This window comes from Bradyrhizobium sp. R2.2-H, from assembly GCF_004346455.1.
GTDB lineage: Bacteria > Pseudomonadota > Alphaproteobacteria > Rhizobiales > Xanthobacteraceae > Bradyrhizobium > Bradyrhizobium diversitatis.
Genome location: NZ_SMBR01000008.1, coordinates 57,672 through 115,342, shown reverse-complemented (window position 1 = coordinate 115,342; position 57,671 = coordinate 57,672). Strand labels below are relative to the sequence as shown.

Annotated in this window: 53 protein-coding genes and 1 pseudogene (1 of these 54 only partly in view); 26 read left to right on the top strand and 28 right to left on the bottom strand. The window is 62.2% G+C overall.

The genetic code is table 11. From position 1 onward, the window contains the following. Positions 1-154 precede the first annotated feature (154 nt). The 4 genes from EDE08_RS21270 to EDE08_RS38510 all read left to right on the top strand — a co-directional run bounded on the left by EDE08_RS21270 (position 155) and on the right by EDE08_RS38510 (position 5,576). Positions 155-1,429, top strand: coding sequence for an MFS transporter (locus EDE08_RS21270; RefSeq protein WP_131870769.1), 1,275 nt, complete (start codon positions 155-157; stop codon positions 1,427-1,429). A gap of 299 nt (positions 1,430-1,728) precedes the next feature. After that, complete coding sequence (locus tag EDE08_RS21265; protein ID WP_131870768.1) at positions 1,729-2,508, top strand: DUF2141 domain-containing protein; 780 nt, start codon at positions 1,729-1,731, stop codon at positions 2,506-2,508. 1,135 nt (positions 2,509-3,643) lie between these two features. Then, entirely contained in the window at positions 3,644-5,074 is a 1,431-nt protein-coding gene (locus EDE08_RS21260; protein ID WP_131870767.1) for a pyridoxal phosphate-dependent decarboxylase family protein, read from the top strand. Positions 5,075-5,159: 85 nt separating this feature from the next. Beyond that, positions 5,160-5,576 (top strand): hypothetical protein, encoded by a 417-nt coding sequence (locus tag EDE08_RS38510; protein ID WP_165936066.1) that lies wholly within the window; start codon positions 5,160-5,162, stop codon positions 5,574-5,576. Here the strand turns inward: EDE08_RS38510 and EDE08_RS21255 are convergent. The 3 genes from EDE08_RS21255 to EDE08_RS38505 all read right to left on the bottom strand — a co-directional run bounded on the left by EDE08_RS21255 (position 5,467) and on the right by EDE08_RS38505 (position 7,854). Then, positions 5,467-6,342, bottom strand: a complete 876-nt coding sequence (locus tag EDE08_RS21255; RefSeq protein ID WP_131870766.1) for a DUF3313 domain-containing protein — start codon at positions 6,340-6,342, stop codon at positions 5,467-5,469. The two genes, EDE08_RS38510 and EDE08_RS21255, sit on opposite strands and share 110 nt — an antisense overlap. A 6-nt stretch (positions 6,343-6,348) precedes the next feature. After that, positions 6,349-7,506: an alpha/beta hydrolase family protein gene (locus EDE08_RS21250; protein WP_245524845.1), complete on the bottom strand. Its 1,158-nt coding sequence runs from the start codon at positions 7,504-7,506 to the stop codon at positions 6,349-6,351. Positions 7,507-7,710: 204 nt separating this feature from the next. Next, positions 7,711-7,854, bottom strand: coding sequence for a hypothetical protein (locus EDE08_RS38505; protein ID WP_165936075.1), 144 nt, complete (start codon positions 7,852-7,854; stop codon positions 7,711-7,713). 319 nt (positions 7,855-8,173) lie between these two features. Between EDE08_RS38505 and EDE08_RS21245 the strand changes: the two are divergent. Further along, positions 8,174-8,895 (top strand): annotated as a pseudogene (locus EDE08_RS21245) (response regulator transcription factor). A 30-nt stretch (positions 8,896-8,925) separates the two neighbouring features. Here the strand turns inward: EDE08_RS21245 and EDE08_RS21240 are convergent. From EDE08_RS21240 to EDE08_RS21225, 4 genes are all read right to left on the bottom strand, one after another. Further along, positions 8,926-10,149 (bottom strand): allantoate amidohydrolase, encoded by a 1,224-nt coding sequence (locus tag EDE08_RS21240; protein WP_131870764.1) that lies wholly within the window; start codon positions 10,147-10,149, stop codon positions 8,926-8,928. After that, entirely contained in the window at positions 10,146-11,318 is a 1,173-nt protein-coding gene (locus EDE08_RS21235; protein ID WP_131870763.1) for an iron-containing alcohol dehydrogenase, read from the bottom strand. Before EDE08_RS21235 ends, EDE08_RS21240 begins: the two co-directional genes overlap by 4 nt. 64 nt (positions 11,319-11,382) lie before the next feature. Beyond that, positions 11,383-12,549: a glutamine synthetase family protein gene (locus tag EDE08_RS21230; RefSeq protein ID WP_245524844.1), complete on the bottom strand. Its 1,167-nt coding sequence runs from the start codon at positions 12,547-12,549 to the stop codon at positions 11,383-11,385. A 218-nt stretch (positions 12,550-12,767) separates the two neighbouring features. After that, the gene (locus tag EDE08_RS21225) at positions 12,768-14,114 is read right to left on the bottom strand and encodes an aspartate aminotransferase family protein (protein WP_165936074.1); all 1,347 of its coding nucleotides are present in this window, start codon (positions 14,112-14,114) and stop codon (positions 12,768-12,770) included. 337 nt (positions 14,115-14,451) lie between these two features. On the opposite strand from EDE08_RS21225, the gene EDE08_RS21220 reads away from it, so the two are divergent. The 3 genes from EDE08_RS21220 (at position 14,452) to EDE08_RS21210 (ending at position 17,193) form a co-directional block, all read left to right on the top strand. After that, positions 14,452-15,288, top strand: coding sequence for a DeoR/GlpR family DNA-binding transcription regulator (locus EDE08_RS21220; protein ID WP_245524843.1), 837 nt, complete (start codon positions 14,452-14,454; stop codon positions 15,286-15,288). A 13-nt stretch (positions 15,289-15,301) separates the two neighbouring features. Next, a complete protein-coding gene (locus tag EDE08_RS21215; RefSeq protein ID WP_061883573.1) occupies positions 15,302-16,336 on the top strand; it encodes a helix-turn-helix domain-containing protein in 1,035 nt (344 codons plus the stop codon). Between the two features lie 65 nt (positions 16,337-16,401). Next, positions 16,402-17,193, top strand: a complete 792-nt coding sequence (locus tag EDE08_RS21210) for an inositol monophosphatase family protein (RefSeq protein WP_131871014.1) — start codon at positions 16,402-16,404, stop codon at positions 17,191-17,193. 24 nt (positions 17,194-17,217) lie between these two features. Here EDE08_RS21210 and EDE08_RS21205 read toward each other — a convergent pair whose 3' ends face one another. Next, the gene (locus EDE08_RS21205) at positions 17,218-18,174 is read right to left on the bottom strand and encodes a choline/ethanolamine kinase family protein (protein ID WP_131870760.1); all 957 of its coding nucleotides are present in this window, start codon (positions 18,172-18,174) and stop codon (positions 17,218-17,220) included. After that, a complete protein-coding gene (locus EDE08_RS21200; RefSeq protein WP_245524842.1) occupies positions 18,171-19,190 on the bottom strand; it encodes a phosphotransferase in 1,020 nt (339 codons plus the stop codon). Before EDE08_RS21200 ends, EDE08_RS21205 begins: the two co-directional genes overlap by 4 nt. 156 nt (positions 19,191-19,346) lie before the next feature. On the opposite strand from EDE08_RS21200, the gene EDE08_RS21195 reads away from it, so the two are divergent. Next, positions 19,347-20,753 (top strand): amidase, encoded by a 1,407-nt coding sequence (locus EDE08_RS21195; protein WP_131870759.1) that lies wholly within the window; start codon positions 19,347-19,349, stop codon positions 20,751-20,753. Between the two features lie 3 nt (positions 20,754-20,756). Here the strand turns inward: EDE08_RS21195 and EDE08_RS21190 are convergent, their stop codons facing one another. The 4 genes from EDE08_RS21190 to EDE08_RS21175 all read right to left on the bottom strand — a co-directional run bounded on the left by EDE08_RS21190 (position 20,757) and on the right by EDE08_RS21175 (position 26,155). Beyond that, positions 20,757-22,577, bottom strand: coding sequence for an ABC transporter ATP-binding protein (locus EDE08_RS21190; RefSeq protein ID WP_131870758.1), 1,821 nt, complete (start codon positions 22,575-22,577; stop codon positions 20,757-20,759). A gap of 1 nt (position 22,578) precedes the next feature. After that, positions 22,579-23,496, bottom strand: a complete 918-nt coding sequence (locus EDE08_RS21185; RefSeq protein ID WP_131870757.1) for an ABC transporter permease — start codon at positions 23,494-23,496, stop codon at positions 22,579-22,581. Between the two features lie 2 nt (positions 23,497-23,498). Continuing rightward, positions 23,499-24,479 carry an ABC transporter permease gene (locus EDE08_RS21180; protein ID WP_061883578.1) on the bottom strand — a complete coding sequence of 327 codons (981 nt, stop codon included), beginning with the start codon at positions 24,477-24,479 and terminating at the stop codon, positions 23,499-23,501. Positions 24,480-24,592: 113 nt separating this feature from the next. After that, positions 24,593-26,155: an ABC transporter substrate-binding protein gene (locus EDE08_RS21175; protein ID WP_131870756.1), complete on the bottom strand. Its 1,563-nt coding sequence runs from the start codon at positions 26,153-26,155 to the stop codon at positions 24,593-24,595. Between the two features lie 333 nt (positions 26,156-26,488). Here EDE08_RS21175 and EDE08_RS21170 point away from each other — a divergent pair, with 333 nt between their 5' ends. The 3 genes from EDE08_RS21170 (at position 26,489) to EDE08_RS21160 (ending at position 29,128) form a co-directional block, all read left to right on the top strand. Beyond that, on the top strand, positions 26,489-26,716 hold the full coding sequence (locus tag EDE08_RS21170) for an HAD family hydrolase (protein ID WP_245524841.1): 228 nt from the start codon (positions 26,489-26,491) through the stop codon (positions 26,714-26,716). Next, positions 26,710-27,693 carry a phosphotransferase enzyme family protein gene (locus EDE08_RS21165; protein WP_131870754.1) on the top strand — a complete coding sequence of 328 codons (984 nt, stop codon included), beginning with the start codon at positions 26,710-26,712 and terminating at the stop codon, positions 27,691-27,693. Before EDE08_RS21170 ends, EDE08_RS21165 begins: the two co-directional genes overlap by 7 nt. Positions 27,694-28,312: 619 nt before the next feature. Beyond that, entirely contained in the window at positions 28,313-29,128 is an 816-nt protein-coding gene (locus tag EDE08_RS21160) for an AraC family transcriptional regulator (protein ID WP_131871012.1), read from the top strand. A gap of 18 nt (positions 29,129-29,146) precedes the next feature. Here the strand turns inward: EDE08_RS21160 and EDE08_RS21155 are convergent, their stop codons facing one another. From EDE08_RS21155 to EDE08_RS21100, 12 genes are all read right to left on the bottom strand, one after another. Then, positions 29,147-29,866, bottom strand: coding sequence for an ABC transporter ATP-binding protein (locus EDE08_RS21155; protein WP_207913058.1), 720 nt, complete (start codon positions 29,864-29,866; stop codon positions 29,147-29,149). Further along, the gene (locus EDE08_RS21150) at positions 29,859-30,584 is read right to left on the bottom strand and encodes an ABC transporter ATP-binding protein (protein WP_131870753.1); all 726 of its coding nucleotides are present in this window, start codon (positions 30,582-30,584) and stop codon (positions 29,859-29,861) included. The genes EDE08_RS21155 and EDE08_RS21150 overlap by 8 nt, the downstream gene beginning before the upstream one ends. Further along, positions 30,577-31,611, bottom strand: a complete 1,035-nt coding sequence (locus tag EDE08_RS21145) for a branched-chain amino acid ABC transporter permease (RefSeq protein WP_245524840.1) — start codon at positions 31,609-31,611, stop codon at positions 30,577-30,579. Before EDE08_RS21145 ends, EDE08_RS21150 begins: the two co-directional genes overlap by 8 nt. After that, positions 31,595-32,464, bottom strand: a complete 870-nt coding sequence (locus EDE08_RS21140) for a branched-chain amino acid ABC transporter permease (protein ID WP_131870752.1) — start codon at positions 32,462-32,464, stop codon at positions 31,595-31,597. The genes EDE08_RS21145 and EDE08_RS21140 overlap by 17 nt, the downstream gene beginning before the upstream one ends. Further along, the gene (locus EDE08_RS21135) at positions 32,465-33,697 is read right to left on the bottom strand and encodes an ABC transporter substrate-binding protein (protein WP_131870751.1); all 1,233 of its coding nucleotides are present in this window, start codon (positions 33,695-33,697) and stop codon (positions 32,465-32,467) included. Between the two features lie 39 nt (positions 33,698-33,736). Next, positions 33,737-34,285, bottom strand: a complete 549-nt coding sequence (locus tag EDE08_RS21130; RefSeq protein ID WP_131870750.1) for a flavin reductase family protein — start codon at positions 34,283-34,285, stop codon at positions 33,737-33,739. A gap of 56 nt (positions 34,286-34,341) precedes the next feature. Further along, positions 34,342-34,692, bottom strand: a complete 351-nt coding sequence (locus EDE08_RS21125; protein WP_131870749.1) for a VOC family protein — start codon at positions 34,690-34,692, stop codon at positions 34,342-34,344. Next, positions 34,689-36,587 carry an AMP-dependent synthetase/ligase gene (locus tag EDE08_RS21120; protein ID WP_131870748.1) on the bottom strand — a complete coding sequence of 633 codons (1,899 nt, stop codon included), beginning with the start codon at positions 36,585-36,587 and terminating at the stop codon, positions 34,689-34,691. Before EDE08_RS21120 ends, EDE08_RS21125 begins: the two co-directional genes overlap by 4 nt. Positions 36,588-36,589: 2 nt before the next feature. Beyond that, entirely contained in the window at positions 36,590-37,369 is a 780-nt protein-coding gene (locus tag EDE08_RS21115) for an enoyl-CoA hydratase/isomerase family protein (RefSeq protein ID WP_131870747.1), read from the bottom strand. 10 nt (positions 37,370-37,379) lie between these two features. Then, a complete protein-coding gene (locus EDE08_RS21110; protein WP_036041881.1) occupies positions 37,380-38,534 on the bottom strand; it encodes an LLM class flavin-dependent oxidoreductase in 1,155 nt (384 codons plus the stop codon). A gap of 208 nt (positions 38,535-38,742) precedes the next feature. After that, positions 38,743-39,474 carry a creatininase family protein gene (locus EDE08_RS21105; RefSeq protein WP_283810564.1) on the bottom strand — a complete coding sequence of 244 codons (732 nt, stop codon included), beginning with the start codon at positions 39,472-39,474 and terminating at the stop codon, positions 38,743-38,745. A 49-nt stretch (positions 39,475-39,523) separates the two neighbouring features. Beyond that, a complete protein-coding gene (locus tag EDE08_RS21100; protein ID WP_131870745.1) occupies positions 39,524-40,279 on the bottom strand; it encodes an enoyl-CoA hydratase/isomerase family protein in 756 nt (251 codons plus the stop codon). 391 nt (positions 40,280-40,670) lie between these two features. Here EDE08_RS21100 and EDE08_RS21095 point away from each other — a divergent pair, with 391 nt between their 5' ends. Then, positions 40,671-41,225, top strand: a complete 555-nt coding sequence (locus EDE08_RS21095; RefSeq protein ID WP_131870744.1) for an Lrp/AsnC family transcriptional regulator — start codon at positions 40,671-40,673, stop codon at positions 41,223-41,225. Positions 41,226-42,135: 910 nt separating this feature from the next. On the opposite strand, the gene EDE08_RS21090 is transcribed toward EDE08_RS21095, so the two are convergent. From EDE08_RS21090 to EDE08_RS21080, 3 genes are read right to left on the bottom strand one after another with little or no spacing between them, the layout of a single operon-like run. Continuing rightward, positions 42,136-42,945 (bottom strand): N-acyl homoserine lactonase family protein, encoded by an 810-nt coding sequence (locus EDE08_RS21090; RefSeq protein ID WP_131870743.1) that lies wholly within the window; start codon positions 42,943-42,945, stop codon positions 42,136-42,138. A 15-nt stretch (positions 42,946-42,960) separates the two neighbouring features. Beyond that, positions 42,961-43,350, bottom strand: a complete 390-nt coding sequence (locus EDE08_RS21085) for a carboxymuconolactone decarboxylase family protein (RefSeq protein ID WP_024341820.1) — start codon at positions 43,348-43,350, stop codon at positions 42,961-42,963. 11 nt (positions 43,351-43,361) lie between these two features. After that, on the bottom strand, positions 43,362-44,723 hold the full coding sequence (locus EDE08_RS21080) for an MmgE/PrpD family protein (protein WP_245524838.1): 1,362 nt from the start codon (positions 44,721-44,723) through the stop codon (positions 43,362-43,364). 252 nt (positions 44,724-44,975) lie between these two features. Here EDE08_RS21080 and EDE08_RS21075 point away from each other — a divergent pair, with 252 nt between their 5' ends. The 13 genes from EDE08_RS21075 to EDE08_RS21015 form a co-directional block, all read left to right on the top strand. Next, positions 44,976-45,869: an NAD(P)-dependent oxidoreductase gene (locus EDE08_RS21075; RefSeq protein ID WP_131870741.1), complete on the top strand. Its 894-nt coding sequence runs from the start codon at positions 44,976-44,978 to the stop codon at positions 45,867-45,869. Between the two features lie 30 nt (positions 45,870-45,899). Next, complete coding sequence (locus EDE08_RS21070; RefSeq protein WP_131870740.1) at positions 45,900-47,294, top strand: MmgE/PrpD family protein; 1,395 nt, start codon at positions 45,900-45,902, stop codon at positions 47,292-47,294. Between the two features lie 94 nt (positions 47,295-47,388). Continuing rightward, entirely contained in the window at positions 47,389-48,324 is a 936-nt protein-coding gene (locus tag EDE08_RS21065; protein WP_131870739.1) for a branched-chain amino acid ABC transporter permease, read from the top strand. Continuing rightward, on the top strand, positions 48,321-50,096 hold the full coding sequence (locus EDE08_RS21060) for a branched-chain amino acid ABC transporter ATP-binding protein/permease (protein WP_131870738.1): 1,776 nt from the start codon (positions 48,321-48,323) through the stop codon (positions 50,094-50,096). The genes EDE08_RS21065 and EDE08_RS21060 overlap by 4 nt, the downstream gene beginning before the upstream one ends. Continuing rightward, on the top strand, positions 50,083-50,790 hold the full coding sequence (locus tag EDE08_RS21055) for an ABC transporter ATP-binding protein (protein WP_131870737.1): 708 nt from the start codon (positions 50,083-50,085) through the stop codon (positions 50,788-50,790). The genes EDE08_RS21060 and EDE08_RS21055 overlap by 14 nt, the downstream gene beginning before the upstream one ends. Before the next feature lie 33 nt (positions 50,791-50,823). After that, the gene (locus tag EDE08_RS21050) at positions 50,824-52,059 is read left to right on the top strand and encodes an ABC transporter substrate-binding protein (RefSeq protein ID WP_131870736.1); all 1,236 of its coding nucleotides are present in this window, start codon (positions 50,824-50,826) and stop codon (positions 52,057-52,059) included. A gap of 31 nt (positions 52,060-52,090) precedes the next feature. Continuing rightward, positions 52,091-53,326: an ABC transporter substrate-binding protein gene (locus tag EDE08_RS21045; RefSeq protein ID WP_131870735.1), complete on the top strand. Its 1,236-nt coding sequence runs from the start codon at positions 52,091-52,093 to the stop codon at positions 53,324-53,326. A gap of 41 nt (positions 53,327-53,367) precedes the next feature. After that, complete coding sequence (locus tag EDE08_RS21040; RefSeq protein ID WP_131870734.1) at positions 53,368-53,748, top strand: carboxymuconolactone decarboxylase family protein; 381 nt, start codon at positions 53,368-53,370, stop codon at positions 53,746-53,748. Positions 53,749-53,763: 15 nt separating this feature from the next. Beyond that, positions 53,764-54,534 (top strand): SDR family oxidoreductase, encoded by a 771-nt coding sequence (locus EDE08_RS21035; RefSeq protein WP_131870733.1) that lies wholly within the window; start codon positions 53,764-53,766, stop codon positions 54,532-54,534. Between the two features lie 22 nt (positions 54,535-54,556). Next, complete coding sequence (locus EDE08_RS21030) at positions 54,557-55,297, top strand: SDR family oxidoreductase (RefSeq protein WP_131870732.1); 741 nt, start codon at positions 54,557-54,559, stop codon at positions 55,295-55,297. Between the two features lie 23 nt (positions 55,298-55,320). Continuing rightward, entirely contained in the window at positions 55,321-56,037 is a 717-nt protein-coding gene (locus tag EDE08_RS21025; protein ID WP_074447766.1) for a GntR family transcriptional regulator, read from the top strand. A gap of 24 nt (positions 56,038-56,061) precedes the next feature. Beyond that, positions 56,062-57,036, top strand: a complete 975-nt coding sequence (locus tag EDE08_RS21020; RefSeq protein ID WP_131870731.1) for a tripartite tricarboxylate transporter substrate-binding protein — start codon at positions 56,062-56,064, stop codon at positions 57,034-57,036. Between the two features lie 347 nt (positions 57,037-57,383). Further along, positions 57,384-57,671 (top strand): IS3 family transposase gene (locus EDE08_RS21015; RefSeq protein ID WP_131870730.1). Its coding sequence is split into 2 segments (ribosomal slippage): positions 57,384-57,633 and positions 57,633-57,671, totalling 1,155 coding nucleotides; it runs 866 nt beyond the window's last position; the frame shifts between segments, so codons are not numbered across the junction.

Sequence of the window (57,671 nt, the reverse complement as noted above, 5' to 3'; positions counted from 1 at the left end):
AAACGTATGGTCCCTTGTTGGACCAGCCAAATATATCTACGTAGCGGGCATTGGCAATCGGCCGCCTCTTTATGCCGAACAACATCCAGCAAAACAGAAACATCCCTCTGGCATGACGAACGGCGTCACGCTTTCAACCTAAGGGCCAGGCCTCTTGTCAATTGTCTCTGAAGATGACGGCCGCGAGTACATCCAGGGATGGCGCGTTGCCGCAACGCTGATTGCATTGTTTCTTGTCAGCCTGATTTCTCAGATCGATCGGATACTGCCGTTCGTCATGGCAGAAGCGATAAAGGCTGATCTAGCGCTCAGCGACACCGGGGTCGGTTTATTGACCGGGGCTGCTTTCGCTGTTTGCTACACGCTCCTTTCCTTGCCGCTCGCCAGGGCGTCTGATAGGGGATCACCCCGGTTGGTGATCGCTTTGTGCACCCTGCTTTGGAGTACGATGACGGCGCTTGGCGGCTTCGCCGCCAGCTTCCTGTTCCTGGCATTCACACGCTTCGGAGTTGCGTTCGGTGAGGCCGGCGCCACCCCGGCGGGACACGCAATCATCGCCCGGAAGATCAACCCCGAACACCGCGGCCTCGCGATTGCCCTCTTCGCCCTGGGCCTACCTCTCGGCACCATGGTCGGATTCGCCGGCGGCGGTGCCGTCAGCGATGCACTGGGTTGGCGCGCGGCGCTGATTGGTGCAGGCGTCGCGGGAGCAGCAATCGGCCTTCTGGCGCTCGCAATCATCAGCCCGACTCCGCCAATCAGGAGCAGAGCTACAAGAAGCGAACCCTTCTTCCGAGCGAGCTACCGGCTTCTTTCGTCCGCAAACTTTCGCTGGTTGTTCATTGGTGCAATCATCGGCAGCTTCGCGGCAGCCCCGTTCTACGCTTTTGCAGCCCCCTTTCTCATTCGCACTCACGGATATAGCGCCAGCGAGGCCGGGCTGGCATTCGGGCTTCTCCAAGGTCTGATGGGCATTCTCGGTACGCTCATAGGCGGGCGCTGGTTCGATCGCGCCGTGCGCTCCGGTAGCGGAAAGCTACTTGGGCCTCCCGCGATCCTCTTTCTTATCGCCAGCACGACGACAGCTGCAGCTCTGTTTGCATCAATCGGTTGGCTCTCAATATTGCTGCTGGTGCCGAGCATGTTGTCCTTCGCATTTCTGCTGCCTTGGGGGTTCGGAGCTGCACATCTGGTGGCGGGAAAAGGCAAAGAGGCGATGGCCAGCAGCCTCGTTATGATCGGCTCAGGCCTTTTTGGCCCGGCAATTGGGCCGCTGATCGTCGGCTTGATCAGCGACGCCGCGACAAAGGCCCAGATGCCTAACGGGCTCGCGATTGGAATGCTGACTGTCCCGGTCGCCAGCGCCGTCACTGGCATCATCCTGTTGATTGCAAATGGGCAGATCGCTGCTTCACTTCAGCGATCGTGACCAGAACATATGCGGTAGCAATCTACTTGTCGCCGGCGCCACTCGGCAGGTTGGCCGGCGGTTATTGATCGAAACGCAGGAACGCGCTCCGTTGCCCCCAACGACGTGTGCGACTTGGCGATATCGAATTGAGGTCGGGATTGCGCTCTTAGTGAGCGCGTATCTGCCTCGGCGACGACTCTGATCGAACCCGACAGATGCGCGCCGACTTGCATTCTCCTTTGCTCTGGCTCGTACCTCGACCGCCTCAAGACATCCGTGATCGATAAGGTGCGATCGTACACTACGACCGGCATTCTTTGGCGCTGCTCGAAGGTGCCTTTCGGCGCGGCAATTTCTCACGCTCTTCGCACGCCAACGCGGGCGGAAATCCGCCTTTGTCCTTTGCAGGAATAGGCAAGAAAAATGCAAGTTCAGGCATTTTCCGTGTTCGCATTACCACTCAATACTCAATCGTCGTGATCGCTCGGAAGTCGGCTTCTGGCAGCCTGCAGCCATCACGTGAGGGGAATTGCGGCACGCTCGAGTGCGAATGCTCGCAAACGATCGACGCAATCACCATGAAACGACCTGCCATCAGCAAAAATACCGTGAAAGAAAGAGCCATGAGGAGAACAAATCGGATGCAGCTTCCTTCATCGGGCTGGCGTCGCTCTACCCTTCGTCTCGCTTTGACTGCTGCTGCACTCTTCGGGTTTGTGCCCGTCGCGGCCGCGCTCGATGTGACCGTGACAAGGCTGAAGACTACCGAGGGGGACATCGTTGTCTGCCTTTGGCGTTCGACGGACGAAGGCTTCCCCAGATGCGCTGAAGGGCGGCCCTTCAGGAAGGCTACTGCGCCAGCGTCCAGTGCACGAGTGTCCTTCCCCAATCTGCCCGCAGGACAATACGCAGTCTCGATGTTTCACGACCCGAAACGAATGGGCAAACCTGAAACGAATCTGTTGGGAATCCCGACATCGGGAATAGGCATAGCGAATAATCCAAGGATGAGTCTGACAAACAGACCCACCTTCGAAAAGGGAAAGGTCGAGATCCCCGACGTGAAGTCGATCGAAATCGAAGCACAATATCCGTGAAGCCTAAATCGGCGGCCTGATGAGCGGCAGCTTGAAGCGCTTCGGGTTGCAAGCACGATACCGGGCCGGCTTCATTCGCCGGCCCCCCAATACGGACGAACACGACTTCGTCCAACTGCCTCCTCCACATCATAACCATCGTTGCGCAAATTTGCGCACGGGACGTCTTGCCTTGCGAGCGAAGCGAGGTCTCCACAGGACGAAGATGCCGCTGGCAGGCGCGCGTCCTCATGGCCCGGGCCACGAAATCGCCCAAATAATATTACACCAAGTGCGAAATAAGTTACGCTTGATGCGAGACTTCTGAAATGACCGCCCTCGAGGCATCCCGACCGTCGTCCGCGGGGACGAATAAGGAGTCATCAAATGACATGTGACACGCCGGATGGGACGGATATCACCGTTCCGCAACGAGAGCGGGAGCGAGATGCTGAGCGACCATTTGCCGGCGGCGCGTCCGCAAGCCTGAGCGGTGGCCCCGATCACCTTGGAGCCCGTCCGCGCGTGTGGCCGATCGAGGCGCCCACAAGACGTGGAGCGATTGCTCAACACCGAACGCGCGGACGTCGCGATCGATCCCGTGGCTCCTACCTGCCGGCCAAGGCGTTGAGGCCCATCCAGCCCTCCGATCCCGCGAAACACGAAGAAACCCACGCTGCTCCAATTTCCTCTGGTTTCGCCGCACGCGTTGTGAGGGCACTCCGATCTCCAATTCTCACGAATGTCGGGATCGCTGCTCTCCTGTATGTGATCTCATTCCATCCCTATTTCGATCTAACCGGCATCGTTTCAGGCAGCCTCGTTTGCCCCGGCGCGAAGGCGATATTGGCGGCGACGGTGGATTTCCTGCAGGAAGAGGTGACGCCCACGATACAAGCGTTCCTCTCGGGTCGACTGATGAGGTGGATCGGTCTTACTTTGCTGTTCGCCTTGTTTCCCGCATTCAGCGTGCTTCGGACCGGAACGATGGCGAGGATTCGCGCGCTGGCCACGTCTGCGGTATCCCAGATTCGGCGCCTCAGGCTATCGCGCCGGCACATCCAATCACTGCACTTTGCGGAGCCATCCGAGATACGCTCTCCCTTAGTTTGGAACCGCCCGTCCGACCACGAAGTTAACAACCAAAGAGGCCTAGATGACGCCCGAGGAATTCCGACGACGCGGTCACGAGATCATCGACTGGCTGGCGGACTATCATGCAAAGATGTCCGACTATCCGGTCCAGCCTGCGACACAGCCGGGTGACGTCAAAGCGATGCTTCCCGCCTCCCCACCGGTAGAAGCTGAGGAATTCGACGAGATCATCGCTGATCTTGATTCAGTGGTTCTTCCCAACATCTCGCATTGGCAACACCCGCGGTTCTTCGGCTACTTTCCCTCCAATTCACTTGGCTCCGGCATCCTTGGTGACCTGGTGAGCAGCGGACTTGGGGTTCTGGGCCTGTCCTGGCAGTCATCGCCGGCGGTAACGGAGATCGAGGAGGTCACGGTCGACTGGTTCAGGCAGATGGTTGGCCTGTCTTCCGCCTGGTTCGGCGTGATCAACGACACTGCGTCGACAAGCACCTTGGTTGCTCTGCTATGCGCCCGCGAGAAGACGACGAGCTTCTCGCTCGTTCGCCGAGGTCTGCAAGCGGAATCCAAGCCGTTGACGATCTACACATCGGCAAGCGCTCATTCGTCCGTCGAAAAGGCGGCGCTGCTGGCGGGGTTCGGCCGTGAGAATGTTCGCATGATCGATATCGACGACAGTTTCGCGATGCGGCCAGAGGCGCTCGAAGATGCAATCGTTGCGGATCTTCGCTCTGGGTTCACGCCATGCGCGATCGTCGCGGCAGTGGGCGGGACCGCTACCGTGTCCATTGATCCGGTATCGGAGATCGCTGCCATAGCGCGGAGGCATGGTTTGTGGCTCCACATCGACGCCGCCATGGCCGGGAATGCGATGATCCTGCCCGAGCTACGGTGGATGTGGGAAGGGGTCGAGGATGCAGACAGTGTCGTGATCAATGCGCACAAATGGCTCGGCGTCCCTTTTGATTGCTCGCTCTATTTCGTTCGGGACGAGCCTCACCTTCTCAGGGTGATGTCTGCCGATCCGAGCTTCCTCCAATCTCAAGCCGACGAGAAGGTGCGCAATCTGCGTAACACAGGTATTCCGCTCGGACGGAGATTCAGGGCGTTGAAACTGTGGTTCGCCATACGGGAACAGGGCGTTTCCGGGTTGCAGGCCAGGTTGCGGCGAGACATGAGCCTGGCGCAAGATCTTCGGTCGAAAGTCGAAGCAACACCAGGTTGGGAAGTCGTCGCACCCGTCGTTCTGCAAACCGTATGCATTGTGAATCGCCCGAAGTCGGTGCCTTCCCATCGTCTCGATGACTTCACGCGCGCATGGGCGCACGCGGTGAACGCCTCAGGCCAAGCCTATGTCACGCCCGCTGCCGCGGCCGGGCATTGGATGGTCCGCGTCTCGATCGGCACAATATCCACCGACGCGAGCGACATAGAGGCGGTCTGGCACACGATCCAGGAAGCGGCTGCCGCGATCGTTCCAAAATTTTCGTGAATGGCCAACGTAAGCGGCTTCTCTTGCGATCTGCGGAATTTATAAGTGGTCGGGAGCTCCAGGCAGAGTCTGGATTTTCGAAGAAATGGTCTCCCCCGATGTTCGGGGCAAGATCAACGACTTGGCTCTCGATGCCGGGCTGGTGAATTCTTTCACATGCTGGGGAATGGCTGGTGATCTGCTGTCACTGGAAGAGCCGAGCCATCCTGCCGTCCGCTTTGAACGCGTCACCAGCGCGCAGAATCTTGATGCTTGTGCCAGCCTGAACGCGCGCGCATACGGCTTGTCGGAGACGGATGCAATGGCGACATATCGACTTCATACCCGACGCTCGCCGGCACCTGGCACGCGCGTCAACATCGCACATGTCGAGGATCCGCGCTTCGCCGACTTCATGTCGCAGGCGAACGCTCGCCGACTGGTGGCGCGGCAGCCGGAGACGATGGAGGCACCGCGCCCTTGTCGGTCCAACTTGGAGGAGCTCCAACTCCCTGGCCGATGAATCCAGCAAGTCCCGGAGCTCTTCCGTACACTTCGCACGCCGCTTGCTTCGGCGCACCGCCCAGGGACGTGTGCAGGCTCTCGAGCGACGGCAGCGCTGGAAGGGTTCCGAAAGGCGTACTCCCCGTGACCAATAATCGGCTGAAGTCGGCGGCAAATGCCGTGGAAAGGTCGTATGCATCGCCATCAGGCGATACGCGGGGAGAACTTGTGAAAGAATTCGCCCCCCGGCCCCACACCATAGCCGCCTTCTGCTTCCCTCTTCCGTCCCTCGCCTCACCTTCGACCGACAGGCTGCCAAGTCCCACCGGAATGCGCGGAACTGGTACTGGCACACCAGGCAGGAGCACGGTTTTCGCGACCCGCGCGACACCGGATGCGCCAGCCGCCGCAGGGTCCGTCGCCGCCGCATGCGTGATGACGGCTTGAACGGTCAGGTCGGCCTGATCCGCCGGACCGACAATCTGGAATCTATCGCTCAATCCGAAGCACAGAGCACGGTCGATGGCGTTGCCGATGATCCTGCGCTGCTCCGGCGAGAAGGAGACCTCCGCGGCCGCTTTGGACGAAAATCGAGTTTCTACCAGCCGCACGGTCTTGGCGCCGAGAACGTCCTCCTTGTCGACGCGAACGATTGACTTCGTCAGAACACCGTCGGATGGCGTCAGACCATCATAACTGGTCAGCGAACCCGCCCTGTTCAGTGGCGCACTCGCGCACCCGGTGGTCAGCAGACACAAGACCGCTATGAGCTGGAAACGCTGCATCGGACTTCAGCGACGCGATGCAGATGCCGACCAGTCGATTTCTGCCGCCGCCCGACGTCCCCCGTCCCGAAGAGGAGGATAACTCTTCTGTTGCTCACCGGTCATAGCACGGCCTTTCTCGGCCGCTGTCGCGGGCACGTTATCCTGCAAGTCAGCCCGTGCGGAGGCGCCTGAGATCAGCATTGCGTTCCGAATGGTCGGCTGCGCGAGAATATCCTGCCAGTCGAAGCTCCATTGCGCCAAACTTCTGGAATCCCCGGCGAACGCATAGTCCAGGAATGCGAGCGTCAATTCTCCGGTGGCTTCCTTGACCTTCGGATTCAATCCTGGCCCCCCGGTCAGAGCGCGATCCGTAAATATACTATGGGATCCGCCTCGAAACATGACCAGCAGCTTACGTCGATTGGCGATCGCGTCGAATATTGCGACTCGATCGCGTGCACTCGAATAGAAGCCGGGAATTTTGATGACGTCTTGCGTAGCCGTCACGTGAAGCGTCGGCACGGCGATGTTGGCGAGCACGCTCGACAAGTCGCTCTCACCATAGAAAGGCGGGGCTGAAATCACGATCGCCGCCTTGAAGCGTCGGTCGCGGAAATTGAGCCAACGACCATCCCGAATGACCCGGGCACCGACCGTCAACAACGCGGTGTTCGCGCCGTACGAATGTCCAGCTACGGCGACGCGTCGCATATCGATAAATCGGGCGTAGGGACCGGTTGCAAATAACAACATTTGGTCGAGCGCAAAACGGAGATCTCCGACACGCGCCGCAGCTTCATCGTCCCGGGTCGCCGCTTGCAGCCGCCCCACGAGTTCGAAGGGATTTCCACGCCAAAGAGAAGCATCGCTTCCGATATGCTGGACATGCAAACTCGCAATGCCGTGTGCGGCCCACCGGGCAGCGAGGTAGGTGTAACCGTTTCGTGAACCGCCCATCCCGTGCGAGAAGACGATCAGTGGCACCCTTCCCGGCGATACCTCGGTCGGCCAATACAAGCGAGCAGGAATTTCGCGATTTCGAGACGTATCCCTCCAATCGAAGTCGATCGCACGAAACGCCGTATGCTCCTGTTGCACCTGAGCATTCTGCGCATTTGCGCCCTGAGGCAGCACCATCGCGAGAGTACATGCCAATGCCATAGCAGCGAGCCAGCTCTTCATGACCATTACTCCTGCTACTTCCCTGCGCCATGCATTTTCAGCATTGGACCGATGCCAACTCGGTAGCGGTCGGAGCTCTCCCTGTCAATAAAAACTACACCGGGTGCATTATTTTGACGCAGGGTCAATGGGGCAAACATTCCCCGGCTCGAGGCACAACCGACCAGCGCTGCTGCAATGAGCTCGGAAATGCCATCCGGACGGTCATCCCAGCCCCCCAATCCTGAAGAGCGAAAAGCCGACATAAGCCACGGTGCCGTATACAACGACGAGGATGACCATCATCATGGCGACCTTCGCGATCGAGCCGCAAAGGCCGCGTCTGTCGATGCGACCGTCCTTGGCCACATCACTGCTCTTGTGTCGCCGCCGTACCGTCATCGGTCCATTCGGGAGGAAGACCCAGCTTGGGCCGCCACCGGCGCCGGTACGGAATAGACTTGTATGACGCAAAATGGTTGAAGCCGGCGGCGGAGCGCATTCAGACCCCCTTATTGTGAACCCGGTACCCTTGATAGACGGGCTACATGGCTCGGAATCTGGCCGCGAATGACCTAATGTTGCTGCTCGACCACCATTTGTGTCTAAAGATGTCCAAGCGAATTGGGGACAGCCTTCGTTACAAATAATACCCTTCAGCTTGCTCAACCGGCCTATACCGGCGCTCATGCACATTCCGCAAATCCTTGTCGTCGATGACGATCTAGAGATTCGAAAGCTTCTTGCTCGCTACATCAAGGAGCAAGGCTTTCGCGTGCAGCTCGCGTCCCGGTGCGCCGAGGTACGCGAGCGGATCGCCACGAACCAGATCGATCTGATCGTCCTGGACGTGATGCTCCCCGATGGATCCGGACTCGATCTTTGTCGCGATCTCCGGTCCGCGCGTTCCCGAGTCCCGATCATCCTGCTCACTGCTCTCAAGGAAGATGTGGACCGGATCATCGGCCTGGAGATCGGCGCCGATGACTATCTCGGCAAACCGTTCATCCGCGCGAACTGATAGCCCGCATCCGCACGGTCTTCCGTCGCGGTGAAGATGACCGCTCGGCCCATGGGGGCAAGGGGCGCTTCCTCTTCGAAGGCTTCATCGCAGATCCGTCCGCCCGGTCGGTCGTCGGTCCACAAAGCGGTTCGATCGAGTTGACTGGCGCCGAGTTTGACCTGCTGTTGACCTTTCTCGAACGGCCCGGTCGCGTCCTGTCTCGCGACCAGCTGCTCGATCTGACACGCGGGCGCGACGGAGACGTGCTAGAGAAATCCATCGACGTGCTGATCAGTCGATTGCGGCGCAAGCTCGCGGAGAATGGCGCGAACCACATCTTCAAAACGGTGCGCAACGGCGGCTATCAGCTTGCTGCCAAAGTCACCTATTTGGACCAGCACTCTTGAGCCTGATTTTGCGGTCGGATGGCTGTCACGCTATGCGGCAGTGACCATGCGCCACAACGTCTCGACCAGCACGGCATAGCCCTTGTCGAGAGCTTCAGGTGCCGTGAACTCGCGCGGATTGTGACTGAGCCCGCCCCGGCTCGGCACGAATATGAGCGAAGCTGGGATACGTTTCTGGATCGCCAACGCGTCATGCCCCGTGATGGTCTTGAATGTCAGGGCCTCGCAGCCGACATCGCTCGCAACGGCCAGGATCAACTCGACACCATCCGGATCGAGCAAGGGGGCCGAGCGCCTGTCGTCGGCGGCGATCGAGACGCCAACGCCGATCTCGCGGGCCTCGCGTTCGATCCGCTTCAGAAAACGGTCACTGATGGCGACAACCGCGGCTTCGTCTTCGTGTCGGATTTCGAACCAGACCCTCACTCGGCCTGCAACGACATTCGGCGAATTCGGGTAAGCGTTGATGCGGGCCGCGGAGGCGTGTGCGCCGGCGTCTTCGCGCGCGACTTCGACGTAGAGGGCTTCGATCGCGCGGGCCGCCGCGCGCAGGGCATCCCGGCGCATTGGCATCGGCGTCGGTCCCGTATGCGAGTAATCGCCTTCAAATACGACCGATATCTTGCGAGTCATCCAGGCGCCGGAAACCGCGGCAATATCCCCTGAAACCTGCTCGAGTCGATCACCCTGCTCGACGTGAAGTTCCACGTAGCGTACGGGGCGATACTCGAGTGGCGTGACACCACAATAGCCGATCGCGGCCAGCGCAGCGCCGAGCGTGACGCCGTCGCCGTCCGCACAGGCGTAGGCGTCCTGCAAGCTCAAGCTGCCGGCGAAGACGGAGCTGCCGGTCAGACTGGGCTGAAAGCGGGCTCCCTCCTCATTGGTCCAGTTAGCGACGGCCAGGTTGCGTCGTGCGGCGCCAGGGTTCGCAAGACAGCGCTCCCTAACCGCTTCCACCGCAAGGAGTCCCGCCAGCACACCATAGGCACCATCGTATCGGCCGCCCGTCGGCTGGGAATCAAGATGCGATCCGGTGATCACAACGTCGTCGAACCCAGGGTCAAGAATTGCGACGCCGAACATGTTGCCGATCGCGTCGATCCTCGGGACGAGGCTGCGGTTGCCGATCTCGCGCAGAAAGAGGTCTCGGGCCCGCTTGTCGAGTGCCGTCGCCGCAAGCCTGCAAACGCCGCCGTCGTCGGTCGCGCCAATCGCCGCGAAACCCGCAATGAGATCGTGCAAGGCGGTCATGGTCCGAGATCACCGCGAATGGCTGCAAGCGTCAATTGTTCGAACTCCGCTTCGGTCAAACGCCGGGGATTGGAGCCCGCAGTCGGATCCTTCACCGCATCGGCGGCAATTGTCCGGGCGTCACTCTCCTTCACCCCGAGCTCGGCCAGGGTATGCGGTACGCCAAGCTTCATTCGCAAGGCCAGGATCCAGCCCAACACCGCATCGAAATCATGGCTCGGCAAATTCAACGCGCGAGCTATGTGCGGGATCTTGTCGGCGATCGCATCCCTGTTGCAAACAAGGGCATAGGGAAAGACTACACCATTGGTCAGCCCATGATGGGTGTCGTAGCGCGCGCCGACCGGATGAGAGACGGAATGGATCGCGCCCAGTCCCTTCTGGAACGCGGTAGCTCCCATCGACGCCGCCGCGAACATGTAGGATCTGGCTTCGAGATCACGCCCATTCTCGACCGCGCGCGGCAGGTAGGTGTCGACAATCTTCATCCCCTCCAGGGCAATACCGTCGGCGAGTGGATGGAATGCCTTGACGCAATAAGCCTCGAAGCAGTGGGACAGCGCATCCATGCCGGTCGCCATCGTCAGAAATGGCGAGAGTCCAACCGCAAGCTGGGGATCCTCGATCGCGATCTTCGGCATCATCATGGGATGAAAGATGATCTTTTTCTCATGGGTGTCTTCGCGCGTGATCACGACGGCACGGCCCACTTCGGAACCCGTGCCGGCCGTGGTCGGCACGGCGATGATCGGCACGATGCCATCCGTGTTGGCGCGGGTCCACCAGTCGCCGATGTCCTCGAAGTCCCATACCGGCCGCGACTGCGCCACCATGAACGCCACGCATTTTCCAACGTCCAGCGCTGAACCTCCCCCGACCGCGATCACGCCGTCATGACCGCCCGCCCAAAATGCCTGCACTCCCGCGCGCAAATTCGATTCGGTCGGATTGGGCTTCACGTCGGAAAATATGCCGAGCGGGATGCCCGCCTCGCGAATGCGGCTGACGATGCCCGCGATGAGGTCGGTCTTCACGAGGCCATGGTCGGTCACCAGCAAAGGCCTGGCAAGACCATATGTCCGGCACGCCGCGGGAAGCTCGGCGATGCGGCCCGGACCTGAGATGACGCGCGTCGGAAAATTCCAGGCCCCGGTGATATGAACGTCCATATGCGGCTCTCAGTGCTCGATGCAAAGATGGAATGATTTTGGCCGGGTCAGAACTCCAACGGGATCAGATGATCTCGAAGTAGCGCGCAAGCTCCCAATCGGTGATGGTCTTGCGGAATTCGCGTTCCTCCCACTGCCGTGTCATGGCGTAGTGATCGACAAAGACGTCTCCAAACAGATTGCGGGCCGCCTGCGAAGCCATCAATCGCTCGGCGGCTTCCGATAGCGTGCGGGGAAACGCATGCTCGGGCGGGTGCGTTCGCTCATAGGCATTACCGGCGATTGGCTCGCTCGGTTCGATTCTGTGCTCGATCCCCCATAGCCCCGATCCCAGCGCCGCAGCGATCGCAAGGTATGGATTGATATCGGCGGCGGCAACCCGATATTCCACGCGCTGACTCGCCGGTTTTCCGGGAATGACCCGCAGCGCACAGGTGCGATTCTCGATTCCCCAGGTCGCATCCGTCGGCGCCCAGAAGCCAGGTACCAGACGCGAATAGCTGTTCACGGTGGAAGCAACCATCGCAAGCAGCTCCGGCAGCAATGCCTGCTGTCCGCCGACAAACCAGCGCATGGTGTCGGACATGTTGCCGGGACGCCCACTCTGGTGAAATGACGGATTGCCGTCCTTGTCGCGCAGCGAAAGATGCAGGTGCCCGGATTGTCCGGGATACGCGTTCGACCATTTGGCCATGAAGGTGAGCATCTTGCCCCGACGCTCGGCCCAGACTTTTGAAAAAGTCTTGAACAGCACCGCACGATCCGCAGCCTCAAGCGCATCGGTGTACAGGATCGCCGCTTCCAGGACCCCGGGGCCGGTCTCGGTGTGCAGCCCCTCGATCGGCATGTCCATTTCGTCACACAGCTTGAGCAGCGAGCGATGGAATTCCGACTCCACGGAGGCGCGCAGCATGGAATAGCCGAACCAGCCCGGCGTGAGATTCTTCAGCTCGCGAAAGCCCTTTTCCCGCACGCTGTGGGGCGTTTCATCGAACACGAAAAATTCAAACTCGGCAGCCACTGACGGGGCAAATCCCATGCCTTCGGCACGATCGATGACCCGGCGAAGCAGCCGGCGCGGGCAGAGCTTCTCCGCCTCGCCCACGAACTCGCCGAGAAAGAACAGCATGTTCTCTTCCATCGGGATATCGCGGCAGGTCGCGGGATCGATGCGGGCCGTAGCATCCGGAAAAGCCGTGTGCCAACCGGTAAACTTGCCGTCGTCGTACATCTGGTCGTTGGAATCCCAGCCGAAGATGATGTCGCAGAAGCTGAGGCCACCCTCCAATGCGCCAAAGAACTTGTCTCGCGCGAGATATTTTCCACGAATGACGCCATCGAGATCGACGACCCCAAGCTTGACGTGGGACAGGCCCCGTTCCTCGACCAGGGCCCTGGCATCGGCGGCGGTTTTTACGTTTCTTGCGCCCATGAACTTCGAACACCCTCTCAAGCCGGCGCGATCGCGCGCAACTCTTCGTCGCAAGCGGTGATGAACATATCCGCGTGATCCGTGCCGAAGCACAGCGGCGGACGAATCTTGAGCGTGCTGCCGAACGGTCCGGCGGCGCCGATCAGGAAGCCGCGCTGGCGCAGGCGGTTGATCAGCATGATTGCGAGCTCCGGCGCCGGCTCCTTGCCGTCGCGATCACGTACGAGCTCGATGCCGATGAACAGACCGGCGCCTCGAACGTCCCCGATCTGGACGTGGCGATTTCCGATCTCGCGCAATCCGTCCATCAGATGACGTCCAACCTCGCTCGCATTCTCCAAGAGGCCCTCATCTTCGATCACGTCGAGCACCGCAAGTCCTGCCGCTGCGGCCACTGGATTGCCGCCGAACGTGTTGAAGTACTTCACTTCGGCCGCAAAGCGATCAAGCAGCGATGCACGCAGAGCGACGCCTCCCATGGGAAAGCCGTTACCCATGGGCTTTCCCATCGTCACGATGTCGGGGACAACACCATGGCGCGCGAAGCCCCACATGGCTGCCCCCGTGCGTCCGAAGCCGGGCTGCACCTCGTCGGCGATGAACAGCCCCCGGCGTTCATGGACGAGGCTTATGGTGGGCGCCAGGAAGCCGGCCGGATCGGCATAGATGCCGTCGCTCGAAAAGATCGTGTCCACCAGCAGCCCAGCAAACCCGATACCGCTTCGCTCAAGATCGGCAATTGCCGCAGCAACACTGGCAGCGAAACGCCGACCGGGATCACCGACCGGATTGCGGAACATCTCGGGCGCTGGCACCACCCGCACATGGAGCGGCAATGGTTGGCCGGGACATGAGGACGGCGACACGTCGGTTACGGCTGCGGTGTTGCCGTGATAGGCCGTCTCCGTAACGATGAAGCCGGCCCGACCAGTGACGACCTTTGCGATCCGGAGCGCGAGATCGTTCGCCTCGCTGCCAGTGCACGTCAGTACCACACGATCGATTTCGGATGGAAATGTCCCCAGCAAGCGCTCCGCATAGGCATCGACCACGTCGTTGAGATAGCGCGTGTGGGTATTGAGCAAACCCACCTGGCGGCGAATTGCCTCGACGACGCGAGGGTGCGAATGCCCGACCGACGGGACGTTGTTATAGAGATCGAGATATCGGCGGCCGTCGACGTCGAACATGTAGACGCCTTCAGCGCGCTCCATTCGAATCGGCTCCTCGTAGAACAGGACCGAAGCCTTGCCGAAGGACCGCAGGCGTCGTTGCACCGCCTCTCCGAGTTCGGCGCCCATCGCCGACGCATGGCCCTGGTCGAAGGCGTTCAACGCCAGAATTTCTCTTTCCCGCTGCACCATACGCCTCCTCTGACCGCGCCTTGCGCAAGTCAAAGCGACGGCCGCGCCGATCGCGCCGCAATCACTCCCCAATCAGCTTGGAGTTTTGTGCAAATTCCCACAATGGCAAGCTGCCAGGAGGCAAAAGACACCGGAGCCTCAGACACACAGCCCCGGGCTTCCAGTGTTACCTTAGTAATATCAATGGACTACACATGGACACGCGACAACTTGCGGAGATACTGGGCACTCTGCTGCCCAACATTTGAGGGACCTGCCACATAATTAGTGTATCTTTCCAAATCGACGTGAGAAAGACTTCCACGTCCCGACGGCCGAGGCAGATGAGGACACCTCAATGACGAGCGAGCCGCTACTGACCAGCGACGCCTCCGCGGCCGAGAAACGGCCACGAAAGAGCGATGGCGATCGCCTCTCGAAGCTGGCGCGCCACAAGCACATCGTCGCGCAACTCACCGCCGCCCCTACTCTGCGCGCCTCCGAGATTGCGGCCGCGCTTGGTGTATCCGGTGAAACCATACGCCGAGATCTCGTGGAGCTTCAGGAACAGAAGCTCATCAACCGGACCTATGGCGGAGCTTCGCGCCCGTTTGCGCTCGAGCCGGCTCTCACCGATCGCAAGACGCTCATGATTGCTGAACGCGAAGCGATCGCCGCCGCGATCACGGACCTCGTTCTACCGAACGAAGTCCTGATGCTGGCGGCCGGCGCCACGACGTTTCATATCGCCAGACGGTTGGCTTCGCGTGCGCGCGACATCACGGTCATCACGCACGACTATGCGATTGCAGGCGCGCTCGCGGTCAACTCATCGATCCGTGTGCTGTGCTGCCCGGGCCGCTATCACCCGACCGAAGGCTACGTGTTCGGTACGCAGACGATCGCCAACATCAACAGCTACGAGGCCAACCGCGCTATCGTGAGCGCGACAGGCATCAGCGCCCGAGGCGCGAACGATGCGGACGACGAGGCCGGTGCGATCTATGGCGCGATGGTCAAGCGCGCTGCGGAAGCCATCCTCGTCGCCGATCACAGCAAGTTCGACCAGCGCGCTCTGACCGTATTTGCGCATTGGACCGATATCGACCGTCTGGTTACCGACCGGCAACCGGAAGGAGCTCTGGCAACGGCACTCCGTGAAGCCGGAACGGAGGTGATCATTGCCCAACCCTGAGAAAGACCAGACCATGGCAAGCCTCACATCTCTTGCTCCTCGCGAGGAGTATACCGGCCTTGATGGTGGTGACGGAGACAAGGGTCCTGCACCGCATCAGCGAACCAGGATCGGACGCCTGGATCTCGAACTCGTCGAGCCGCATAGAGCCTTCACTTGCAGCTGGACACGCACCGCCAGCATTCACGATGCCTCCTACGCGCTTGTCTTTCCACTGACGGGATGTGTGGCATTCAGCCAGGACGGCCGCGTCGGCATTGCCCGAGCCGGCGAATATGTCCTGCTCAGCGAACTCGCCTTCTACGAATTGTCGTCCGACAAGGCCGCACGCTTTCTGGTGCTTCGGATCCCGGCTGCGGAGCTGCGCGGACGTCTCGTCTCGATCGAGGATCACATCAGCCGACGCTTCAAGCCGAACGAACAGATGACCCGCCTTCTAGCCGGGATGATCGGAAGCGTGGCCGAGCTGTTCATCGAGTTTCCGGCGCCGAATCCACAAGCGCTTGCGACCGAAGTCATCAGCTTCGTGGCGCTCACGATCGGCGCGGAGGACCGGGGCGCCGCTACAGACGTCCGCAATGCGCGCTATCATCTGCGCCGCAGGATCGTTGATTTCATTGAAAGCCATCTCGGCGACCAATCCCTGTCACCGAAGAAAATTGCGGCCAGCAGCCGAATCTCGCTGAGCTATCTCTACAGTCTGTTCACGGACAACGAGACCACAGTCAGCCAGTTCGTGCAGACCAAGCGGCTGCAGCGAGCCTACGAAATCCTGGTTGCCGATCCCAAGGGTCACCGTACCGTCTCAGAGGTCGCCTACGAAGTGGGCTTCAAGAACGTCTCGCATTTCTCGCGCTGCTTCAGCCGTCACTTCAAGGTGGCCCCGCGTGACGTTCGCCAGGCGCAGGAAGCCGCGCCGCGGCCGGGCTCAGCTACACGCGCTGTCGAACCGAACGGATCGTCTTCGCCGCGAATGGCCTCCTCGCGCAAGGCTTTCGGATCTCCGTATTGGGACGTCCACAAGCAAGAGCTTCGCGAGACGGTTTAGAGCCGAATTCCGAAGGCCAGCCGTTGCGCCGCTCATGCGCGACGTGCTTTCTGCTGGAGCAGGCATTGGACGACATTCAAGACAAGATTTCTGCGGACGAACTCGCTTCGTTCTTCCATGAACTCGCCGACGTAGCCGGTCGGATCGCGTTGACCCATTTTCGGTCCAGCGCCAATTTCGAGCGCAAGCAGGATTTGACGCCGGTAACGATCGCCGATCGCGCGATCGAAGTGGAACTACGGCGCCTGATCAGCGCCCGCTTCCCCGATCACGGCATTCTCGGGGAGGAGATGGGATCGACCTTGGGCGATCGCTACACCTGGTATCTCGATCCGATCGACGGAACGAAGAGCTTCATCTCCGGAATGCCGCTGTTCGGCACGCTTGTCGCGCTCGCCGACGAGCGCAAGGGCGCGGTAGTCGCCGGCATGATCGACATGCCAGCGCTGGCCGAACGGTGGTACGGCACGCCGCGTGGGGTCACGTTCAACGGCAAGCCCGCAAAAGTGAGTCGCACGGCAAGATTGGAAGACGCACAAATTTATACATCCTCACCGGACTTCTTTACCTCGCAGGATTGGGCTCGCTACGACTTGCTGAGCAAGAAGGCCATGTTCCGACGATTTGGCGGCGATTGCTATCAGTACGGCCTGCTGGCATCCGGCCATTGCGATCTCGTCGTAGAGACGTCACTCAAGTCGTTCGACTTCATGGCATTGATTCCCGTGGTCGAGGGCGCGGGCGGAATCATACGCGACTGGGATGGGCAGCCACTCACGCCGGACTCCGACGGACGCGTGATCGCCGCCGCGAACGACAGCCTGCTCAAGCAGGCCCTGACGGTCCTGAAGCAATAGCAAGATGATGCGGCCGGGGCAGGCTCACACCAATCGTAACCAGCTGTCCCAGCGCGGGTCATACATCACGTCCCGAGCGCGCATGTATTTCCAGACGCCGTATTTCTGGTAGTCGAAATCCCAGGTGTTGAGCTTGCGGTTGACGACCGCCCATGAGGCCCATTTCATGTCGGCGAGCGCACGGTTGAGAATGACGCGCGCAATCATCTGCGGACGAGCCTCGCCGAGATATTGCTCGATCAGGGCTTCCGTCAGCTTCTCGTCGAAGAACATTTCGGCAAACAGCACGCCGAGCTCGTAGCTGCGCTCATTGTTGGAGGCAAATTCGTAGTCGATCAGCTTCATCGGCCTGGGCGCGCCGGTTTCAGCCGAAATGAGGAAATTCCCAGGCATGGGGTCGTTGAAGCATGGCACGAGGTCGAGGCCCGACGCCAGGAAGGCCGACTTGGCCTGATTGTAGCGATGCATCATCCAGGGCATGTCCTGCGGGAAATGCGCCCCCAGTTCCTTGCCTTGCTCGATATGTTCCTCAATCATGTCGAAGATTGTCTTGGTCTGGCCGAGCTTCGGGCCGCCATGCAAGCGGCGATAGAGAGCGAGAACGTCGGACTGGATGGCGGGATCGCCGAAATCGGCGTTCGTGCAGGCGCGATAGCCCTCCAGAAACTCGCTGATCTCCAGCCCATCCGCCGCGTCGAAGAAGATCACCTCCGGCCCGACACCCATAGCATGGGCATTGCGCGCGGCTTCGTTGGCGGTGACGCGATTGATGAACATTTCCGAGCCTTCGCCCGGCACCTTGACGAAATAGCGGCGCCCGTCGCCGGAAATCTCGACCAGCCAGTTCTGGTTCGACAGGCCTCCGACCAGCGGCGCATAGGCGCCCTGCTTGCCGTTCCATTGCGGGACGCGGGCGATAGCCGCTTCGACGTTGCGCTCGTGAAGCGTGGTCCCCTCGCCAAGTTTTCTGCGAACGGTCATGTGATCCTCCGAAGCATCTCGCCAAAGCGGGGCTCCCGAACCGCCATGCGGCAACGCACGAAGCGCCAGCTGGCGAATTTGTAGAACTCCAGCGTATTGCGCGCCGATTTGGCGGCGAGCAGCGCACCGATCAATCCCCAGCGCAGATCATCAGCCACGCCATAGATCCGCGCACGATTGAATGCCCCCTCCTCGAATGTGCCGGTACTGCGGGTGAAAATGTCGCGCGCCTCAGGCTCCTGTGCACAGGCCTCGACGAGGAAGCTGCCGATATCCTCCAACGGGTCGGTCGTTGTCGCGCGATCCCAGTCGATCAGGCGGACCTCGCCCGCGTCACTGATCAGGATATTCGAAACATTGCCGTCGCCGTGGATCGGCACCGCCTTGATATCCAGCGTCCGGCAGGCTTCGGCCGCAAACAGCAACTCCTTGACCAGCCATTCAGCATCCGACGGCAACTGGGCTTTCGCGGCCGCAGCCGCAGCGTAGAAATGCTCGATCTCGTCAAAGACGCTCTTGCGGCGTGGCAGCGGTGGTCCGGATTGAAACAGCCGCATCGCCGCAATGACGGCATCGACAATATCGGGCTCGAGCATCCGTTCCAATGTACCGACCCGCCAGCCCTGGTTGAGATCCTCCATCACCAGCAGTCCCGCCTTCGGGTCGGCCATCAGAACTTTGGGCCCGATGCCGAGATCGGATGCACGCTGCGCCGCCTCGAAGGCACATGCCACGTCGATATAGAGCTCGGCATCACGATCCATGCTCTTGATGAAGATGCTTTCGCTACCGCCCTTCCTGGTGGCGCGCCAGGGAAAGCCGTCGACACCTCGCCAGCTTGGCGAAGCCAGGATCGGGATGGCAGGTTCGATCACGACATCTCCAGCCCCCCATCCGGGGAGCTCGGCAATGGAATTCCGGATGGTGGCCAGTTCCGTTCCAGATTGACTCATGGCGACTTCTGATCTCTTGCGATTGCCGTTCAGCCGACCTTCGTGTCTGCCAAATTTGATCAAGACAGATTTTGATCAGGACAAATTTTGATCAGGACAGATGCAAAAGGGATGCCTCGGGCTCCACCAAATCATGCCGTTGACGCAACGGCCCTACCCCAACGCAGGTCATTTTCGCTATCCGGACAGTGACCCGGGACGCTACCCATTGAGGCCGACATGTCCGCTGCAGAACTGATCGGGATGAGCCTTGCCGAGCTGACAGACGCTTACGCCTCGCGGACGCTATCGCCGGTGGAGGTGCTACGAGCCACCCTCAGCCATTCCGAGAACGTCAATACAGCGATCAACGCCCTGTTCTGCTTCCGTCCGGAGCAGGCCATGGCCAGCGCGCTACGCTCGGAAGCGCGATGGAAGGCCGGGGCTGCACTGGGTCCGCTCGATGGCGTTCCGATGACCGTCAAGGATAGCGTCGCCATGGTCGGCTGGCCCTACTTTCACGGTATCGGGGCCAACCGCGCCCTGCCGCCCTCAAACTACGATTCACCACCGGCGATCGCGTTGCGCGAAGCCGGCGCGGTGATCTTTGCAAAGACCACGATGCCGGATTGTGGCCTGATGGCGTCAGGCATCAGCTCGCTGCACGGCATCACCCGCAACCCCTGGGGGCTTGCCTGGAACACCGGCGGCTCGTCGGCCGGCGCCGGCGCCTCCATCGCGGCCGGCGCCGGATATGTCTCCGTCGGCACGGATATCGCGGGCTCCGTCCGCCTTCCGGCCGCGCATTGCGGCCTCGCCGGACTGAAGCCCACCCACGGGCGCGTCCCGCACCTGCCCGCCGATACCATGCGCATGGCCGGTCCCATGGGCCGCAGCGTCGACGATATCGCCCGCCTGCTGACCGTGCTGACGCGGCAGGACGAGCGCGACACCTGGAGCCTTCCCGCCGATGGCGTGCGCTATCACGAGCGTCTCAAGCGCGACGTGCAGGGATTGAGGATCGGCGTCCTTACCGACATGGGCTTTGGCATGAAGCCAGAGGCGGTCGTGCGCGAGACCGTCGAGGCGGCCGGAAAGCTGCTCGCCGGCGCAGGCGCCAACGTCGAACCGTTCACCTCGCCGCTCGATCATGACGCCTACGAAGCCATCGACCTGTTCCTCCAGGTCCGCGGCTATCTCGAATACACGTCACTGCCCTCACATACTGACACTCCCCGCGACATCAATCCCTTCGTTCGCGCGTGGTCCCTAGGTGGAGCAAAACACTCGGGCACCGACCTTTACCGGGCCCTGGGGCAGATCGCCAAAATGAAGGCGGCGCTGCTGGGGGCCTTCGAAGGCTGGGACTATGTCATCTCACCGACGCTGCCGGTGGTGAACTTTCCGGCCGAGGAACCCGGCGTCTCTCGCGAAATGCCGCTCGAGCACACGCTGTTCACGGCCATGTTCAACCAGACCTGCCAGCCCGCCGCCACGGTCTGCATGGCGTTCGATTCCCGACATCTGCCGATCGGGGTCCAGGTCATCGGCCATCGCTTCGATGATCTTGGCGTGCTGCAGGTGACCAAGGCGCTGGAGGATATGCGTCCCGTCGCGATGGATTGGCCTTTCAAGCCGCGGTCCTGACGGTCAGGCCGCCGCCTGCGCCTCATCGCCATCGAGAAGGTGACAGGCGGCAAGGCGTCCGGGCGAATGCTCGACGAGCCTCGGCGTCTCCACCCGGCAGCGGCCGAATGCCTTCGGGCAGCGCGACGCAAAGCTGCAACCCGCCGGGATGTCGATCGGGCTGGGCGGCTCGCCCTCCAGCAGGAAATCGGAGGGATCAAACGGCTTCTCTTCCAGAGTTGGGGCTGCCGACAGCAACGCCTTGGTATAGGGATGCTGCGGATCGAAGAACAGATCGCGGTTGTCGGCAATCTCGACCATCTCGCCGAGATACATCACGGCGATCCGGGTGCAGACCTTCCGCACCATCGCCAAATCGTGCGAGACGAAGACATAGGTGAGGTCGTTCTTGTCCTGCAATTTCGAGAACAGCTCGATCAGCCTGCCCTGCTCGCGCTGGTCCAGCGCCGATAGGGTCTCGTCGAGGATCAGGAGCTTGGGATCGAGAATCAGGGCTCGCGCGATCGAGATGCGTTGGCGCTCGCCGGTCGAGAGCGCATTGGGCAACTGATCATACAGCTCGGCGGCGAGACCGACTTCCGCCATCGCTGCGATCACCCGCTTTCGCAAATCGGCGCGCTTGAAACTGCCACGGATCAGGAGACTTTCCTCGATCATGCGGCCGACCGTTGTGCGCGGCGGCAAGGCATTGTAGGGATCTTGCAGGAGAAGCTGGAACTCGTTGCGCTTGCGGATCAGGTCCCGCGATGACAGAGCGCCGAGGGAGGTCCCGTTCAAGACGATGCTGCCGCTGTCTGGCGTCTCCAGCCAGGCCAGCAGGCGGGTCAGGGTCGACTTGCCGCAGCCGGATTCCCCGACAATCCCGAAATTCTCGCGCGGCATGATATCGAGTGTCACGCCACGCACGGCCTGCACGTTGCTGTAGGTGTTGAAAGTGCCGCGCTTGCGGGCACGATAGGTACGATGGACATTCTCCACCTTCATCAACGGGGCTTCGCCTTGAGCCTGACGGCGAGCAAGCGGGCCCTCCGCCGTCTCCCACATCCGCGGCACGCTCGCGATGGCCTTGCGCGTGTAGTCGGATTGCGGCGAAGCCAGCAGTTCGGCGAACGCTTGTTGCTCAACGAACCGGCCCTGGTACAGCACGGCCGTCCGATCGCCGAACTGCCCGAGCGTCGGCAAGGAGGAGGACAAATAGATCGTCGCCATCTTGTGCCGCGTGCAGAGGTCATGGAGCAAAGCCACGATCTGCGCGGCAATGGTGACGTCCAGCGGCTGGGTCACGTTGTCGGCGATGAGCACGGCGGGTTCGGCGCAAATGGCGTCCACGATCATCGCGCGCTGCATCATGCCACCGGAGAATTTCGACGGGTAGTCCCAGTAGCGTTCCTTCGGCGACGGGATGCGGACCTCGCCGAGCAGCTGCATGACCCGGTCACGGCACTCGCGCCCGTTCCATTCAGGCCTTACGCTGTGCAGCTTCTCCGCGATCTGGGCGCCGACCGGCACGGTCGGATCGAGTGAACTCTGCGGCTTGGAGCCGATATAGGCGATGTCGCGCCCGATCCGGACTTCGCGCGCTCCGGCGCCGAGGATGTCGTGTCCGGCGAAGGCGACCCGTCCGGCGCGATATTCCAGGCTCTCCGGCAACCAGTTCGCCAGCGCGCGGCTCAGCACCGTCTTCCCGGCGCCGCTCTCTCCGTAGACGCCGAAAATCTCCGACGTGCTGAGGCGGAAACTGATGCGATCGAGAATCGGAGCCGCCCCCGGTGTCGTGGCACCAACCGTCAGATCTTCGATTTCGAGAATGAGCGAGAGATCCATCTCAGAGACCTCCATAGATGCGGTTGCGCGCCTTTTCCAGCGCCGAGCCCATGAGATTGATCGAGGTGAGCGCGACGGCGAGGAAGATGCCCGGGATGGTCCCGATCCACCAGGCATTGAGAAGATATTTGCGGGAATCGGCGATGATACTGCCAAAGCTTGGGGTCGGCGGCTGAATGCCGAGCCCAAGGAAGCCCAGGATCGCTTCGAAGATCATCATGCGTGCAACGTCGAGCACCGCGACGAACGCGATCGGCGGCAGGATGTTGGGCGCCGCGAACAACAGCAGAATCCGCCAATCCCCGGCCCCAAGCACGCGCAGGCCGCGCACATATTCCTTGCCGCGCTCGGCGACGGCGGCACTGCGGGCCACTCGCGCATAAAGCGGCCAGCCGGACAGCGCCAGCACGATGATGATCGTCGGGACGGTCGGCCGCGACACGCCGAGAATCGTGATAGCCAAGATGATCATCGGAATCGAGAGCTGGGCGTCGGTGATCCGCATGATGATGGTGTCCCACCACTTGCCCTTGAAGCCTGCGAACAGGCCGAGGCCGCAGCCGATGATGAAGATCAGGAGCACGGTGACGATGCCGACGAGCAGTGAATAGCGCAGCCCGATCAGGCTGCGCATCAGCATGTCACGGCCGAGCTGATCCGTGCCCAGCAGGTGATCCCAGGTCCATTTGTCGCCGAGATAGACCGGCGCCAGGAATTTGTCCTTCACCACCATCTTGGTGGCGCTGACCGAGGACACCTCGGGATAGATCGCGGACGCAAGCAATAGCGCGACGAAGACAAAGAAACCGATCTTGAAGCTCGACATGCCCCAGGCTGCAGCCAGGATACGCCGATTGACCGACCTGACGCGGGCCGATCGGGGCTCGGGCTCCGCAGCAATGACCGTGGTGGCCGTCATGGTCAGATCTCCACACGAGGATCGATGAGATAAGCGACCAGGTCCACGATGATATTGATGAAGACAAACACCGCGCTGGTCGTAATGGCGATGCCCTGGATGACTGGGAAATCACGCCCGACGACGGAAACGACGGTCAAATTGCCGAGGCCCGGATAATCGAAGATGTATTCGATCACCAGCACGCCGCCGATCAGGGTCGAAAGCTGGATCCCGAGCAGGTTGACCAGCGGCACCGCGGCATTGCGCAGAGCATGGGAATAGACGATGCGGCGGCGCGACAGGCCGCGAACCCGGGCTTCATCGATGAACGGCGCCTGCATCACCTCACCGAGCGACGTCGTCAGCGTCCGGATGATGAAGGGCGCGATCTCCACCGCCAGCACCACGGCCGGCAGAATGACATAAGAGAACCCCTGGTAGCCGAGCGCCGGAAGCAGCTTCAGCTTGACCGACAGAAACAGGATCAGAACGATCGCGAGCCAGAAATTCGGGATCGACACGAACAGCGATTGCATGCCGAACGCCAGGGCGTTCTGCCATCGATGCTGATGCAGGCCACCGGCTATTCCGACCGGAAACGAGATCAACAGCGCGAACAACAGGGCCATGCCGCCCAATTGGAGCGTGAACGGCAAGCGTTCGAGAATGAGGTCGGTCACGGGCGCCATGTCCGACTTGGTCGGATCGACATACTGCCCGCCGGCAGCAATCATGCCGCTGCGCGGCCGCAGATAGGATTGTCCGAGGTCGCCCTGGAGCAGACCGCGCATATAGCGGCCGTATTGAACGATGATGGGATCGCGCAGCCCCATCTTGGTCGCCACCTTCTCGACCACATCGGGCGGCGCCATGCCGCCGACGATCAGACGGACGGGATCGCCTGGAACCACGCGCAACAATGTAAAGATGATCAACGAGGTGATGAAGACGATCAGGAGGCCCTGCGCGATTCGCTTGACCAGGAATTCCAGGATCAACATCGGGAAGAGCTACCCTTGCATTCGTCGAGAGTTCCGGCAGGCGGGGTTGTCTGACCTGCACCCGACCTGAGAAAACCGGCAGGTCGGACGAGTCCGACCTGCCGGAGCAATCATCATGCCAGCTTGGCTTTCGTCATGTCCTGCATGCCGTTCGGGTAGATGTAGAGGCCGTCGAGCTTCTTGCTGTAGGCGTGGATGAAGACAGACGTGAACAACGCAAGTGCCGGCGCCTTCTTGGCGATGGTCGGCAGCGTCTCGGTCTGGAGGATCTTCTTGCGCTCTTCGATGGAGGTGGCGTTGCGCTCCTTGTCGAGCACCGCGTCAATGTCCTTGTCGACGATGCCGGTAATGCGCTTCGACGACGAGTGGAAGTGGGTGCGCAGCACCAAATCCGGCTCGGGCGAGCCCGTGCACCAGCCGCAGTCGATCATGTTGCCTTCGCCGCCGCCCGGCTTGTCATAGAGCAGGTTGCCCCAGGCCGCGACTTCGAGGGTCTGGAGATTGACCTTGAAACCCTGCTCCTGAAGCATGCCGGTGATCAGTTCGGCATATTCCTTGGTCTTCGGGTAGAAGCCGACCGAGGTGTAATAGGTGAGTTCGGGAAGGCCCTGGCCCTTCGGGAAGCCGGCTTCCGCCAACAGCTTCTGGGCCTTGGCTGGATCGAATTCGGGATAATCGGCGACCTCCGCGTAGCCGAACTTCACCGGTGAGATATGCGCCTTGGAGTAGGTTCCGGAGACGCCAAGCACCTCCAGCACCTGCTTGCGGTCGATCGAGTGGCATGCCGCCAGCCGGATGCGCGGATCGTCGAACGGCTTCTTGGAGCAGCGGAAGAACAGATACTTGTTCTCGACCGACACCGCCTTGTGGATGTTGAAGCGCGCATCCTTGGAAATCGTCTCGACCTGCTCCTGCTCCAGCCGCTCGATGATGTCCGCAGAGCCATTCAGCAACGACAGCGTTCGGGTCGTGGTGTCGCCGACGAAATGATATTCGACGCCGGGAATCTTCGGCGCACCGAGGAAGAAATCGGCGTTGGCGGCGAGAACGGTCGTGTCGCCCTTCTGCTCGACGTATCTGTACGGTCCGGTGCCGTTCATGCGAGCCGACAACTGAGCCTTGTTGGCGACGTCCTTGGCAGACATGATCGGAAGGAACGAAGAGAGATAATAGTAGAGCGCCGCCGGATAGCCGTGCGCCTTGGTATTGATGCGGCAGGTGAAATCGTCGACGACGTCAACGGTGACGAGACCGGGATACCACTGCGCCGGCCGGTCGGGCTGGCAGCCATACTCGTATGTCGCCTTGACGTCGGCCGCCGTAAACGGCGTGCCGTCATGAAACTTGACGCCCTTTCGCAGCTTGACCTCCATCGTGGAAGCATCGATCGGCGTCATGGACTCGGCCAGTTCGAAGATCAATTCGTCCGGTTTGTCCGGCCGCATCGGCGCTCGCGTCAGATAGCCGAAGACGAATCCTTCGACGATCAACTGACCCAGATTGGTGTGCGTGGTCGGATCCCAGTTGCCGGTCAGCGCTTCCGCGCCGAGAAATCGCAGCGCCTTGCCTTCGGCCGCGAAGGCGGAATTGACCAGAAAGTCCGGGTTGACCCGTCCGAAGCCGAACGCTGCAACACCGGCGAGCCCCCCTAACATCACGTCTCTACGGTTGATCATGTCCTATCCCTCGATGATTTTGGCAACGCTGAAACTGCTGCCGAGGGCGCGGGGCACTCAGCCGTTTCGATCGTATCGCGCAACTCGTCGCAACCTGCAAAGCGTAGACCAAAGGCCACGCCCGCCCGATTCCTGCTGCTCCACGATTCCGTTGCTGACGCTCCCCAATGCGGCGATTGCGCGCGGCGGATTCCGATGATCCAGAATGCACCGCCCAACTCAGAAGCAATCGCGCCTCTCCGCTGAGCAGGACAAGAATAATGGACGCTCGGAACAGCGGCGCGGAGACGGCGAACCTATAATCCCGTGTTTCGAATGAGCGGAAATCGCAGCTTGGGAGATGCAGCCTTGGAAATACAGGAGTCCCCGGCCTGCCACACCCTTCGCGGCATCATCTCGGACTTCGACGGCGTGGCCGATCGCGAAGATACCGCGATCCCGAGTTCGGTCAGAGCGTTTCGCGCCCGGCATGAGCAGGGCATGCCTTATGCATTCGTCACCACCAACTCGACGCAATCCGCCGCACAGTTTTTCGAGATGCCCGGTTCACTCTCATGGTGACTCCGAGCTTGATCGCGCGCATGCAGACCGATCTCGGCGCGGCCTTGCCGCTCTGGAATCTCTCATCACAATCGAAAATCTCCTTCCTGAGCCATTCCGAGAACACAACGTTTCTGGCACGAGACACGGCATCTGGACGGAGCCTGGTGCTGCGCGTGCAGCGGATCGGCTATCACACGTCCGCCGAGATCAGGTCCGAACTCGCCTGGATCGACTCGCTGATAGCGGAAGATGCCGTCGTCACGCCTCGCCCGGTCGCCGACGGTGAGGGCCGACCGCTATCTCAGATCGTCCTGAACGGCTCACCGCGACAGATTGCGGCATTCGAGTTTCTCAGCGGCAAGGAGCCCGATCCATCAGAGGATCTCGTCGCCTGGTTCGGCCAACTCGGTGCGATCAGCGCCAGACTTCACGCGCATAGCCGCCGGTGGAAGAGACCGCCGGACTTCCAGCGGAAGGTCTGGGATTTTGACGCAATGTTGGGCACTCGACCGTTGTGGGGTGATTGGCGCGCCGGCCTTGGCCTTCGCGACGATGGCCTGAAATTGCTGGAGAGGGTCGCCGACACCCTGAAGCAGCGTCTTGATAGCTACGGAAACACAGACGAACGGTTCGGCCTCGTCCACGCCGATCTGCGGCTGGCCAACCTTCTCGTCGACGGCCCGCGTCTCGGCGTGATCGACTTCGACGATTGCGGCTTCTCCTGGTTCTTCTACGACTTTGCTGCCGCCGTCAGCTTCATGGAGCATGAGCCCGTGGTGGCTGAGCTCCAGGCGTCTTGGCTCGCCGGGTATCGCGAGATTGCGCCGGTTTCGCGCGAGGACGAACTCATGCTGCCCGTTTTCGTCATGCTCCGGCGCATGCTGCTGACGGCATGGATCGCGTCGCATTCCGACACCGAGACCGCACGACAATTGGGATCGGCCTACACCGATGGAACCGTCGCGATGGGAGAGCGATTCCTGCAAGCGCTTTGATGGCCCGTCACGAGACCGGAATCGCTTGCCGACTTCGCACCGGTCTTTCCTTCACTCCAGTCCTGGTGTTCCGCGACTCCAGGGGCGCTTCGACCAGCGTTGCTTGGCCACGAAATGTTCCTGGAATGTCAACGTCATCATAATTTCCGATATCGACGAACGGTACTTCTAATTTTACAAGCGTCTCCTTCAACGCAAAACTCAGTTTGTGATTGGCGCCGAGTGAGAAGGCGTTGAGATGACTTCCGGTGACTTGGAGTTGGGCGCGCGCGACGTCAGCGTCCAATTCGAAGGCTTGAAAGCGCTGTCCAAGGTCACGCTTACGGTTCCCCGGAGACGCATCACCGGACTGATGCTGAAGGCAGCCCTCCACACTCTGCTATCGCAGTCTCTGCCGTGGATCGCGTTGGCGGCGGCAGATCATGCCGTGAATTCACGAAGAGGAGCGATTTGTCCTTGGCGGACCCGAATGAGAGCCGCTATATTTGGTGGCCGTCTCACGACAAGGCAGGTAGATCGCCCGAGTTCAACGAGCAGACCCAATCATCGGAGCAAGATCGTGTACCGCCCACCTGAAATGCAGGCACGGTTTCCACGGGACGATGCAGGCCTGCGGATGATGCAGCTGCCAGATCTGCGGATCAACTACACGCCGATCGATCCCGACTTTCTCGACCGCCCGGTTATCTCCGTCTGCATTGAGACCCGGCAGAACGATGACGAATTACCGATGCACGCGCATCAAAAGGGGCAGTTGGTCGTAGCCTCTCGCGGCTCGGTCATGTGCCGGGCGCCGGACGGTCTCTGGATTGTTCCACCACAGGGGGCGGTCTGGATCCCGGGAGGCGTCCAGCACAGCAACTGCGTCTCGTCCTTCGGCAAGATCTACTGCGTCTTCATCGACCCCCGCGCAATGAAGCTGCCGGCCGAATGCTGCACGTTCACGATCTCGCCCCTTGTACGTGAGCTGATCGACAGGCTTGCCTCGTTCCCTCCGCTATATCCTGTGGGCGGACCGACGAGCCGGCTCGCCCAGGTCTTGCTCGACGAACTGGTGCAGATGGACTCCGAGCAGATGTATCTGCCGATTTCACGCGATACCCGCCTGCAGCAACTCGCCGCGGCTCTCCTGCGCGATCCCGGTGACCGCAGCACGCTCGACGAATGGGCGGAGCGATACGCGATGAGCGAAAGGACCCTGGCGCGTCTCATTCAGAAGCAGACGGGATTGACGTTTGGCCGCTGGCGCCAGCGTCTGCATATTCTGGTCGCACTCCAAAGGCTTTCGGCTGGAATATCGGTTCAGACCGTTTCACAAGATCTCGGCTATGAGACGCCAAGCGCCTTCATCACGATGTTCAAGAAGGCCCTGGGCAAGAGCCCCCGCCGGTATCTGGCCGATCGAAAGATCAGTGGTATCTCGACGACGAACTGACGACAGCGCAAGTCGCTCTCACAGCCCCAGATAGGCGCGCCGGACATCCTGGTTGGTGAGCAGAGCGGCACCCGTACCTTCGAGTACAACGTGTCCGTTCTCCAGCACGTAGCCACGATCGCCGATCGACAGCGAGTCCGCGACGTTCTGCTCGACCAGCATGATAGTGGTCTTCTTGGCGTGCAGCATTTTGACTATATCGAACATTGCCCGAGTCAGCGATGGCGAAAGCCCGATAGACGGTTCGTCGAGCATGATGAGTTCGGGTTCGGCCATGATAGCGCGTCCGATCGCCAGCATCTGCTGCTCGCCGCCCGACAGTGTGCCCGCGGCCTGCAGCCGCCTTTCCAGGAGCCGCGGGAAGAGCCCATAAACCTGCTGCATGTTGCCCGATCTGCGGGCTCTTGCCCGCTTGAGCGAGCCACCGATCAGCAGATTCTCCTCGACCGATAAATTACGAAACAGCTCGCGACCTTCGGGTACCTGCGCGATACCGAGTTCGCAGATCTCCCATGGTGGAAAACCCGCAATATTCATGCCGCGCCAACGTATCTCGCCATCCAGGGGCCGGACGACGCCGGCGATCGACCGAATAAGAGAAGTCTTGCCGGCGCCGTTTGCGCCGATGACGCTCAACAGCTCCTCCGGATAGATGCTGAGCGATACGCCGTTGAGGGCCGTGGATCCACCATAACCCACCGTAAGAGACTGTACCGTGAGAAGCGGCTCGTCAGGCACGGAATCCCTCCCCGAGATATCCGGCGACGACTTCCGGATGGCTGACGATGTATCGAGGTGTGCCTTCGGCGATCTTCGCGCCATGATGGAGAACGATAACATGCTCGGCGGCTTCCATCACGATGCGCATGACATGCTCGACGAGCAGGATCGACAATCCCCTCTCGGCCAGACGCCTGAGCACCGCGACCACGGCCGCAGCCTCAGGAGGCCGCAGCCCGGCCATCACTTCGTCGAGCAGAAGCAGGCGTGGCCGGGTCGATAGCGCCTTGGCAGTCTCGAGCATCTTGCGGTCGGGGAGCGTCAGTCTGCTGATGGCGGCCTCGGCCTTCGGTCCGAGCCCCACCATGTCAAGCGCTTCGCGCGCTGCGTCCCTCGCCTCACTCACCTTTCGGGTCCAGCTGAACGCACCGATCATGACATTCTCGACAACGGTCATGTCGCGCATGGGCCGGACGACCTGGAAGGTGCGGCCGATACCGAGCCGGCATATGTCCTCTGCCGGAAGGCCGGAGATGATCTCGCCGCCGAACCTGATCGTCCCTTGCGTCGGCGGGAGGGCGCCGGCAATGAGATTGAAGCATGTCGTCTTGCCGGCGCCATTCGGTCCGACCAGCGCGGTGATGCCTTCGCCTTTCAGGCGGAAGCTCACATTGTCGACGGCAAGCAATCCGCCAAACCGGCGCGAGACGGCGTCGAGTTCGAGAAGATCAGTCACTTCTTGACATGCCCCTCTGAAGATTGCCGAACCAGGAAAACCCGGTGATGGATTTGACCGAATTGACAATCGCTGGCCAGATCCCATCCGGCAGCAGCCAGACTGCGGCAATCAGGGCGAGGCCGTAGCCGACGTTGTTGAGACCCGGAATCCCGAACCTGTTGCCGATCGCGCTCGCGAGATGATCCAGCGGCAGCGTGATGAGAGTCCCGATCAGCGGCCCGAACGCCGTTCCGAGCCCGCCGACGATGGGACCGACCAGGATGTCGACCGAGATGCCCATGCCCATGATCGAATCCGGAAACACCGAGCCTTGAACCAGCGCGAGCAGTCCCCCGCCGATGGCGGCCCAGGCGCCGGAGAACGAGACGACGAGGATCTTGTGCAGGAACGTCCGCACACCGAGCGCGCGTGAGGCGTCCTCGTCGTCGCGCATCGCGCGCCACACATAGCCGAGGAAGGATCGGCGAATGAGCGCCGTGGCGCTGACGCCGAGCAAAACTGCGGCAAGCGAAACGTAATAGTAGAAGCGCGCATCACCACGCAGCATCCAGAACGAGTTCGGCCCGGATTGCGCCGGGAAGAACAAGCCTTGCATGGCTCCGACGAATTCCCAGCCGCTGAACACGACGCGGGCAAACTCGGCCGCGGCGATCGTCAGCAGCGCGAAATAGATGCCACGGACCTCAAAGCGAAAGCTCAACCAGGCCAGCGTCGCGCCTACAATGGCTGCCAGCGCCATGCCGACAACCAATCCGAACCACGGGCTCAGACCGTAGCGGATGTTGAGGACCGCGACCGAGTAGGCGCCGATGCCGACGAACAGCGCGTGACCAATCGAGAGTTGACCGCCGAGCCCCAACATGATGCTCCACGACTGACCGATGAAGGTGAACAGAAACACGATCGTCAGCAGCGAGATCAGATAGGGGTTCAACACGCCGCCGAGCATCGCCAGGACGGCGAAGGCGGCCAGACAGCCGAGAACTGCGCCACGATCCGGTAAGGCATCACGTTTCTTTTGCACCGAAGAATCCTCTTGGACGCACGATCAGGACAATCATCAGCAGGCCATAGGACAACGCGGACTTCAGCGAGGGGGCAAACAACAGCGCCGCAACTGCTTCCGTGAGACCGATGGTCAGCCCGCCAACGAGAGCGCCCACGAAGCTTCCGAGACCGCCGACGATAACCGTGACGAACGCCAGCAGCGTGAAATCGACGGCGAGGAACGGCTGGGCATCGAACAAGGGCGATATCAGCGCACCAGCAACGCCCGCGCAGGCCGCGCCGATGCCAAACGTCATGGCGTAGATCTTCGGGATCGGCAGCCCGACCATCAGGCCGCCCAGCCGGTTGTCGGCGGCGGCACGGATGAACCGACCGAACGTCGAGTATTTGAGGAACGCCGCGAGCGCCAGGATCATCACTGCCGCAACCGTCGCCGCCTGCAGCCTGGCAAGGTCCAGCCGGATCGGCCCAAGGGCGATGGTCTCGAAGGAGAGATGCGAGACCGAGGGGCGCGGGTCGGGCCCGAACGTGATCAGCTGCGCTCCGCTGAGGACCAGCGAAATGCCGATGAACAAAATGAACTGGATATGGTGCGGCCGCGTGACGAACCGCTTCACCACCGACGTCTCGAGCCCGTAGCCGAACACGAACAGCAGAGCGCCGGCGCTGACGGCCGCGACGATCGTCGGAATCCCCCACCAGGCTCCGGCGCAATAACCGACATAGAGGCCGAACACGACCATCGCGCCGTGCGCAAAATTGACGATGCGGATGACGCCGAAGATGATCGTCAGCCCCAGCGCGATGATGCCGTAAACGAGACCCATGAGGATCCCGCTTGCAAGCACATTGCCCCACAGTGTCAGCATCTAGCGCTTCTCGAACGGCACGAGAGGATACTGCGCCTTGTACTCGGCTATGCCGTCGGGCCCGACAACGTGCGGCTTCGACTCCTTTGCCTGCAGCACGGTCACGGCTGCCCCGGTGTTCTGCCCAGTGGCATCGAACCTGATCGGACCGCTGTACATGAGGATGGGCTTCAGGTCCGTCGCCTTCAGTGCGGCGTGAATTTCGGACGAGACCGCCGATTTGGCGCGCACGACCGCGTCGGCCACGATCTGGACCGCCTCGAACGCGCATCCCGAATTGGCATCCATCCATTCGTTGGCATAGGTGGACTGGAACCGATCCACGATCGTCCGCGCATCCTGGCCCTTCGGATTGTACCAGAGGTTCGAGGACATCGCACCATCAGCATACTTTCCGAGCGCGTCGTAGAATGCCTTGTCCGGCACGCCATTGCCGTTCGGCGAGAAGATCAGCTTCGGATTCCACGCCTGTTTGATGCACTCACGGATGATCATGATAGCGTCGTTGACGCGGGTGACTGAGACCAGGGCATCGGCGCCGGATGCCTTCGCTTTCGCCACCTCGACCGAGAGGTCGCGCGCCTTCTCGTCGTAGGGAATATATTCGAGAAGCTTGACTGGCAGGTCGAGTTCCTTCCAGGCCGCATCGAGGCTGGTCGCCGTCGACGTTCCCATCGTGTTGCTCAGATGCAGGACGACGGCCCCCCTTGGAGGATCGTTGACGCTCGTGACCAGCGCTTTCATTTCGGCGAGCGACTGGCGGACGATCGTGGCGGCGGGCGGATAGAAGCGGAACACCTGCGTGAAGCCCTGCGAGGTGACCTGGTTGGCGCTCGCGATGTGCACGACCATGGGCACCTTTGCCGCTTCCGCGGCCTGCAGGGCCGAGATGGTCGCGCCGGAGTCCCACGCACCGATCAGGACGTTGCATCCTTGCTGGATCAACGAGTCGGCCGCGATCCTGCCGTTCTCCGGCTTGCTCTGCGTATCCGCGTGAACGACGGTCATATCGACGCCATAGCGCTCCCTGGCAAATTTGGCGCCGAGATCGATGCCACGCACGCAAGACTGGCCGGGGAACGCAAGTATGCCGCTACTCGGCATGATCGCACCAACCTTGACGGGCGGCGGCACTGCCGCGCGAACCCAGGGCGCCATCGTCGCAGCCGCGAGCCCGACAGCACCTTTCATCGCCGCACGTCGGTTGATCAGTGGTCCCTTGAGGCTGGTCATCGAGGTCTCCGTCTATGAGAGAAGCAAAGCGTGCATAATTCAGGTCGCCTTTTCCGTGTCGGCGGGATCGAGACTGGCGGGCACAGCAAATTGCCCGTGCCTGTAGACAAGGGGCTCGATATCGTCGCGATGCTGTTCGGCCAGCACCGCCCCGACAAAGACCGTGTGGGTGCCGGTCGGATGCACCCCGATGACGCGGCAGTCGAAGCTGCAAAGCGCACTGATCAGAATGGGCGCGCCGGTTCTGAGCGAGCGCCATTCCTCGTCAACGAAGCGGATGTCGCCCTTGCTGCCGTCAAGTCCGGCGAACTTCTGGGCGAGCGGCACATGACACGAGGACAACAGATTCCAGCCGAACGAGCGCGTCCTGACAATCGTGTCGTGCGCCCCTGCCGATTTGTTGATGCAGACGAGGACCGTCGAAGGCTCGATGGACAACGAACAGGCGGCGGTGACGGTCAGACCGTGGCGCGACGGATAGGATCCGGACGTCACGATCGACACCGCGCCAGCCACGCTTCTCATCGCCCGCTTGAACGATGCGCCGTCGACGAGATTATTCGGGTCGAAATGGGCTTCGGCAGTCATGGCGTCTCTTCCGGCTTTGACACACGGTTCCAGGCGAGCGGCAACAGTGACCTCTCTCATGCTTTGGCCCGCTCGAAGAACTGGATCAGGTTGTCCTGGGGATCGCGGATCTGGGCCGCACGGCCGTGGCTGCCCATGTCGCGGATGCCCGAGATGTTCGTCCCGCCCGCGTCGACGGCTTTTGCCAGAGCGCCTTCAAGCTCCTCGACTTCGAAGACGACAACGGCATTCGAGGACGGCTCCACGGCCGATTCGTCCAGACCCGCGATGCAGAATGCGGCGCCATCCGTTGCGAACTGTATCCATCGCTCGCCATCGGCGAAACGAACCGGCATGCCGATCTCGCGATAGAATTGCGCCAGGGCCTCGGGGTTCGACGCCGTCAGGTACGCGTGCTTGATTTTCATGGACTGATCCCGTGCGACTTCGACGCCGACGACAATTGATCCTTGATGAGTTGCTCTTCGGAATCGTCATAGAGGGTGTCGATCAGCGACTTGTACCGCTCCATCAGCGGCTTGCGGCGCTTCTTGCGCGTCGGCGTCATGACGCCGGTGTCGGGCGAGAGTTCTTCCGGCAGGATGCGGAACGACTTGATCTGCTCGACGCGCGCGAGCCGCATGTTGGCCTTTGCGACTTCGCCCTCGATCAGGCGGATCACAATCTCGGATTTGGCGAGGTCCTTGTATTCCCTTACCTGATCATCGCGCGCCCGCGCCCAATCCAGCCCGGCTGTGGCATCGACTTCGATCAGGGCCGTGAGATACTTCTTGCCCTCGCCGATCACAGCAGCTTCAGAGATATAAGGGCTCTGGCGCAGTTCGTTCTCGATCTGAGTCGGGCTGACCGATTTGCCGCCCGAGGTGTTGATGATCTCCTTCTTGCGATCGACGAGCTTGAAGGCCCCATCGGGCTGAACCTGGACCACGTCCCCCGTATAGAGCCATCCATCCCTCAGCGCGGATTGCGTTTCCACGGGCTTGTTCCAGTAGCCGCTGAAGAGGCCCGGGCCGCGCACGATCATTTCGCCGTCTTCGAGAACCCGGGTTTCCCATGCCGGGTCCTGAACCGGAATGCCGACAGTGCCGGCCTTCGACCAATCCGCCATCTGGCCGAGATTTCCGCCTACCATTTCGGTCTGGCCGTAGCACTCCTTGAGGTTCAGTCCCCAGAGCTGCCACAGGGTCATGACTTCCGACGGCATCGGCGCCGAGGCGGTGTAAGGATAGGTGAGCTGATCGAAGCCCACCTCGGCGAGCAGAGGACGAAACACCTTCTCGCAGCACACCTCGAACAGACCATCGAGAAAGGGATTCGCCTCGCGGCCCGCCTGGCGATGCGCGAGCACCGTCTTCGCAATCCGCATCGCGTGCTTGTAGTCTTGGCGGAGCCGAGCCGAGCCGGACTGGACCTTGCTGAGGATCTGCGCCGCATTGCGCTGATAGAACCGCGGCGGCGCCATGTAGAAGGTCGGCTTCACTTCGCGAATCGTCGCGGCGAATTCGGCCGTGGTCTCGCCGAAATAGGGTACGACGCGCGTGATGAGCGGCTTTGTCGTGGCTTGCGCGCGGGCGACGGTGTGGGACATCGGCAGATGCACGACAACCCGTTGCGGCTCCGTTGCGAGCGGTGGACAGAACGTGATGTTCGTATGCGCCCCCGCAAGCAGAGCCGTATGGCTCAGAATGGCTCCCTTGGGATAACCCGTCGTTCCCGAGGTGTAGCCGATCGTTGCGACGTCGGAGGCTTTCGCAGTAGCGGCTTCTTCGGCCAGCGCCGCGCCGGCATCGACCGTGACCCCGCGGATAAAGTCCGCCAGCGTTGTGACGTTATTTGCCGGCGAAGCCCCGCTCCAGCCGGCATCCATAATGATGATCTTCTCGAGTGCGGTCGCCTGGCTGCCGGAGAGAAAGGCGCGAAGCTGCAGCTCGCCGCCGACAAAGGCAATTCGCGCCCCCGAATCCCGCAGGTAGTAGTCGACTTCCTCCGGCGAAGAGGTGAAGTATATGCCGACCGTCACGGCGCCGGAGCAGATCGTGGCCATGTCGGCCAAGAGCCACTCCTGCGACACGTCCCCCATGATCGCGACGCGGTCTCCGCGATTGAGCCCAACCGCCTTCATTGCAGCGGAGATGCGGCAGACGAGCGAAGCGTAGTCCCGCCAGGTGGTACGAAGCCATTTTCCGTTTCGCTTCTGACAGAAGGCGACCTCCCCGGCTCGCTCGGCGCCTCTGGCCCTCAGCAGGCTCGGGATCGTCACGTCGGCATATTGAGCGCCAGACGTCCGCGTTGGCTCTGTCATCGTCACATCTCCGCGAATCGCTTGCGCTTCTCGGCGAAGGCAGCGACGGCCTCGCGGCGCTCAGGGCTCGCAAAGGTCAGCGTTTCCAGCGCAATCGACGTGTCGAGCAGCAAGTGCGTATACTCCTTGACGATCTTGTTGACCGAGTATTTGGTCCAGGCAATCGCTTCGCGCGGACCGCTCGCCAGCATTTCGGCATATTCGATCGCGTGGTCGCGGACGTCGCGTTCGGTCACCACCTCGTTGATCATCCCCATCGCCGCCGCCTTTTCGGCGGAGATGAAATCGCCCGTCATCAGATAGTGCTTGGCGCGCGCCGGCCCGATCAGGAGCGGCCAGATGACGGCGCCGCCGTCACCGGCGACGACGCCCGCCGTGACGTGGGTATCGGCGAAGCGCGCGCTGGAATGGGCGAAGATCACGTCGCACATCAGGGCGAGCGTCGCTCCCAGCCCGACGGCAGCGCCGTTGACGGCGGCGATGACGGGCGCCTCGACCTCCAGGATGTTACGGATCAGGTGACGTCCGGCCCGCGTCGGCGACGGGATCGCGACTTTGTCGAGCGACTTCTGGTCGCCGCCCGAGCAGAAACCGCGGCCCGCGCCGGTCAGCACGATGGCGCGGACGTCCTTGTCGGAATCGAGTTCGACGAAGACGCGCTCGAGCTCGTGGTGCATCTCCCAGTTCACGGCATTGATGAGCTCGGGGCGATTCATCGTCACGACGGCGACGCCGCTGGGACGCTTGTCGACGAGCAGATAGGTGTAGTTGTAGGACGTCATGGCGGTCTCCTCAGGCCGACTTGGCCGCCGGCGAATCGTTTTGCGGACGCATCGCCCTGATCCTGTCGAGTATCTCGTCGGTCGGGCGAACGACGTTGTTGCGGTCGTTGAAGTGCGGAATGACGTAGCGGCCGACCATTTCGATGCCTTCCATGATCTTCTCGTGAGTCACGGAGTCGAGATGCAACAACACCTCCTGGATGCCCATCGCCTGGAATTTCTCGATCTGGCGGATGACGGTATCGGGGCTGCCGCACACCGTGGTGCCCGAATGATTGAGCAGATAGTCCCAATCGCGGCCTGCACGCTCCATCGCGGGTACGCTCTCGCTCATATAGGAGTAGTCGTCGGCGAGCTTGGCGAGACGCGGATAGGCGTCGGTCGAGATGCGCGCGTAGTGCATCAGCGCTTCGGCGTAGTCGTCCTTGGCGGCCTGATCGGTCTTCCCGATGCCGAAGAACAGCGGCACGCCGACGCGCGGGCGATCGAGAGGACCGGTCTCGTCGCGCTTCCAGGCCTTTTGATAGGCATCGATCAGCTTCTGCTGATTCTCGAAACCCTGGTAAATCGTGGCGCTCATGAGCGCGAGGCCTTCCGCGCCCGCCCAAGCGTGGCTGCGCTCGCTCGTCGCCGCAATGCCGATAACGGGATATGGCTTTTGCACTGGCTTCGGCACCAGCATGCGCGGCGGCACCTGATAGTACTGACCGTCGAACGTGAAGATGTCCTCGCGCATCGCCTTACGCAGCAGGGCCATGCCTTCTTCCATCTGCGGCAAGGTTTCCTTGGGGTCGACGTTGAAAGCGCGCATGGCGATCGTCGTGTTCGCGCGGCCGCAATACATTTCCATCCGCCCGTGAGACAGAATATCGCTGACGGCGAGCCGCTCAGCCGAACGCAGGGCATGGTTGATGCGCTGAGGCATCAGGGTCACCGCAGTGCGGAGTCGAATCCGCTGGGTGACAGCCGCAAGATAGCCGAAGACGACTTCGGGAGCCGAACTCGATATGCCACCGAGTGCAACATGCTGCTCCGACAGCGCGACGAAGTCGAAGCCCATCTTCTCGGCAAGCCTGGCCTCGTCGACAAGTTCGTGCAGTCTGCGAGCATAGCTGTGTCCGACCTGCGTTTCCTGCTCCGACCACAATCCAAACTTGAGTGACATGCATCGTTTCCCTTCGCCTCGCCTCTGATGCAAAGAGACTGTCATAGATCGAACGATATTTTCTCCCGAAGGTGACGCCGAGAGATATGAATTTCCCTATTTCCTGCTGCACGCCGTGATGCGCGGTCATTGCGGATTCGGAACGGAAAAACCCCGCAACGTCGTTGCGGGGTCTTGATGCGATACCGGCAAGGACGACGCGGAAGTCTCAGTCCATGGTACGAAAGAAATTCGCCAGAAGGCCGCCGACATCATGCAGACATTGTTCTCCGATCGCGACCGTCGATCCATGCGGATCGCCGACGATACCGTTTCTGGACACGGACACGATGCCGTTCTTCCACATCAGATCCAGTTGATCGGGTGTCAACGCGCCGAGATGGCCGCGCACGAAGCGATCGATGCGGACACTCTCAGGCCGAAGCTTGAGCATCAGAGACGTCTCGGCGATATCCGCGTGACCACCGACGTTCTCCGGATCGCCTCCGGCAGCCTGGACGGCATGCCTCCAGCATCCGATCCAGGCTTGGGAGTCCGTATAGGCGGCGACGCGGGCCTGGCCACCGGTTGCCCGGATCAAGCGCGGCAGCATGTCCGCCAGAACAGGAAAATTGCCGATATGGCCCGAGAACAGCAGAATGCGCCTGAAGCCATGCAGGGCGAGGCTGGTGCAATAATCCTGGCAGACCGCCTCGAACGTCTCGTTACGCAGGGAGATTGTCCCCGACAGCGCTAGGTGATGCGACGAGCAGCCAACCTTGATGGTCGGCGCAATGAGCGTCTTGCCAAGGTCTCGAGCGATCAACACTGCCAGATGCTCGGCATGATCGGCATCCATGCACAGGGGCAGATGGGGTCCATGCTGCTCGATCGCGCCGCACGGCACGAGCACGGTGTCGAAGCCGTCCTTCAACGCGGCCGCGACCTCCTCGAACGTCATGAGCTCGAGCTTCAGAGCGTCCGCGGATGCATCGTCCATCATCTTGCTTTCATTTCCTGGCGAGAAACCGCGCACGGGCATCCGCGGAGTCGTCGTTGTCGAGATATTGGCCGAGGTCGTCGACCGTCATCTGTTCAAGCTGATCATCGCTTAGCTGGCCCGTCAAATTCAACGATCGCTTGATGGCCGCAAAGAGTTTTGGGTCCTTGCTTCGGAAGTCCCGGCAGACATCGATCGCGCGATCCAGTACGGCGTCGGTGTTAACCACTTCGTCGAAGGCACCGATCTGCATCGCTTTGCCCGCATCCACGAGGACTCCTGAATAGAGCAAGGCCTGCGCCGCCCGCTTTCCCAGCCGCAGCGCGGCCTGGCGCATGCCTTTGGCCACCGGCAGAAGACCGTGATTGATCTCGGGAAAGCCGATCTGGGCCTTGTGGTCGGCAATCACGTGATCGGAATGCAGGAGAAATTCGAGAGCGCCGCCGACCGCGTAGCCGCGCACTGCACAGACCACGGGACCCGGATAGCGCTCGAACGCGCACAACACTGCATGGAAAAAGCGAATGCGCGGCGCGGCGACTTGCAGCCCGGTGACTTCGCGAATATCGCCGCCAGCACTGAAGAAGCGATCTCCCTCGCCGGTAAGAACGATGCCGGGCGGTTCCGGCTCGGATCCCAGGCGCCTGATCTCTTCGAGCAAGCGCGCAATCAGCGCATAATTGAGGGCGTTTGCGGGAGGCCGGTTCATCGTGAGGACGACGAGGTCCGGTTCACGCCTGATCTTGAGAATGTCTGCATCCGTCATGCCCGATAAGCTAACGGGATCCGCGTTGAATGAGCTACCGTATTGTGAGAGGCTTGACCCGCTCGACGGCAGAAACGACTGCGTGGAGCGCTCCGTGCCGACCTTTCTGCTGCACCGCGTTCCCGGTCCTTCGACCCAGCCTGGCGAGAATGTAGCACGCCGATTGAGCAATTTGATCCATTCCTGATCAGCCGATTGGATCGATATTGGTCAGATCGAAGGGCGACTCATGACATAAATTTCAAGGTTGTCAGTTTTTCGATATAAGATGACAATTTAGCGAAATACAGACCCCCAGAGCCGCCTTAGCCTTCCTGGAATACCCGAAGCTGCGGCTCTTACCCAGAAAAACTCGCCCGGCGGGTATTTGGGGAAAGCTAAGGAGGTCTCGATGAGCTTTGACACGCTGGACAAAATCGATCTGCGGATCCTGCAAGAACTTCAGAATGACGCCAGTCTCACCAATGTCGAGCTGGCCTCGCGCGTCAACCTCTCCCCGTCCCCTTGTCTTGCCCGAGTCAAGAATTTGGAGCGGCTCGGCGTGATCAATCGGCGCGTCGCCGTGGTCGATCCGCAGATCGTCGGCCTGCGCGTCATGGCGTTCATCCAGGTGACGTTGGAAAAACACGTGCAGAGTGTCCGCGACGGCTTTGCTACTGAAATCGGCCGCATCGCCGAAATCATGGACTGCTATCTCATGGTCGGAGATCAGGATTATCTGTTGCGTGCCATTGTGTCCGACGTCTCCGACCTCGAGAATCTGATTGCACGCATATCCCGGATCGCCGGTGTCGCGAGCATCCGCTCTGGTCTCGCGGTGCGCAACGTCTCCAGCCGGCGAGCACTGCCGCTCGATGTATCCAGGCCGATCCAGGTAAAGTCGGCGTCGGCCGACTCGGAACGACATCGCCCATCCCTACATCGCCATCTACAAGCCCTCGCCTGACAAGCGACCACAGGATCTGCGTACGATTTACGGCCCGGACTGTGGCAAGCGATCGCCACGCATAGTGTGGGCTTATGGCGGAGGCGGAACGACAGACCCTTAATATCCAAATCGACACTGGAGCAAATCAACAGCCTGCGGCGACGGACAGAACAGGTTGCCCGTTTTGCTCGCTCTCATAGCCTAATCCACGATGAGGACGTGATCGGCCTGTACCATCGGATTTCCGCGTTGTATCGAATGGGTGATATTGCAGCGCCATATGGCTGAGCAGGTTGATCGCACTGCCAGTCGTTCCCAGCGCGCGGTACCAAGTGCCGCTGAACGCGTTACTGGCACAGTGTCCGAGTGCGACCTAGGGGTAGGCTTTCGCTCGCCGGACTCTCGCTTTCGATGACGATTAGGAGATCTACAAACGGCTGGCCTGTGCGGCGACGGAGCGCTTCGCCTCCATCATCGTAGGCGCGCTGAAATCGGCGAATCGTGAGACCGCATTCATTGAAAGCCACTCCAAATCTTGAGACTCTGTGTCCGTTCGGAAGGATGGCCCTCCGAAGGACGTGGCTCGATCTCCGATTTTATGCGTGCCACACTGCGGCCACGGCGCCTTGGAGGCAGCCGCAGATGGAGCTACGCGAATGCGAGATGAAGAACTGACGCTTCCGGCGACCACACCGCGCGCTTCAGAAAGCTTGCTCACGCTGGCTGCCGCAAGATTGTTCTTGATCTCCCTGTGCACATGCAGGCTCCTAAGTTATTGAAAAATTTGAGCTCTCGCTCCGATCCATCATGGGCAAGCTTGGGCTAGCACAAGCAATCGATATCCAATTGGAGCTAAGTAGCGAAAGATCTGTCCATCACCCTGGGAGAGACGCTCGACAAGGATGCGCTGCGTGGTCCTCTCGCCGCCCTAGGAATGAGCAGGCCCGGACGGCGCCACATCCAAGCGGACCGCGATCCCGTCCAGATCCGGGGTCGGCGCTGGATAATGCATCATGACGAGCGGATCGTGACCTGGAACGATGTGGTCCGCCTCGGGCGCTGCGGCCCGCAGCCTGTCGAACCCGACCAGCATGTCGCCGACATGAAACGCTGTCGTAAAGGGACGCTCGCCCCTCAGGTTTTCGTAGAAATGACTGACGTCGGAAGCGAGCACGACCGGCCCGCGGCGCGTGTTGACCCGGACGAACTGAAGTCCCGCGGAATGTCCGCCCGCCGCATGGACCGTCAGACCGGGAGCGATCTCAGCATCGCCATCGTAGAACAGGACGCGACGCGCATAGTTCAGCCGCACGATGCCGCAGACGTCCTCGACCTCGAAGGAATGCGACAACCTCGGATATTGCATGTAGCGGCCGGTGGCGTAGGCTAGCTCGCGCTCCTGCAGATGAAACCGCGCGTTCGGAAACCGGTCGAAATTACCCGCATGGTCGTAGTGCAGATGCGTGAGGATGACGTCCTTGACGTCGGCCACGTCAATATCGAACGCGGCAAGCGTCTCCACCGGGCAGCGCAGGAATATCCGCCTGCGCTGCCTGGCGATTTCGGCGTTGAACCCGGTGTCGATGACGAAGGTGCGCCCGCTTCCCCGCGCCAGCCACATGAAATAATCCATCGGCATCGGCCCGTCATGCGGGTCGCCGCCGATGAAGTGCTCGCTGCGCTGCGCCTCCCGCGTAGCGTAGCGGATGGCGAACAGCTCGTAGACCGGATCAGCCATGTATCTGCGATCTGCTCAGGAGCCGGCCGCGTCGACCTCGTTGAACGCCTCGCGCGCGTTACGGAAGGCGTCAATGCCGGCGGGCACGCCGCAATAGACGGCGACCTGGAGCAAAATCTCCTTGATCTCCTCCTTTGTGAGCCCGTTCTTCAAGGCGCCCTTGACGTGCAACTTCAGTTCGTGCGGCCGGTTCAGCGCGCCGAGCATCGCCAGATTGACGATCGAGCGCGTGCGCCGGTCGACGCCGGGCCGAGTCCACAACGCGCCCCAGCAGAACTCGGTCGACCATTCCGCCATGGTGCGCGTGAAGTCGTCGGCACCGGCGATGGACTTATTGACGTAATCCTCGCCGAGCACTTCCTTGCGAACCTTGAGCCCCTTGTCGAACAGTTCGGTCTTGCTCATGATCGTCCCTTTCAGGTCTTGAGAGTTGAGTTGGAAGTCGATGAACGCAATAGCGGCCGCAGCGATTGCAGCAAAGCAGCGACGTCATCGACCGCGTCGAGCCGCCAGACCGCGTCGATGACACGGTCGGCATCCCAGTCGCTTCGGCCGGTCCGCACGCCCTCGCGCAGCTTGGCCTCGAGATCGCGATCCGTGAGCGGCGCGGCAAGACTGCCGCGCGGCGAAATGACTGTCTCGGTGAGGACATCCCCGGACGCCAGGCGCAACGTCACACGCGCGGCGCCATCGCGCATTTCGCTGTCGAGCTCCGCACTCACCTTCTGCCGCAGTTGCACGATGTCGGGCCGGATTACGGTTTCCTGCACAAACTCGGCGACCCCGGCGGCACCGAGCAAAAGACCGCATGCCACGCAATGATGGATGCTGACGCGCGCATCGCGCTCGTTGTTGACCGGGCGGTTGCCACGGGCGAGCAGCAGCGCCGAGCCTTGCACCGTCACCTGCTCGATCTGCTCGATGCGTCCAGCGATCCGTTTGCGCAGCAGGAGGCAGGCATCGATCACCGCGTGAAACACGATGCCGGCGGGATACGGTTTGTAGGTGTTCTTTGCGATCTCGAACGTCCTGCCGAGACCGTCGAGCAGCCGCGCGATGTCGGGCTCATCGCCCATGGTGCGGGCCCAGCCGAGCGGTCCCTCGATGGCACGGGGCGCCGCCTCGTAGCCCTGCTGCGCCAGCAGCGCGGCGAACAACCCGTTTCGCGCCGAATTGCCGACGCTGACATTCTTGGCTCCAGTCGGCAGGTTCTCGACATTGCCGGCCGACTGGCTCGCCGCAACTCCGATTGCGTTTGCAACGCCCTCCGCGGGCAGGCCCAGGAGCTTCGCGCAAGCCGCAGCCGCGCCAAAAATCCCGCAGGTCGACGTGATGTGCCAGCCACGCGCGTAATGGCGCGGCGAGACTGAATTGCCGATGCGGCATTCTACGTCCACGCCGAGAATGAATGCCGTCAGCACCTCGTGCCCCGACAACCTTCGCATCTCCGCGAGCGCGAATATGGCGGCTGCGACCGGCGCGGCCGGATGAATGATCGTCTCGGGATGGGTGTCGTCGAAGTCGAGCAGATTCGCCGAGATGGCGTTGAGGAACGCCGCGCAGAGCGCATCCATCGGCTCGGAATGACCGATCACCGTCGATGTCGCGGCACCACTGAACGGTGCCAGCGTGCGAATCGCTGCGATGACGACGGGATCGCGTGCGGAGCCGAGTGCCGTCGCGAAGAAATTGAGGATCGATCGTCGCGCCTCGAAGCTCTGCGCTTCCACCTCCACCCATGATGAGGCAGCGACGAAATCAGCGAGCGTCCTGCTCACGCTAGGAATGGAATGTTGCGGCACGCGGGGCGTCTTCCTCGTTTTGTTCGGACCTTATGCCGATCCGCGGCAAACTGTCGACCCCAAATGTTATGCTTGACAGCTTGTCTGACAATCATAACAATCCCGCCCGTTGGCGCGGGAGCCCGCAGCCACGACGACGGCGGCCGCGACGGCCGGCCGGCGAACGCGTTTGACCAACGAGATCAAGAAGGCGCGCCCGGCCCGGGATCGCGCGACAGGGAGTGGACGATGGCGGGAGAAATCCTCGGCGTAATCGGCACGGGCCGCATGGGCGGTCCGATGGCTGGACGATTGATGGACGCGGGCTATTCGCTCGTCGTCTATGACACGCAGGCCGAGGCCACCCAGCCGCTGGTCACGCGCGGCGCAAGCCTCGCCAGTTCCCCCGCCGACGTCGCGTCTCGCTCCGACATCGTGCTCGCCAGCCTGCCGACACCCGACATCGTCAAGGCGGTCGCGCTCGGCCAGGACGGCATCAGCAGCGGCAACCGTGCCAGGATCGTCATCGATCTCTCGACCTCGGGCCCCGGCGCGGCGAAGTTCGTCGCGGAAGGCCTGAAGGCCAAGGGCATGACGCTGGTCGATGCGCCCGTGAGCGGCGGCATCAAGGGCGCCGTCAACGGCACGCTGGCGGTGATGGTGTCCTGCCCGCAGGCGACCTACGAGACCGTGCAGCCGATCCTGAAGAATTTCGGCAAGCTGTTCTACACCGGCGACAAGCCCGGCGTGGCGCAGACCGCCAAGCTCGCCAACAATCTGATGGCGGCGGCAGCGCTGGTGATCACCTCGGAAGCCGTCGCGATGGGCGTCAAGGGCGGCGTCAACGCCAAGGTGCTGATCGACATCATCAATGCCTCGAGCGGCCGCAACAGCGCCTCGGAAGACAAATTCCCCCGCGCCGTGCTGCCCGGCACGTTCGACTTCGGCTTCGCCACCGGCCTCTCCTACAAGGACGTCCGTCTCTGCGTTGACGAGGCCGAGGCGATGGGCGTGCCGATGGTCTGCGGCGCGGTGGTGCGGCAGATGCTCGCGATCACCAACGCCAAATACGGTGCCTCGTCCGACTTCACCTCGATCGCCAAGGTGCTCGAAGAGTGGGCCGGGGTCGAGATGCGCGGCTGATCGCGCAAGCCTTCGGGAGAGCAACCCACGATGACGATCTGCCCGACCGCATCCGGCAAGATCCCGCTCGCGCGCCAGATGGCGCGGAGCGTGCTTCCGCTGGATATTGGCGATTTCGGGCCTGAGGTCGTCGCCAAGGCAAAGCTCTGCCTGCTCGATTTCCTGTCCTGCGCCTTCGAGGCGGGCCATCATCCCTGGAGCCGCCAGGCGGTTGCGATCGCGCAGGCCGGCGGCAGCGCGACCATCATCGGGACCTCGCAGACCTCCTCGCCGGCCGATGCGGCTTTCGCCAACGCAGTGATGGGGCACGGCCTCGTGCGGGAAGACATGCATGCGGCCAGCATCGCGCACCACGGCGTGGTGATCTGGCCGACCCTGCTCGCGCTGTCACAACAGACGCCGTTGCGCGGGGACAGGCTGCTCGCGGCCGCCATCATCGGCTACGAGACCGGTGCACGGATCGGCCGCGCGCTCCTGACGTCCGACCTCGCGCGGCTCTATCGCCCGACCGGCCTCGTGGCGCCTCCGGGCGCGGCACTCGCGGGAAGCTTTGCGCTTGGCCTTTCTGAGGACCAGGCCACCAGCGCGATCGCGATCGCAGCGAATACCTCCAGCGGACTCAACGAGTGGCCCCACGCCGGCGGCTCCGACATGTATTTCCATCCGGGTTTCGCCGCCAGCAATGCGATCAAGGCGATTGAGCTCGCCGCGGCCGGCGCGTTCGGCTCGGAGACGATCCTCGAAGGCGAAGCCGGCCTGTTCGCAGCCTATCGCCGCCAGGCAGCGCCTGAGAGTATCGCGCTGTTCCCGGACCGCGAATGCGAGATCATGGCCGTCTACAACAAGCCGGTCCCGGCCTGCAATTTCGCGCAGACAGCGGCACAGGCGGCACTTCGCGCTTCACACGAGCTCGCCAGCACGGACGAGATCGACCGCATCGTGATTCGCGCGCCCGATGCCGCCCTGCGCTATCCCGGCTGCGATTCCATGGGGCCCTATCGCAATGCGCTCCAGGCCAAGATGAGCATTCCGTTCAGTGTCGCAGCGACGCTGGCGCGCGGCGAGATCGAGGAAGAGAACTATTCCGAGCTCGGCGATGCCGACATCGTTCGCCTGATTGCAGTCACCGAACTCGAGGCCGATGCCGCCTTCACCGCCGCCTTCCCGGGCCAGCAGGGCGCGGAGGTAACCGTACATCTGCGCGGCGGCCGGACCATCCGGCACGCTTTGCCCGACGTCATCGCGGCAACGCCTGCAGATATTCGCGCACGCTTTCGCAGCTCGGCAACGCATGTCCTCGGCGAGGACCGCGGCTGCCTGCTCAAGCAACTGATCGACGATTGCGAGCGACTCGACAATGCTGGCGACATCGCCGCGCAGTGCCGGCTGGACGTATCGGAACGGGTTTTACGATCGGCATCATAAGAAGTGCCGAACAGTTCGGGGGAAACATGGTCAATTTGAAGACCAGTCTAGCATCGTCGGTCGCGAGCGCGGCCACCGCACGGAGGCGAGGCTGATGGAAGGGTTCTTTCAAGCGCTCGCCGCCGGCCTTCTGATCGGCGCCGTCTACGGCCTGATGTGCGTCGGGCTCGGCCTGATCTTCGGCGTCATGCGCGTCATCAACTTCGCCCATGGCGATTTCATGATGCTCGGTATGTACACCGCCTTCTATCTCTTCACCGCCGCCGGCGTGCAGACGCTGTTCGGCAACACGGTCGGGCCATTCGTCGCCATCCTGCTGGCCGGGCCTGTGCTCGCGGTGTTCGGCTATTTCGTGCATCGCACGCTGATCTCGCACGTGTCGGGCACACGCACCGCGTCGCTCGAAGGCGAAGGACATTACGCCCAGCTCATCCTGACGCTCGGTATCGCTCTGATCCTGCAGAACGGCGGCCTCATCGTGTTCGGCTCGGTGCTGGCCTCGATCCGGACGCCGCTGTCCAGCTCTGCCTGGGAGCTCGGCCCCTTCTTCGACATGAGCATCTTCCTCAACAAGGCCCGCAGCATCGATATGATCGTGTCGCTGGCGATCATGATCCTGCTCTCGCTGCTGATCATGCGGACCCGGATCGGTAAGTCGCTCCGCGCCGCCGCGGACAATCCGACCGCAGCGACCTATATGGGCATCGACGTCGACCGCGCGCACCGCACCGCTTTCGCGCTCGGTTGCGGCATCACCGCCATTGCCGGCGGCCTGCTCGCTACCAACTACCCGTTCCATCCCTTCGTCGGCCTCGAATACGTCATCGTCATGTATGCCGGCGTCGTGCTCGGCGGCATGGGCAGCATCATCGGCGCCTTCTGGGGCGGCATGACGATCGGCCTCGTGCAGCAGATGTCGACGCTGATCCTGCCGACGCAGTTGCAGAACGCCGCGATCTTCGCCGTTTTCCTGCTCATCGTCTTCTTCCGTCCGCAAGGCTTCTTCGGGCGCATGGTCGAGAGAACATGACCATGCTCCGGATGCGATCCTTTCTGCCTCCCCTGCTCTTCACGGTCGCTTATGCGGTCGTGTCGCTCGGCGTCACCAACTCCTACTACCAGCTGATCCTGACGCTGGTGCCGGTGTGGGCGGTGTTCGGCCTGTCGTGGAATCTGCTCAGCGGCTACACCGGGCTGATCTCGTTCGGCCATGCCGCCTTCTTCGGCATCGGCGCCTATGCGACTGCGCTCGGGCAGATCTATTTCGACATCTCGCCCTGGCTCCTGATTCCGATCGCGGCCGTGCTCGGCGGCATCGCCGGCCTCCTGATCGGCTTTCCGACTTTCCGCCTGCAGGGCCACTATTTCGCGCTGGCGATGCTCGCCTACCCGCTCGCCATTCTATACGTGTTCGAATGGCTCGGCTACCAGGAGGTGACGCTGCCGATCAAGCGCGATGCGCCGATCGCCTATATGCAGTTCTCCGATCCCCATCTCTACACGCTGCTCGGGCTGGCGCTCATGCTCGCCACCATCGTGCTGACGCAGGTGATCGAGCGATCCCGCTTCGGCATGGCACTGCTCGCGATCAAGCAGAACGAAGCCGCGGCTGAAGCGGCCGGCATCAACACGCTGGCCTGGAAGCTGCGCGCGATCACGCTCAGCGGGGCGATTGCCGCGGTTATCGGTGGCTTCTACGCACAGGTGCTGCTGGTGGTGACCCCGGCATCGGTGTTCGGCATGCTGGTATCGGCACAGGCGCTGACGGTCGCGATGTTCGGCGGCGTCGGCACGGTCTGGGGGCCGGTGATCGGTTCGGTGATACTGATCCCGCTAGCCGAGGTCCTGCACGCTGAGGCCGGCGCACGCATCCCCGGCATTCAGGGCGTCATCTTCGGCATCGCCATCGTCTGCGTCATCCTGCTGGCGCCGGAAGGCCTGTTCTGGAAGCTGCGCGATCTCCTGCGCAAGCGGAATGCCGCCAAGGCATCGGCGAGCGACACTGTGGAAAAGGCCGCCGCCAATGTCACCCCCCTGCGGCCCGCCTCGCAGCGTGCCGCAGCCGGCGAGGTCGTGCTGGAGGTCCGCAACCTCTCGCGCTCCTTCGGCGGCCTCAAGGCCGTGCAGGATGTCAACTTCAAGCTGCACAAGAACGAGATCCTCGGCATCATCGGGCCCAACGGCGCCGGCAAGACCACGCTGTTCAACCTCCTCAACGGCTTCCTCAAGCCCAGTCAGGGCGAGGTGCTGATCGGCGGCCGCAACATGTCGGGCCAGCGGCCGCACGTGATCTGCGAGGCCGGCATCGGCCGCACCTTCCAGGTGATGCGGCCGTTCCTGCGAATGTCGATCCTCGACAACGTCGTGGTCGGCGCTTACATACGCGCCCGCACCGACGACCAGGCGCGCCAGTTCGCGGCCGACGCCGTGGCCCGCGTCGGGCTCTCCGCGGTCGCCGACCGCGTCGCCGGCGAGCTCTCGACCAAGGAGCTGCGGCTGATGGAACTGGCCCGCGCGATCGCCGGCCAGCCGCGCATCCTGCTGCTCGACGAAACGCTCGCCGGCCTCGGCCATGGTGAGGCCGACGAGGTCGTCGCCGTGATCCAGCAGCTCGCGCGCGACGGCATCACCATCGCCATCATCGAGCACACCATGCAGGCAATGGTGCGCCTCGTCGATCGCTTCCTCGTGCTCGACCACGGCGCCGTCATCACCGAAGGTCTGCCGGAGGTGGTGACGCGCGACAGCCGCGTCGTCGAGGCCTATCTCGGCAAGAAATGGGCGGGCCATGCTGCGAATTGAAGGATTGAGCGCGGGCTATTCCGCAAAACCCGTCTTGAACGACGTCTCGATCGAAGTCGGCGCCGGCCAGTTCGTCGCGATCGTAGGCCCCAACGGGGCCGGCAAGACCACGCTGTTCAAGACGATCTCCGGCATCGTCAAGCCGAGCGGCGGCGCGATCACGTTCGACGGCGTCGATCTGCTCGCGGTGCCACCGCCGCAGCGCGCCCATCTCGGCATCGCCCACGTCCCCGAGGGACGTCAGGTCTTCCCGTCCCTCACGGTGATGGAAAACCTGGAAATGGGTGCGATGACCGAAGGCGGCCGCCGCGACTGGCAGACCAACATCGAGCGCATCTTCGAATGGCTGCCGGTGCTGAAGGAGCGCCGCGATCAGTTCGCCGGCACGATGTCCGGCGGCCAGCAGCAGATGCTCGCGATCGGCCGCGGCCTCGCCTCCTCGCCGAAGCTCTTGATGCTCGACGAACCCTCGATGGGGCTCGCGCCTTCGACGGCTGACTTCATCTTCGAACGCCTGATCGATATCCGGCGTCAGTCCGGGCTGACCATGCTGCTGGTCGAGCAGCGCGTCGCGGAAGCGCTGGAATCCGCCGACCACGGCTACGTCCTCGAAGCCGGCCGTGTCGTACTCGAAGGCAACAACGACACGCTACGTGCTGACGATCGGGTGCGCAAAGCCTATCTCGGCATGTGAACACCATAAAAACAAAGAGCAGGGAGAAACGAAATGAACAAGATTTCAAAAGGACTGACGCGTCGCGCTGTGCTCTCCGGCGCCGCCGCCGTCGGCCTCGCGGGCGTGGCGCGTGCACAGGCCCCGGCGGAGGTGAAGGTCGGACTGATCGTGCCGCTGTCGGGCATCTACACCCGCCCCGGCCAGGTGATGAAGATGGGCGCCGAGATGGGCATCGAGCACATCAACGCGCAAGGTGGCATCAAGGCGCTCGGCGGCGCCAAGCTGAAGCTGGTGGTGATCGACTGCGGCGACACCACCGAGAAGGCCAAGAACGCGGCCCAGCGCATGGTGGCGCAGGAGCCCGATCTGGTCGCCGCCACCGGCTCCTATCTGTCGTCCTTCACGCTCGCAGTCACCGAGGTGACCGAGCGCGCCGAGCTGCCGGTGCTCACGCTGTCCTATTCGGACCTTTTGACCGACCGCGGCTTCAAATACATCTTCCAGACTGCCGCGACCGCGAGCCGCCAATCCGAACTCGGCCTGCCGACGCTGATGAAGCTCGCCGAGAATGCTTCGGGCAAGAAGCCGAAGACCGTGGCGATGTTGATGGACAACACTGCAACGTCGGTCGCAACCGCCAAGGCGCTGAAGGAGAGGCTGTTCGCGCAAGAGGGCCTTCAACTCGTCGTCGAGGAGGTCTGGACGCCGCCGCTGTCGGATGCGACGCCGCTGATCCAGAAGGTTCGCTCGGCCAAGCCCGATTTGCTGCTGTTCATGCCGAATGCGGTGTCGGACGCCAAGCTCGGCCTCGAGAAGATCAGCGAGTTCGGCCTCGGCCAGGGCAAGATCCCGACCGTATCCTTCAGCATCACCATCGCCGAGCCCGACATGCTGCAGAGCGTGAGCTCGGAGACGGTGCAGGGCATCATGACCATCGTCGCCAATTGGGGCTCGAAGGGCCACGAGGCGCTGATCGCCGAGCTCAAGGCCAAATACAAGGAGCCCTGGATGACGCAGAACGTCATCTCGACCTATGGCGACATGTGGCTGATGAAGGAAGCGCTGGAGAAGGCCGGCAAGGCCGACCGCAATGCGGTCACACAGGCCTTCCGCACCATGGATGCCGGCCCGTCGAAATACTATCCGGGCGGCCAGCTGAAATTCGACGAGAAGGGCCGCCGCGTCGGCGCCGGTGTCGTCATCGTGCAATGGCAATCGGGCGTGCCTGTCACCGTCTATCCGCCCGAGCTCGCGCAGGCGCAGCCGTTCTGGCCGAAGAAGTCCTAAGCGTCGCGCAAATCCTGGGGAGGAGACTGTCATGACTGCCAAGAGCAAGATCACGATATCGCGGCGAACCCTGCTTGCCGGCGCTTCCGGCACGCTGATCGCATCCCGCGCCTGGGCGAAGCAGCCGGCGGAGATCAAGGTCGGCCTGCTGGTGCCGATCTCCGGGCTCTATGCCCGCCCGGGAACAGTGATGCGCGAAGGCGCCGAGATGGCGATCGACCACATCAACGCGCAAGGCGGCATCAAGGCGCTCGGCGGCGCCAAGCTGAAGCTCGTCGTGCTGGATTCCGGCGACACCACCGAGAAGGCCAAGAACGCGGCCCAGCGCATGGTGGCGCAGGAGACCGATCTGGTTGCGGCCAGCGGCGCCTACCTGTCCTCGTTCACCCTCGCGGTGACCGAGGTCACCGAGCGTGCCAACCTGCCCATGCTCACCCTCTCCTACTCCGACCTGATCACCGAGCGCGGATTCAAATACGTATTCCAGACCGCGGCCACCGCGGGGTCGCAGGCCAAACAGGCATTGCCCCAGCTCATCAAGCTGGCGGAGACGGCCTCCGGCAAGCGGCCGAAAACGGTCGCGATCCTCACCGACAACACGGGTGCCTCGATCGCTTCCGCCAAGGCGATGCGCGATGGCCTGTTGGCGGAGAACCAGTTGCAGTTGATCGTCGACGAGACGTTCACGCCGCCGCTGGCAGACGCGACCTCGCTGGTGCAGAAGATCCGATCGGCCAAGCCCGACCTGCTGTTCTTCCTGCCGACCGTGATCTCGGACGCAAAACTGCTGCTCGAGAAGATGAACGAGTTCGGCCTCGGCCAAGGCAAGATCCCGACGATCTCGTTCGGCATTGCGATCGCCGAGCCGGACATGCTGCAGACCGTCAGCCCCGAACTGCTCCAGGGCGTGTTGACCTGCGTCGCCAGTTGGGGCGCCAAGGGACATGAGGCGCTGATCGCCGAGTTGAAGACCCGCTACAAGGAGCCGTGGATGACGCAGAACGCGATCTCCACCTATGGCGACATGTGGGTGATCAAGGACGCGCTGGAGAAAGCCGGCAAGGCCGACCGCGTCGCCGTCGGCGAAGCGCTGCGCACCATGGATGGCGGGCCATCCAAATATTACCCGCTCGGCGAGATCAAGTTCGACGGGAAAGGCCGCCGCGTCGGCGCCGGCATGACCATCGTGCAGTGGCAAACCGGCATTCCAGTAACGGTATTCCCACCCGAACTCGCGCTGGCAAAGCCGTTCTGGCCCAAGAGATGACGTAAGAGCTGACGACGCCCGAACAAAAAACGGAGAACAACATGGACAAGGCGACCTACGACCGCGGCCTCGAGATCCGCAAGAGCGTGCTCGGCAACGAATTCGTCGACAAGGCGATCGCATCCGCCGACGAGTTCAACCGCCCGATGCAGGACCTCACCACGGAATATTGCTGGGGTTACGTCTGGGGCCGCGAAGGCCTCGCCCGCAAGACGCGCAGCTTCCTCAATCTGGCGATGCTATGCGCGCTCAACCGTCCGCACGAGCTGAAGACGCATGTCCGCGGCGCGCTCGCCAACGGCGCGACCAAGGAGGAAATTCGCGAGGTGTTCATGCAGGTCGCGATCTATTGCGGCGTGCCGGCCGGCGTCGATGCGTTCCGCAATGCGAAGGAAGTCTTCGCAGAGCTCGACAAGAAGTAGCGGAGCAGGACTGCAATGAAGGGCAAATGGGCACTCGTGACCGGCGCGACCTCGGGCCTCGGCTATGCCGTGGCGGAAGGACTGGCCGGCGCAGGTGCCAACATAGTCCTTCACGATCTCGCCGCGCCGAAGCAGGCCGCGGATGACCTTCGCGCCCGTTTCCGCGTGGAGGTCATCGCGGCCGGCGTCGATCTGTCCCGGCGCAAGGCGATCGAAGCCGGGATGGCGGATCTCCTCAAGCGCTGCGGCGGCATCGACATCCTCGTTAACAACGCCGTGGTCAGGCATTTCGCTGCGATCGAGCAGTTCCCGCCGGAGCGCTGGGACGAGGCGCTGGCCGTCAATCTGTCGGCGCCGTTCCACCTGATCCGGCTGGCGCTGCCGGCAATGAGGCAGCGTGGCTGGGGCCGGATCATCAACATGGGCTCGATCTATTCGAGCCGCGCGGTCGAGGACCGCATCGACTACGTCACCACCAAGACGGCGATCGCAGGCATGACCCGCGCCGTCGCCATCGAGACGGCGCGCAGCGGCATCACCTGCAACATGCTCTGCCCCGGCACGCTGCCAACGCCAGCGATCGTGAACAAGATCGCGGGGATGGCGGAGACCAGCGGCCGTCCCGTCGCCGAGGTGACGCGCGACTATCTCGGCGAGCGCCAGCCGACGCACCGCTTCATCGATATGGGCGCGGTTGCGGCCATGGTCGTCTTTCTCTGCGGCCCCGCCGCAAACGACATCACCGGCGCCAGCCTGCCAATCGACGGCGGCTGGTCGGTCGCATGAGCACCGGAATGGGAGTTTCGCGATGACTGAACAATCGAGCCAAACCGTCGTGCTGACCGGTGCCGCCGGCGGCATGGGTCGCGCCATCACCAAGGCGCTGATCGACAGCGGCCGCCGCGTCGTGCTGGTCGACCGCGACGCCAGGGCGCTTCGGGAACTGGCGGCGACGGCGGGCGACAAGGTGTTTCCGATCGAGCTCGACATCAGCGATGCAAAGGCCGTCGATCGCCTGCCCGATGCCATTCCCAATCATTTCAGGCCGGTCGGCGTCCTCATCAACAATGCCGGCCACGACATCGGCGGCCGGACTCGCTTCGACATCGGTTCTGCCGACGACTGGTCCAACATCATCCAGACCAATCTGATCGGCCTGATGCGCGTCACGCGCGCGATCCTCCCCGGCATGGTCCAACGCGATGCCGGGCACATCGTCAATATCAGCTCCATCAACGCGGTACGGATCGTGCCCGACATGGCGGCCTACAGCGCCAGCAAGGCGGGCGTGCACATGTTCACCGAGACCCTGCGCGGCGAGCTGGCGGAGACCGCGATCCGGGTCACCGAGCTCCAGCCCGGCCTGACCCGCACCAACATCATCCTGACCCGCTACCGCGGCGATACGCAGAAGGAAAAGGACTATTTCGACCAGTTCAGGATGGCGCTCGATCCGGCCGATATCGCCCGGTCGATCGTCTTCGCGCTTGACCAGCCCGCCCACGTTCAAATTGCCGAAATGATGATTCTGCCTGTAAACCGGTACTGAGTTTTCCCGAACAGGACCCGGACATGGAAAGACGCCGCGACTTGCAATCGACACTCCGCATCGAGGACGTCCCGACCGTCCGGGCGATGGTGGCGCAGAAGCTGCGTGAGGCGATCATGTCGGGAACGCTGAAGCCGGGCCAACGGCTGGTCGAGCGCGAGCTCTGCGAGATGATGGGCGTCAGCCGCCCCTCGATCCGCGAAGCGCTGCGTGCGCTCGAGGCCGACGGGCTCGTCAATATGGTGCCACACCGCGGCCCCGTGGTGTCCACCATCAGCCTCGAAGAAGCCCGGCAGCTCTACGCCGCGCGCGCCGTCCTCGAAGGCTTCGCCGGCCGCGAATGCGCCAGGCTTCACGACCCCGAGGTGGCCCGCCGGATCGGCGACGCCCTGACGCGGCTCAAGGCGGCCGCGGCCAAGCAAGACCTCATCGGATGCCTCGAAGCCAAGACCGAATTCTACGCGGCGCTGATCGGCGGCTGCCGCAATGCGTTCATCCAGCGCATGCTCAAGCCGCTGCACGACCGCATCCAGCTGTTGCGGATCACATCGATGTCGCAGCCGAAGCGCATCAACAAGAGCCTGCGCGAAGTCACCGCGATCTGGCGTGCGATCCAGGCCGGCGATGCGGACCTCGCCGAGCGCTGCTGCGTGGACCACATCAATGCGGCTGCGGTGGCCGCGCTCGACATGATCGAAAAATCGTCGGCGGCCAAGGAGGCGGCGCCTTCCGACGACTAGAACAATGCCGCCAGGGAGTGTTCGATGCCGTATCTCGTACGATCGCTAATCCTGCTTTTCCTGCTCTCTCCCAGCGGCACGGCCATCGCGGATGAATATCCCTCACGCCCGGTCACGATCATCGTGCCGTTCTCGGCTGGCGGTCCCGGAGACGTGATCGCGAGGATTCTCGGCAGCGCAATGAGCGCGGCGCTGAAACAGTCCATTGTGATCGAGAATGCCGTTGGTGCCGGCGGCACGCTCGGCACCAACCGCGTCGCCAAAGCCGCTCCTGATGGCTACACGCTGCTGCTGATGCATGTCGGCCAGGCGACAGCGCCCGCGCTGTACGCAAAGCTGCCGTTCGACCCCGTCGGCGACTTCGCCCCGATCGGGCTCGTCACCGACGTCCCGATGATCCTGGTGGCCCGGCCGAGCTTTCCGGCCAAGGACTTGAGCGAGATGATCGCACGCATCCGCGGCGAAGGCGGCAAGATGACCTTCGGCAATGTCGGACTGGGCTCGGCCTCACAACTTTGCGGCCTGATGTTCATGAGCGCCACCGATACGAAGCTCACGCCGATCTACTACAAGGGTGGCGGGCCGGCGCTGAATGATGTGATCGCCGGGCATATCGACGTTTATTGCGATCCCGCGACCGGACCGACGCCATACATCCAGTCGAAGACGATCAGGGGTTACGCCATCACCAGCAAGACGCGTGTCGCGACCTTGCCCGACGTGCCGACCTCGGCCGAGGCTGGCGTTCCAGAATTTAACGTCACGACCTGGTACGGCCTGTACGCGCCGCGCGGCACGCCAAAGCCAGTCCTCGACCGACTTGTTGGTGCGTTGCAGAGCGCGCTGAGGGACCCCGTACTGGTCAACCGCTTTGCCGAGCTCAGCAGGGCTCCGGTCGAGCCCGAGCGCGCGACGCCGGATGCCCTCGAAGGCTTCTTGAAAGCCGAGATCGGCAAATGGGGAATGATCATCAAAGCGGCCGGTATCGACCCGCAGTAGACCGCCAGCGGCGGAGAGCGCCCTGTCAGGCCGTGCTTCGACGCAGGCAGGAGGACCGCATTTCGCGCCTTCTGTGCTCCGTGAAGCGTATCCCATCATATACAATCGCAGTTTGGCGAGAAAATCGTATGATTGGTAGCGGGGGAGCGACTCGAACCCCGACGCCGGACTTTTGTTTTTCTCACTGCAGCTCACTTTACATCTTGGGATTTGACCGACGCTGAGCCCTGCTCGTGAGACTTTGCCGAGCCTGCGCACCGCCTCCGCTCTCCCCTCGTCAGCGCTTTGAGCTGCTGCCGGTTTGATGGACACCGGGATTAGGTGTTTCATGAAGCCGGAGGTGGGCGATGAAGAGACGGAAGTTCAGCCGCGAGTTCAAGATCGAGGCGGTCAAGCTGGTCAGGGAGCGCAGGGTGTCGGTGGCACAAGCCGGCCGCGACCTGGGCGTTCATGAGAACGTGCTGCGCAAGTGGGTCAAGGAGTTCGGCTCCGACCCGGCGCAGGCCTTCCCCGGTCATGGGCAGATGAAGCCCGAGCAGCAAGAGATCGAGCGGCTGCGCCGTGAGGTCGCCAAGCTGAAGGCCGAGCGGGACATCCTAAGGAAGGCCGCAGCCTTCTTCGCGAAGGAAGCGACA

Bases quoted from the DNA above. Each gene is read 5' to 3' on its own strand.
- EDE08_RS21260 (WP_131870767.1), top strand. From the start codon at position 3,644: ATGACGCCCGAGGAATTCCGACGACGCGGTCACGAGATCATCGACTGG.
- EDE08_RS38510 (WP_165936066.1), top strand. From the start codon at position 5,160: ATGGTCTCCCCCGATGTTCGGGGCAAGATCAACGACTTGGCTCTCGAT.
- EDE08_RS21255 (WP_131870766.1), bottom strand. From the start codon at position 6,342: ATGCAGCGTTTCCAGCTCATAGCGGTCTTGTGTCTGCTGACCACCGGG.
- EDE08_RS21250 (WP_245524845.1), bottom strand. From the start codon at position 7,506: ATGAAGAGCTGGCTCGCTGCTATGGCATTGGCATGTACTCTCGCGATG.
- EDE08_RS21240 (WP_131870764.1), bottom strand. From the start codon at position 10,149: ATGACCGCCTTGCACGATCTCATTGCGGGTTTCGCGGCGATTGGCGCG.
- EDE08_RS21235 (WP_131870763.1), bottom strand. From the start codon at position 11,318: ATGGACGTTCATATCACCGGGGCCTGGAATTTTCCGACGCGCGTCATC.
- EDE08_RS21230 (WP_245524844.1), bottom strand. From the start codon at position 12,549: ATGTACGACGACGGCAAGTTTACCGGTTGGCACACGGCTTTTCCGGAT.
- EDE08_RS21225 (WP_165936074.1), bottom strand. From the start codon at position 14,114: ATGGTGCAGCGGGAAAGAGAAATTCTGGCGTTGAACGCCTTCGACCAG.
- EDE08_RS21220 (WP_245524843.1), top strand. From the start codon at position 14,452: ATGACGAGCGAGCCGCTACTGACCAGCGACGCCTCCGCGGCCGAGAAA.
- EDE08_RS21215 (WP_061883573.1), top strand. From the start codon at position 15,302: ATGGCAAGCCTCACATCTCTTGCTCCTCGCGAGGAGTATACCGGCCTT.
- EDE08_RS21205 (WP_131870760.1), bottom strand. From the start codon at position 18,174: ATGACCGTTCGCAGAAAACTTGGCGAGGGGACCACGCTTCACGAGCGC.
- EDE08_RS21195 (WP_131870759.1), top strand. From the start codon at position 19,347: ATGTCCGCTGCAGAACTGATCGGGATGAGCCTTGCCGAGCTGACAGAC.
- EDE08_RS21190 (WP_131870758.1), bottom strand. From the start codon at position 22,577: ATGGATCTCTCGCTCATTCTCGAAATCGAAGATCTGACGGTTGGTGCC.
- EDE08_RS21185 (WP_131870757.1), bottom strand. From the start codon at position 23,496: ATGACGGCCACCACGGTCATTGCTGCGGAGCCCGAGCCCCGATCGGCC.
- EDE08_RS21180 (WP_061883578.1), bottom strand. From the start codon at position 24,479: ATGTTGATCCTGGAATTCCTGGTCAAGCGAATCGCGCAGGGCCTCCTG.
- EDE08_RS21175 (WP_131870756.1), bottom strand. From the start codon at position 26,155: ATGATCAACCGTAGAGACGTGATGTTAGGGGGGCTCGCCGGTGTTGCA.
- EDE08_RS21165 (WP_131870754.1), top strand. From the start codon at position 26,710: ATGGTGACTCCGAGCTTGATCGCGCGCATGCAGACCGATCTCGGCGCG.
- EDE08_RS21160 (WP_131871012.1), top strand. From the start codon at position 28,313: ATGCAGCTGCCAGATCTGCGGATCAACTACACGCCGATCGATCCCGAC.
- EDE08_RS21140 (WP_131870752.1), bottom strand. From the start codon at position 32,464: ATGCTGACACTGTGGGGCAATGTGCTTGCAAGCGGGATCCTCATGGGT.
- EDE08_RS21135 (WP_131870751.1), bottom strand. From the start codon at position 33,697: ATGACCAGCCTCAAGGGACCACTGATCAACCGACGTGCGGCGATGAAA.
- EDE08_RS21130 (WP_131870750.1), bottom strand. From the start codon at position 34,285: ATGACTGCCGAAGCCCATTTCGACCCGAATAATCTCGTCGACGGCGCA.
- EDE08_RS21125 (WP_131870749.1), bottom strand. From the start codon at position 34,692: ATGAAAATCAAGCACGCGTACCTGACGGCGTCGAACCCCGAGGCCCTG.
- EDE08_RS21120 (WP_131870748.1), bottom strand. From the start codon at position 36,587: ATGACAGAGCCAACGCGGACGTCTGGCGCTCAATATGCCGACGTGACG.
- EDE08_RS21115 (WP_131870747.1), bottom strand. From the start codon at position 37,369: ATGACGTCCTACAACTACACCTATCTGCTCGTCGACAAGCGTCCCAGC.
- EDE08_RS21110 (WP_036041881.1), bottom strand. From the start codon at position 38,534: ATGTCACTCAAGTTTGGATTGTGGTCGGAGCAGGAAACGCAGGTCGGA.
- EDE08_RS21105 (WP_283810564.1), bottom strand. From the start codon at position 39,474: ATGACGTTCGAGGAGGTCGCGGCCGCGTTGAAGGACGGCTTCGACACC.
- EDE08_RS21100 (WP_131870745.1), bottom strand. From the start codon at position 40,279: ATGACGGATGCAGACATTCTCAAGATCAGGCGTGAACCGGACCTCGTC.
- EDE08_RS21095 (WP_131870744.1), top strand. From the start codon at position 40,671: ATGAGCTTTGACACGCTGGACAAAATCGATCTGCGGATCCTGCAAGAA.
- EDE08_RS21090 (WP_131870743.1), bottom strand. From the start codon at position 42,945: ATGGCTGATCCGGTCTACGAGCTGTTCGCCATCCGCTACGCTACGCGG.
- EDE08_RS21085 (WP_024341820.1), bottom strand. From the start codon at position 43,350: ATGAGCAAGACCGAACTGTTCGACAAGGGGCTCAAGGTTCGCAAGGAA.
- EDE08_RS21075 (WP_131870741.1), top strand. From the start codon at position 44,976: ATGGCGGGAGAAATCCTCGGCGTAATCGGCACGGGCCGCATGGGCGGT.
- EDE08_RS21070 (WP_131870740.1), top strand. From the start codon at position 45,900: ATGACGATCTGCCCGACCGCATCCGGCAAGATCCCGCTCGCGCGCCAG.
- EDE08_RS21065 (WP_131870739.1), top strand. From the start codon at position 47,389: ATGGAAGGGTTCTTTCAAGCGCTCGCCGCCGGCCTTCTGATCGGCGCC.
- EDE08_RS21060 (WP_131870738.1), top strand. From the start codon at position 48,321: ATGACCATGCTCCGGATGCGATCCTTTCTGCCTCCCCTGCTCTTCACG.
- EDE08_RS21055 (WP_131870737.1), top strand. From the start codon at position 50,083: ATGCTGCGAATTGAAGGATTGAGCGCGGGCTATTCCGCAAAACCCGTC.
- EDE08_RS21050 (WP_131870736.1), top strand. From the start codon at position 50,824: ATGAACAAGATTTCAAAAGGACTGACGCGTCGCGCTGTGCTCTCCGGC.
- EDE08_RS21045 (WP_131870735.1), top strand. From the start codon at position 52,091: ATGACTGCCAAGAGCAAGATCACGATATCGCGGCGAACCCTGCTTGCC.
- EDE08_RS21040 (WP_131870734.1), top strand. From the start codon at position 53,368: ATGGACAAGGCGACCTACGACCGCGGCCTCGAGATCCGCAAGAGCGTG.
- EDE08_RS21035 (WP_131870733.1), top strand. From the start codon at position 53,764: ATGAAGGGCAAATGGGCACTCGTGACCGGCGCGACCTCGGGCCTCGGC.
- EDE08_RS21030 (WP_131870732.1), top strand. From the start codon at position 54,557: ATGACTGAACAATCGAGCCAAACCGTCGTGCTGACCGGTGCCGCCGGC.
- EDE08_RS21025 (WP_074447766.1), top strand. From the start codon at position 55,321: ATGGAAAGACGCCGCGACTTGCAATCGACACTCCGCATCGAGGACGTC.
- EDE08_RS21020 (WP_131870731.1), top strand. From the start codon at position 56,062: ATGCCGTATCTCGTACGATCGCTAATCCTGCTTTTCCTGCTCTCTCCC.